Annotated in this window: 52 protein-coding genes and 1 pseudogene (1 of these 53 running past the window's edge); 25 read left to right on the top strand and 28 right to left on the bottom strand. The window is 66.3% G+C overall.

Going from position 1 to position 56819, the window contains the following annotated elements; all coding sequences use genetic code 11:
- The 8 genes and pseudogenes from QTI24_RS26135 to QTI24_RS26170 all read left to right on the top strand — a co-directional run.
- Positions 1–295: pseudogene (locus tag QTI24_RS26135) on the top strand (methyl-accepting chemotaxis protein); the annotation flags it as partial.
- Positions 296–411: 116 nt separating this feature from the next.
- On the top strand, positions 412–2376 hold the full coding sequence (flgK, locus tag QTI24_RS26140) for a flagellar hook-associated protein FlgK (protein ID WP_286604335.1): 1965 nt from the start codon (positions 412–414) through the stop codon (positions 2374–2376).
- A 38-nt stretch (positions 2377–2414) separates the two neighbouring features.
- The gene (flgL, locus tag QTI24_RS26145; protein WP_286604337.1) at positions 2415–3629 is read left to right on the top strand and encodes a flagellar hook-associated protein FlgL; all 1215 of its coding nucleotides are present in this window, start codon (positions 2415–2417) and stop codon (positions 3627–3629) included.
- 85 nt (positions 3630–3714) lie between these two features.
- A complete protein-coding gene (locus tag QTI24_RS26150; protein ID WP_286604338.1) occupies positions 3715–4140 on the top strand; it encodes a DUF4189 domain-containing protein in 426 nt (141 codons plus the stop codon).
- Positions 4141–4155: 15 nt separating this feature from the next.
- Positions 4156–5376 carry a helix-turn-helix domain-containing protein gene (locus tag QTI24_RS26155; RefSeq protein WP_286604339.1) on the top strand — a complete coding sequence of 407 codons (1221 nt, stop codon included), beginning with the start codon at positions 4156–4158 and terminating at the stop codon, positions 5374–5376.
- A 52-nt stretch (positions 5377–5428) separates the two neighbouring features.
- Complete coding sequence (locus QTI24_RS26160; RefSeq protein ID WP_286604340.1) at positions 5429–6100, top strand: Vgb family protein; 672 nt, start codon at positions 5429–5431, stop codon at positions 6098–6100.
- A 23-nt stretch (positions 6101–6123) separates the two neighbouring features.
- Positions 6124–6915, top strand: a complete 792-nt coding sequence (locus QTI24_RS26165) for a DUF899 domain-containing protein (protein WP_286604341.1) — start codon at positions 6124–6126, stop codon at positions 6913–6915.
- Positions 6916–7026: 111 nt separating this feature from the next.
- A complete protein-coding gene (locus QTI24_RS26170) occupies positions 7027–8067 on the top strand; it encodes an adenylate/guanylate cyclase domain-containing protein (RefSeq protein ID WP_286604342.1) in 1041 nt (346 codons plus the stop codon).
- Between the two features lie 39 nt (positions 8068–8106).
- Here QTI24_RS26170 and QTI24_RS26175 read toward each other — a convergent pair whose 3' ends face one another.
- Positions 8107–8520, bottom strand: a complete 414-nt coding sequence (locus tag QTI24_RS26175; protein WP_286604343.1) for a winged helix-turn-helix transcriptional regulator — start codon at positions 8518–8520, stop codon at positions 8107–8109.
- Positions 8521–8601: 81 nt separating this feature from the next.
- On the opposite strand from QTI24_RS26175, the gene QTI24_RS26180 reads away from it, so the two are divergent.
- Both QTI24_RS26180 and QTI24_RS26185 read left to right on the top strand, forming a co-directional pair.
- Positions 8602–9024, top strand: a complete 423-nt coding sequence (locus QTI24_RS26180) for a GFA family protein (protein WP_286604344.1) — start codon at positions 8602–8604, stop codon at positions 9022–9024.
- A 137-nt stretch (positions 9025–9161) separates the two neighbouring features.
- Positions 9162–9542, top strand: coding sequence for a response regulator (locus tag QTI24_RS26185; protein ID WP_286604345.1), 381 nt, complete (start codon positions 9162–9164; stop codon positions 9540–9542).
- Positions 9543–9628: 86 nt separating this feature from the next.
- Here the strand turns inward: QTI24_RS26185 and QTI24_RS26190 are convergent, their stop codons facing one another.
- The 12 genes from QTI24_RS26190 to QTI24_RS26245 all read right to left on the bottom strand — a co-directional run bounded on the left by QTI24_RS26190 (position 9629) and on the right by QTI24_RS26245 (position 31028).
- On the bottom strand, positions 9629–9979 hold the full coding sequence (locus tag QTI24_RS26190; protein WP_286604346.1) for a PRC-barrel domain-containing protein: 351 nt from the start codon (positions 9977–9979) through the stop codon (positions 9629–9631).
- Positions 9980–10099: 120 nt separating this feature from the next.
- Entirely contained in the window at positions 10100–10876 is a 777-nt protein-coding gene (locus QTI24_RS26195; RefSeq protein WP_286604348.1) for an alpha/beta hydrolase family protein, read from the bottom strand.
- The gene (locus QTI24_RS26200; RefSeq protein ID WP_286604349.1) at positions 10860–12017 is read right to left on the bottom strand and encodes a DUF3182 family protein; all 1158 of its coding nucleotides are present in this window, start codon (positions 12015–12017) and stop codon (positions 10860–10862) included. The genes QTI24_RS26195 and QTI24_RS26200 overlap by 17 nt, the downstream gene beginning before the upstream one ends.
- A 26-nt stretch (positions 12018–12043) precedes the next feature.
- Positions 12044–12481, bottom strand: coding sequence for a hypothetical protein (locus QTI24_RS26205; protein WP_286604350.1), 438 nt, complete (start codon positions 12479–12481; stop codon positions 12044–12046).
- 117 nt (positions 12482–12598) lie between these two features.
- Positions 12599–17674, bottom strand: a complete 5076-nt coding sequence (gene treY / locus QTI24_RS26210) for a malto-oligosyltrehalose synthase (protein ID WP_286604351.1) — start codon at positions 17672–17674, stop codon at positions 12599–12601.
- Positions 17667–19532 (bottom strand): malto-oligosyltrehalose trehalohydrolase, encoded by a 1866-nt coding sequence (gene treZ, locus QTI24_RS26215; protein WP_286604352.1) that lies wholly within the window; start codon positions 19530–19532, stop codon positions 17667–17669. Before treZ ends, treY begins: the two co-directional genes overlap by 8 nt.
- Positions 19529–21664, bottom strand: coding sequence for a glycogen debranching protein GlgX (gene glgX, locus QTI24_RS26220; protein ID WP_286604354.1), 2136 nt, complete (start codon positions 21662–21664; stop codon positions 19529–19531). The genes treZ and glgX overlap by 4 nt, the downstream gene beginning before the upstream one ends.
- Positions 21661–22446: a mechanosensitive ion channel family protein gene (locus QTI24_RS26225; RefSeq protein ID WP_286604356.1), complete on the bottom strand. Its 786-nt coding sequence runs from the start codon at positions 22444–22446 to the stop codon at positions 21661–21663. The genes glgX and QTI24_RS26225 overlap by 4 nt, the downstream gene beginning before the upstream one ends.
- Before the next feature lie 36 nt (positions 22447–22482).
- Complete coding sequence (gene treS, locus QTI24_RS26230) at positions 22483–25809, bottom strand: maltose alpha-D-glucosyltransferase (protein ID WP_286604357.1); 3327 nt, start codon at positions 25807–25809, stop codon at positions 22483–22485.
- Between the two features lie 10 nt (positions 25810–25819).
- The gene (locus tag QTI24_RS26235; protein WP_286604358.1) at positions 25820–27865 is read right to left on the bottom strand and encodes an alpha-1,4-glucan--maltose-1-phosphate maltosyltransferase; all 2046 of its coding nucleotides are present in this window, start codon (positions 27863–27865) and stop codon (positions 25820–25822) included.
- The gene (glgB, locus tag QTI24_RS26240; RefSeq protein WP_286604359.1) at positions 27858–29744 is read right to left on the bottom strand and encodes a 1,4-alpha-glucan branching protein GlgB; all 1887 of its coding nucleotides are present in this window, start codon (positions 29742–29744) and stop codon (positions 27858–27860) included. The genes QTI24_RS26235 and glgB overlap by 8 nt, the downstream gene beginning before the upstream one ends.
- A gap of 111 nt (positions 29745–29855) precedes the next feature.
- Positions 29856–31028, bottom strand: coding sequence for a glycoside hydrolase 100 family protein (locus QTI24_RS26245; RefSeq protein ID WP_286604360.1), 1173 nt, complete (start codon positions 31026–31028; stop codon positions 29856–29858).
- A 105-nt stretch (positions 31029–31133) separates the two neighbouring features.
- On the opposite strand from QTI24_RS26245, the gene QTI24_RS26250 reads away from it, so the two are divergent.
- On the top strand, positions 31134–31775 hold the full coding sequence (locus QTI24_RS26250; protein ID WP_286604362.1) for a LysE family translocator: 642 nt from the start codon (positions 31134–31136) through the stop codon (positions 31773–31775).
- 16 nt (positions 31776–31791) lie between these two features.
- Here the strand turns inward: QTI24_RS26250 and QTI24_RS26255 are convergent, their stop codons facing one another.
- Positions 31792–32223: a GFA family protein gene (locus tag QTI24_RS26255; protein ID WP_286604363.1), complete on the bottom strand. Its 432-nt coding sequence runs from the start codon at positions 32221–32223 to the stop codon at positions 31792–31794.
- A 126-nt stretch (positions 32224–32349) separates the two neighbouring features.
- Here QTI24_RS26255 and QTI24_RS26260 point away from each other — a divergent pair, with 126 nt between their 5' ends.
- A complete protein-coding gene (locus QTI24_RS26260) occupies positions 32350–33003 on the top strand; it encodes a hypothetical protein (RefSeq protein ID WP_286604364.1) in 654 nt (217 codons plus the stop codon).
- A 4-nt stretch (positions 33004–33007) separates the two neighbouring features.
- Here QTI24_RS26260 and QTI24_RS26265 read toward each other — a convergent pair whose 3' ends face one another.
- From QTI24_RS26265 to fliF, 14 genes are all read right to left on the bottom strand, one after another.
- Complete coding sequence (locus QTI24_RS26265) at positions 33008–33598, bottom strand: NADPH-dependent FMN reductase (RefSeq protein ID WP_286604365.1); 591 nt, start codon at positions 33596–33598, stop codon at positions 33008–33010.
- Positions 33599–33660: 62 nt separating this feature from the next.
- A complete protein-coding gene (fliR, locus tag QTI24_RS26270) occupies positions 33661–34455 on the bottom strand; it encodes a flagellar biosynthetic protein FliR (RefSeq protein WP_286604366.1) in 795 nt (264 codons plus the stop codon).
- Positions 34455–34724 (bottom strand): flagellar biosynthesis protein FliQ, encoded by a 270-nt coding sequence (gene fliQ, locus QTI24_RS26275; protein ID WP_286604367.1) that lies wholly within the window; start codon positions 34722–34724, stop codon positions 34455–34457. Before fliQ ends, fliR begins: the two co-directional genes overlap by 1 nt.
- 16 nt (positions 34725–34740) lie before the next feature.
- Positions 34741–35460, bottom strand: a complete 720-nt coding sequence (fliP, locus tag QTI24_RS26280; RefSeq protein WP_286604488.1) for a flagellar type III secretion system pore protein FliP — start codon at positions 35458–35460, stop codon at positions 34741–34743.
- A gap of 35 nt (positions 35461–35495) precedes the next feature.
- Complete coding sequence (gene fliO, locus QTI24_RS26285) at positions 35496–35936, bottom strand: flagellar biosynthetic protein FliO (RefSeq protein ID WP_286604368.1); 441 nt, start codon at positions 35934–35936, stop codon at positions 35496–35498.
- A 125-nt stretch (positions 35937–36061) separates the two neighbouring features.
- A complete protein-coding gene (fliN, locus tag QTI24_RS26290) occupies positions 36062–36502 on the bottom strand; it encodes a flagellar motor switch protein FliN (protein WP_286604369.1) in 441 nt (146 codons plus the stop codon).
- A complete protein-coding gene (fliM, locus tag QTI24_RS26295; RefSeq protein WP_286604370.1) occupies positions 36495–37496 on the bottom strand; it encodes a flagellar motor switch protein FliM in 1002 nt (333 codons plus the stop codon). Before fliM ends, fliN begins: the two co-directional genes overlap by 8 nt.
- A gap of 21 nt (positions 37497–37517) precedes the next feature.
- Entirely contained in the window at positions 37518–38021 is a 504-nt protein-coding gene (locus QTI24_RS26300; RefSeq protein WP_286604371.1) for a flagellar basal body-associated FliL family protein, read from the bottom strand.
- Between the two features lie 139 nt (positions 38022–38160).
- Positions 38161–39477, bottom strand: coding sequence for a flagellar hook-length control protein FliK (locus tag QTI24_RS26305; protein ID WP_286604372.1), 1317 nt, complete (start codon positions 39475–39477; stop codon positions 38161–38163).
- A gap of 16 nt (positions 39478–39493) precedes the next feature.
- The gene (gene fliJ / locus QTI24_RS26310) at positions 39494–39949 is read right to left on the bottom strand and encodes a flagellar export protein FliJ (protein ID WP_286604373.1); all 456 of its coding nucleotides are present in this window, start codon (positions 39947–39949) and stop codon (positions 39494–39496) included.
- Positions 39950–39954: 5 nt separating this feature from the next.
- Positions 39955–41403 carry a flagellar protein export ATPase FliI gene (fliI, locus tag QTI24_RS26315; protein ID WP_503011318.1) on the bottom strand — a complete coding sequence of 483 codons (1449 nt, stop codon included), beginning with the start codon at positions 41401–41403 and terminating at the stop codon, positions 39955–39957.
- A complete protein-coding gene (gene fliH, locus QTI24_RS26320) occupies positions 41381–42169 on the bottom strand; it encodes a flagellar assembly protein FliH (RefSeq protein ID WP_286604376.1) in 789 nt (262 codons plus the stop codon). The genes fliI and fliH overlap by 23 nt, the downstream gene beginning before the upstream one ends.
- Positions 42156–43154 (bottom strand): flagellar motor switch protein FliG, encoded by a 999-nt coding sequence (gene fliG / locus QTI24_RS26325; protein ID WP_286604378.1) that lies wholly within the window; start codon positions 43152–43154, stop codon positions 42156–42158. Before fliG ends, fliH begins: the two co-directional genes overlap by 14 nt.
- Positions 43144–44904 carry a flagellar basal-body MS-ring/collar protein FliF gene (fliF, locus tag QTI24_RS26330; RefSeq protein ID WP_286604379.1) on the bottom strand — a complete coding sequence of 587 codons (1761 nt, stop codon included), beginning with the start codon at positions 44902–44904 and terminating at the stop codon, positions 43144–43146. The genes fliG and fliF overlap by 11 nt, the downstream gene beginning before the upstream one ends.
- A 287-nt stretch (positions 44905–45191) precedes the next feature.
- On the opposite strand from fliF, the gene fliE reads away from it, so the two are divergent.
- The 13 genes from fliE to QTI24_RS26395 form a co-directional block, all read left to right on the top strand.
- Positions 45192–45509 (top strand): flagellar hook-basal body complex protein FliE, encoded by a 318-nt coding sequence (gene fliE / locus QTI24_RS26335; protein WP_286604380.1) that lies wholly within the window; start codon positions 45192–45194, stop codon positions 45507–45509.
- 244 nt (positions 45510–45753) lie between these two features.
- Positions 45754–46986, top strand: a complete 1233-nt coding sequence (locus tag QTI24_RS26340; RefSeq protein ID WP_286604381.1) for a FliC/FljB family flagellin — start codon at positions 45754–45756, stop codon at positions 46984–46986.
- 194 nt (positions 46987–47180) lie between these two features.
- Positions 47181–48629, top strand: coding sequence for a flagellar filament capping protein FliD (fliD, locus tag QTI24_RS26345; protein WP_286604382.1), 1449 nt, complete (start codon positions 47181–47183; stop codon positions 48627–48629).
- A gap of 23 nt (positions 48630–48652) precedes the next feature.
- Complete coding sequence (fliS, locus tag QTI24_RS26350) at positions 48653–49075, top strand: flagellar export chaperone FliS (protein WP_286604383.1); 423 nt, start codon at positions 48653–48655, stop codon at positions 49073–49075.
- Positions 49076–49112: 37 nt separating this feature from the next.
- Positions 49113–49445, top strand: a complete 333-nt coding sequence (locus QTI24_RS26355; protein WP_286604386.1) for a flagellar protein FliT — start codon at positions 49113–49115, stop codon at positions 49443–49445.
- A 16-nt stretch (positions 49446–49461) separates the two neighbouring features.
- On the top strand, positions 49462–50667 hold the full coding sequence (gene fliK / locus QTI24_RS26360) for a flagellar hook-length control protein FliK (RefSeq protein WP_286604387.1): 1206 nt from the start codon (positions 49462–49464) through the stop codon (positions 50665–50667).
- Between the two features lie 8 nt (positions 50668–50675).
- Positions 50676–50951: an EscU/YscU/HrcU family type III secretion system export apparatus switch protein gene (locus tag QTI24_RS26365; RefSeq protein ID WP_503011320.1), complete on the top strand. Its 276-nt coding sequence runs from the start codon at positions 50676–50678 to the stop codon at positions 50949–50951.
- A 537-nt stretch (positions 50952–51488) separates the two neighbouring features.
- The gene (gene flhD / locus QTI24_RS26370) at positions 51489–51839 is read left to right on the top strand and encodes a flagellar transcriptional regulator FlhD (protein ID WP_286604391.1); all 351 of its coding nucleotides are present in this window, start codon (positions 51489–51491) and stop codon (positions 51837–51839) included.
- Entirely contained in the window at positions 51836–52444 is a 609-nt protein-coding gene (gene flhC / locus QTI24_RS26375) for a flagellar transcriptional regulator FlhC (protein ID WP_286604392.1), read from the top strand. The genes flhD and flhC overlap by 4 nt, the downstream gene beginning before the upstream one ends.
- A 65-nt stretch (positions 52445–52509) precedes the next feature.
- Complete coding sequence (motA, locus tag QTI24_RS26380; RefSeq protein WP_286604393.1) at positions 52510–53370, top strand: flagellar motor stator protein MotA; 861 nt, start codon at positions 52510–52512, stop codon at positions 53368–53370.
- A 16-nt stretch (positions 53371–53386) separates the two neighbouring features.
- The gene (gene motB / locus QTI24_RS26385) at positions 53387–54319 is read left to right on the top strand and encodes a flagellar motor protein MotB (protein ID WP_286604394.1); all 933 of its coding nucleotides are present in this window, start codon (positions 53387–53389) and stop codon (positions 54317–54319) included.
- A gap of 18 nt (positions 54320–54337) precedes the next feature.
- A complete protein-coding gene (cheA, locus tag QTI24_RS26390) occupies positions 54338–56383 on the top strand; it encodes a chemotaxis protein CheA (RefSeq protein ID WP_286604395.1) in 2046 nt (681 codons plus the stop codon).
- 78 nt (positions 56384–56461) lie between these two features.
- Positions 56462–56819: the 5' end (the start) of an EAL and HDOD domain-containing protein gene (locus QTI24_RS26395; protein WP_286604396.1), read on the top strand. It continues 989 nt past the right edge of the window; the window shows 358 of its 1347 coding nt (coding positions 1–358); its start codon is at positions 56462–56464; its stop codon lies off the right edge, out of view.

Below are 56819 nucleotides of genomic sequence, written 5' to 3' on the forward strand. Positions count from 1 at the left end.
GGCGAGCCAGGAACAGACCTCGGGCATCGAGCAGATCAACCAGGCGATCACGCAGATGGACCAGGTCACGCAGCAGAACGCGGCACTGGTGGAAGAAGCCGCCGCTGCCGCCGCATCGCTGCAGGAACAGGCGGGCAGTCTCGTCGACGCCGTCAGCATCTTCAGGCTCGGCGGCGACGACGAATCGTTGACGCGGATCACGCCGATGCCGGCCGTGCGCCGGCAGGTGCCGAGGTCGCGCGCCGGGGGACCGACCGTGCAGCGGGGGAAGAAGGCGCGCACCGTCTCCGCCTGACAGTGCCAGGACGCCCTCGGCCTTCAACTTTCAGCACCTGCGGCCGATAAAGAACAAAGAACACATGCAGGCATCGACACGATGCCGCACCCAACACCCCATACAGGCAAAGCCACATGTCAGGAAACTTGTTCTTCACCGGCCTGAGCGGTCTCGGCGTCGCGCGCACCGCGCTCGTGACCACGGCCCACAACACGGCCAATGTGTACACCGCGGGCTACAGTCGCCAGGTGGCCCAGGTCTCGACCAACTCGGCCATCAGCTCGGGCTCCGGCTACATCGGCAGCGGCGCGCGCGTGACCACGGTCACGCGCAGCTACGACCGCTATCTCACCGCGCAACTCGCCTCGGCCCAGTCGACCTCGGCGGCGCTGGCCTCGTACGGCACCCAAATCAACCGCATCGATTCGCTCCTGGCCGACAAGACCGCCGGCCTGAGCCCGTTGATGCAGAACTTCTTCACGGCGGTGCAGGGCGTTGCCAACACGCCGGCCGACTCGGCAGCGCGCCAGCAGCTCATCAGCTCGGCGCAATCACTGTCGAGCAAGTTCCGCTCGACCGACCAGTACCTCTCCGACCTCAACGAGTCGGTCAATGACCAGATCTCGGGCAGCGTCGAGCAGATCAACACCTACGCCGGCAAGATCGCCAGCCTCAACCAGCAGATCGGCATGATGAGCGCCGTGGCCGGCGGCCAGCCGCCGAACGACCTGCTGGACCAGCGCGACCAGCTCGTGAGCGAGCTGAGCCAGATCGTGGACGTCAAGGTGCTGGAGCAGGACAACGGCAAGTACAACGTCTTCATCGGTAGCGGCCAGTCCCTCGTCGTGGGCGACCGGGCCGCGACGATGAAGGCCGTGCCATCCTCGGCCGATCCGACGCGCACGGCGGTGGCCCTCGTCGGGCTGGCAGGCAATGTGTCGGAACTCAAGGACGACGTCCTCAACGGCGGTTCGCTCGGCGGCCTGATGTCCTTTCGCGCCCAGACGCTCATTCCGACGCAGAACGCGATCGGCCGGCTGTCGATCGCGCTCGCCAGTGCGTTCAATGACCAGCACCAGCTGGGTGTCGACCTGAATGGTGCGCTCGGAAAGGACTTCTTCACGACGGCCGCGCCGGGCATCTTCTCGAACGCCAGGAACGCCGGCAACATGGTGCTGACCAGCGCCATCTCCGATGCCAACCAGCTCACGACCAGCGACTACTCGGTGGAAGTGCAGACCGGCACGCCGAAGTACGTCGTCACGCGGCTCTCGGACAAGCAGGTGATCGGCTCCTATGACGACACCGATTTTCCGGTCAGTTTCGACGGCGTGACCGTCTCCGCCGCCAGCGGCACGGCCCAGTCGGGCGACACTTTCCTGATCCAGCCGACGCGCACCGGCGCGCGCGACATGGAGGTGACGGTGCTCGATCCCGCCAAGGTCGCCGCCGCATCGCCGGTCATCACCGGCAACAAGAACGGCAACCAGGGCAGCGGCGCGCTCGGCAAGGCAACCATCGATTCGGCCTACCCGGCTTCGCCGCTGGCGGCGAACGTGACGCTGAGCTTCGACGGCGCGACCAACACGCTGTCGGGATTCCCCGCGAGTTCCGCCATCACCGTGACGCTGGCCGACGGCACCGTCAGCAACTACGCGGCCGGCACGCCCGTGCCCTACACGGCAGGCGCCAGGATCAGCTTCGACGGCATCAACGTCAGTCTGAGCGGTGCCCCGGCGACCGGTGACACCTTCACCATCGGCAAGAACACCGGCGGCGTGTCCGATGGCAGCAATGCGCTGCTGCTCGGCGCGCTGCAGCGCAAGGCCACGGTGGGCGGCGGCACCACGACCTTCAACGGTGCGTATTCGCAGCTGGTGAGCCAGGTCGGCAACCGCGCGATGGAGATCAAGGTCGCGGCCACCACGCAGGACAGCGTGACCGGTCAGATCAAGGCGAGCCAGCAGTCGATCTCCGGCGTCAATCAGGACGAGGAAACCGCCAACCTGCTCATGTACCAGCAGATGTACCAAGCGAATGCCAAGGTGATCCAGACCGCTTCGACCATCTTCGACGCGATCCTCGGCATCCGCAGCTGACCTCCACCCAAACCCACACCCGAACTCAAGGAGCCGCGATGCGCATCAGCACCAGTTCTTTCTACGAGCAGAGCATCAGCGCGATGGGCCTGCAGCAGCAAAACCTCTTCCAGGTGCAACAGAAGCTGTCGGCCGGGACCAAGTTCCTCACCGCCGGCGACGATCCGGTCGGCGCCGCGCGGGCGCTCGGCGTCAGCGAGACGCTGGCCGAATCGGCCCAGTACGCCACCAGCCGCGACCGCGCCATGCTGTCCCTCACGCGGGAAGAATCCGCGCTCGACGGCGTGACCTCCATCCTGCAGAACATCAAGACGCTGACCGTGCAGGCCGGCAACGGCACGCTGTCGGATGCCGACCGTGCCGCGCTGGCGACCACCATCCAGAGCAATCTGGACCAGCTCGTGGGCCTTGCCAACTCCGACGATGGCAACGGCCAGTTCCTGTTCGCCGGCTACAAGAGCGCCAACGCGCCCTTTGCCGTGCAAGCCGGGGGCGGCATCCAGTACCTGGGCGACCAGGGTCAGCGCCTCATGCAGGTCGACGTCGCACGGCAGATCTCGACCTCCGACGATGGCCGCTCGGTGTTCCAGTCGGTGCAGGGCTCGGCGGGCTACGTGACTGCGGGCGGCGCCGTCAACACGGGCTCGGGCGTGTTCAGCTCGGTCGGCGTGGCCGATGCGACCGATCCGAACTTCGGCAAGGACTTCCAGATCAGCTTCGATGCGGTCGGCAACTACTCGGTCGCCACCAACGACACGCCGCCCGTCGTGACAGCCACCGGCGCCTTCGTCGCGGGCGAGCCGATCTCCTTCGGCGGCTTGCAGATCAGCGTCACCGGCACGCCGGCGGCTGGCGACACCTTCAACGTCACCACCGCCAGGAATGCCGGCGCCGACATCTTTGCTTCCATCGGCGAGCTGGTCACCGCGTTGCGTACTCCCCTGACCGGTGCCGGTGAGGAAGGCAAGGCCAAACTGCTGAACGCCTTGAGCACGGCCAACGTCAAGGTAACCAATGCGCATGACAACGTGCTCACGATCAAGTCATCGGTGGGTTCGCGCATGAACGAACTCGACGCGCTCGACGACAGCGGCGAGACGCGCGACCTGATGGACAAGAGCTATCTGTCGGCCATCCAGGACCTGGACCCCGTGGCCGCGATCTCGGAGTTCTATCAGAGGCAGTCGTCGCTGCAGGCGACGCAGCTCACCTTCACGAAGCTGAACTCGATCGCGTTGTTCAACTACCTGTAATCAATTGCATGCAAGCCTGGAAGTCTTCGGGTGCATGCGCCCGGCCTCTCGCGGATGAGGACGCAGAGGATCGAGAATGTGCGACATGCCATTCTTCGATTCGTTGACAGGTGCGGGCTCAACCCGCGTGGTGGCCGGTCTCGCTATTTGGTGCGCATTGACTCCGATGGGCGCAGGGGCCGCACCGACGGATGAGCGCAACCCTAGCTGGGGTGCGATCGCGTCCCGGGCGGGCTGGTATGGCTACTCGTACAACCACGCGTCGCGCAGCGCGGCGGAGCGGGCGGCGCGCGCCCAATGCGATCGCGCGGCGCGTCGCGATGGCACATGCGAGGTGCGGGCCTACTTCGATCGCTCTTGCGGCGCGCTGGCCGCAGGCAACTACGGCGAATGGGCGACGGCTACCGCTGCGACGGCCAAGGCTGCGGGCCAAGCGGCCGTCGGGCAGTGCGATCTCCATCTGCCCACGGAGCCTTGCAAGGTCGTCGTCAGCGTCTGCTCGCCGCCCTGAGGGTAGCCTGTCGTCATGGACTCATTGATCGCCGCTTCCGCGCGCGCGCTCGCTGCCGGCGACGCCCTCGGTGCCCTCAAGCGCGTCGCCCTGCGCGAAGACCCGCCCGCGCTGGCCCTGCGCGGCATCGCCATGGCCCAGCTCGGCGAGCATCCGCGCGCACGCGAGTTGCTGCGGCGGGCCGCCAGCGGCTTCGGCGCGCACGAGGAACTGTCGCGTGCCCGCTGCGTGGTCGCCGAGGCGGAGGTGGCGCTGGCCATGCGCGAGCTGGGCGGCTCGCCGCGCTCGCTGGCCGCGGCCGTCGCCACGATGGAGGCACACGCCGACCACGCCAATGCGCTGCAGGCGCGGCTGATCGCTGCACGCCGACTCCTGCTGCTCGGTCGCCTCGATGAGGCAGGGGCCGCGCTGGCCGGCCTCGATACGGAGGGGCTGCCGCCGGCGCTGGCGGCAGTGGCAGAACTCAGCGCTGCCGAGCTGGCGTTGCGCTCGCTGCGCACCGGCCCGGCACAGGCGGCGCTCGCCCGTGCGCACGAGGCCGCTCATCGTGCCCGCGTGCCGGCGCTGCTGGCCGAGGTCGCGGAGGCGCGATCCGCATTCGACCGTCCCGCCGCCCGATGTCTTTCCGCCGACGGGGAGCAGGCGCTGCGCCTCGACGAGGTCGCGGCGCTCCTGGCCTCGGACACTCTGGTGATCGACGCCTGCCGCCGTGGATTGCGTGTCGGCGACATGTGGCAGTCGCTGGCGCGCCGTCCGGTGCTGTTCGCACTGGTGCGCGCGCTCGCCGAAGCGTGGCCCGGCGACGTCGATCGCGAAGCACTGATTGCATGCGCGTTCCGGACCCGCGATCCCGATGAGACCCACCGGGCACGCCTGCGGGTCGAGATCGGCCGGCTGCGCGCGCTCGTCAAGCCGCTTGCGCAGATCGAGGCCACTGCGCGCGGCTTCGTCCTCAGGCCGGGCCGCGAGCGTCGCGTCGCCGTGCTGGTGCCACCCATCGACGGCGACCAGGCCTCGCTGGTGGCGCTGCTTTCCGACGGCGCGGCATGGTCGACCTCAGCCCTGGCGCTGGCATTGGAAGCGAGCCAGCGTACCGTGCAGCGCGCGCTCGCCGAGTTGGAGGCCGACGGGCGCGTGCGCTCCGTCGGGCGAGCGCGGGCGCAACGCTGGCTGTCGCCGCCGCTGGGGGGATTCACGACGATCTTGTTACTCCCCGCATCGCTGCCGATTGAATAGAGTTGTCTCGCGGGCCCATTCCGAGGCTCGAGTCGCGCTTCAGGAGCCAACGATGACCAGCAAGACACTCGACAGACCCCAGACGAAGCCGCGTGCGGCCGAAATCGTTCGCGAATACGGCCCGTTCGACGGCGCCGATCGGATCCATGGCGTGACCCACGACGGGCAAAGAGTCTGGGTCGCCACCGGAGCCCGGTTGGTCGCTTTCGACCCCGGGAGCGGCGAGCCCACGCGCTCGCTAGACCTTGCCTGCGACGCCGGTACCGCCTTCGACGGCACGTACCTCTACCAGATCGCCGAGGCGCGCATCGACAAGATCGATCCCGCCACCGGCAAGGTCGTGTCGTCGATCCCGGCGCCGGGCCATGGCTCCGACTCGGGGCTGACCTGGGCCGAGGGCAGCCTGTGGGTAGGGGAGTACCGCGATCGCAAGATCCACCAGATCGATCCCGACACCGGCGCGGTCAGGCGCACCATCGAATCCAACCGTTTCGTCACCGGCGTGACCTGGGTCGACGGCGAACTGTGGCACGCGACCTGGGAAGGGGATGAGAGCGAAATCCGCCGCGTCAACCCCGAGAGCGGCGCCGTGCTCGAAAGGCTGGAGATGCCGACCGGCATCGGCATCAGCGGGCTCGAATCCGATGGGGCGGACCTCTTCTATTGCGGCGGCGGAGGCAGCGGCAAGGTCCGCGCCGTGCGTCGTCCCAAGGCCGGATCGTGAACGCGCACCACAAGGAGCACACCATGAACACCGCCATGGCCGAAGCCGGCACAGTGGACCATCCCGTCGTGTCGATGGACCGATGGGTCGCCGAGCGCAAGGCGCTGCTGGCGCGCGAGAAGGAACTGACGCGCATGCACGACCAGGTCGCCCACGAGCGCCGGGCGTTGCCGTGGGTGCGCATCGAGAAGGAGTACGTCTTCGACACACCCGAGGGCTGGAGCACGCTCGCCAACCTGTTCGAAGGCCGCCGCCAGTTGCTGGTGCAGCACTTCATGCTCGGCCCGGGGTGGGAGGAGGGCTGCAAGAGCTGCTCGTACATGGCGGATCACGTCGACGGCATGAAAGTGCACCTCGAGCACCGCGACGTCACGCTGATGGCCGTCTCGCGCGCGCCGCTGCCCGAGATCGAAGCCTTTCGGCGGCGCATGGGCTGGCAGTTCAAGTGGGTGTCCTCGTACGGCACCGACTTCAACCACGACTTCGGCGTGAGCTTCACGCAGGACGAGTTGGCCAGGGACGAGGTCTACTACAACTTCGACATGCAGCCCTTCCCGAGCGAGGAAGCACCGGGGATCAGCGTGTTCTACAGGAGCGAAGCGGGCGAAGTCTTTCGCACCTACTCGACCTACGGGCGCGGCGTGGAAGTGATGATGGGGACCTACAGCCTGCTCGATCTCACGCCCCGCGGCCGCATCGAGGACAACCCGCTCTACGCCATGGATTGGGTGCGCCACCACGATCGCTACGAGCAGGCGCCCATTGCGAAGACGAAGCCTGCGGTGCTCGGCGCGTGCTGCAGTACGCACGTCTGACGGGCAGGTCGACGGGAGCGGGCGGCGGTCCAAGGGCAGTGGCGCCCTTAGACTCGAGGGCAGATGATTGCCACACTTTCCGCCGTCACGCGCGACCGACTGCGGCGCTTCATGCGCATCATGCGCATGGCCGCGGTCATCGGTGCGGGCGTCGGTGCACTCTACGCCGTCGCGATTGCCGGACCGGGCGCTCGCGCGCTGCTCGGCTCCCTGCTGATCTCCATACCGATTGGTGTCATGGACGCCCTGCTCACGGCTTCATGGATCGCCGGCATCGAGATCTTCCTGCTGACTCGCGCTTCGATGCGATGGCTCGACGCGCTGCCATTCGCTGCGGTGTTCATCCTGAAGACGCTTGTCTACGGCGCGATCGCAGGGGCGGTCCTCGCCGGCCAGCCGGGAGAGCGCTTGTTGGGCGTCGTTACCGTCTATGACGCGCGCACCTGGCTGATTGCGGTTTGCCTCTCGCTCGTGCCCGTTGCCGTCGTGGTGATGATGTTTCAGGCCGCGGGCCTCGTCGGCTACCGCACGTTCGTGGCTCTTCTGCTTGGAAAGTATCGCCGGCCCTACGCCGAGCGACGCTTCTTCCTCTTCGTCGACGTGGTGGGCTCGACCGCGATCGCCGAGCGGCTCGGGGCGCTGGAGGCACATCGCTTCCTCGCCGCGGTGTTTTCGGCAGTCGCCGAACCGATCGAGCTGTGCCGCGGCGAAATCTACCAATACGTCGGTGACGAGATCGTCATCACCTGGGTCGAGGCCGACGGCGTTGCCGATGCGCGGGCGTTGCGCTGCTTCTTCGCGATTCGCGCGGCGCTCGCCGCGGACGCGAACCGGTTTGTCCAACGCTTTGGCGTGCAACCGGAGCTGCGTGCGGCCCTGCATCTGGGCGAGGTCATCGCCGGCGAGGTCGGCCAGGTGCGCCGTGCGATCGTCTTCCACGGCGACGTCATGAACACGACCGGGCGCCTCGAGCAGGCGACCCGCGAAGTCGGATGCTTCTTCATCGCATCGGCGGAAGCGCTCGCCTCCCTGGGTCCGCCGCCCGAAATCCGTACCCACGACCTTGGCGCGCTGGCGCTGCGCGGACGAATCGAGCCCATCCATGCGTTCTGCGTCGAACATTCGGACAGGAGCGCTTTGAAGAGCGCATGAAAGCCGTGCGACGAGGCTGCGGATGTGCGACATCGCAAATCACGAGATGCCGTGTTCCAGCCGAAGTCTCCTTTCGAGTTGCTTCAGAAACTTGATTCCCCCCTGCACGAGTTGCACGGCTTCGGGCCGGCGCGTCTTGGGAAAATGCTTCTGGGTCCACGCGCTCATTGCCACCAGCACCGGCAGTAGTTCCAGCCCCTTCTCGGTCAGGCTGTAGACGGCCTTCTGAGCGTGTGTGGGATCCCCGTTCTTCGTCACGATGCCACTCTCGACCAGCGAGTTGAGTCGGTCCGCCAGCACGTTGCTCGAAATCGCCTCTTCGGACTGCAGGAACTCGCGGAAATGGCGCTTGCCCGCGAACATCAGGTCGCGGATGACGAGCAGTGTCCAGCGATCACCCAAGAGCTCCAGCCCAGTGCTGATGGGGCATGTCGATCGGTCGTCGTGTTTCATCGAATTGATTTTATACCGGTTGCAATTTGCAAGCGGTTTGCCCAGAATACCGGTCTTGATTTGCAACCAGTCGAGGAAACCATGACCTACCGGCGATATCACGGCAGCTGCCACTGCCAGGCGGTGCAGTACGAAGCGGAGTTCGACATGGCCGCGGGGAGCAATCGTTGCAATTGCTCACTTTGCAGCAAGGCACGTGCGTGGTTCCTTTTCGTGCGAGGCGACAAGTTCAAGCTGCTCGCGGGCGACGACGTGCTCAGCACCTATCGGTGGGTGCCGCCCGGCCGGGCCGAGTCCGGTCTCACATACCGGTTCTGTTCGCGATGCGGGATACGGCTTTACGCCACCGGCGAACTGGCGCAACTGGGCGGGCGCTTCTATGCGATTCATGTGCCCACCGTGGACGATGTGGACAGGGAACAGCTGGTGCGCGCGCCATTGAACTTCATCGACAACGCGCATGACCAGCTCGATCGGCCACCAGCCGATACCCGGCTGATGTGAGAGCTCGTTTCGGGCAGACGAGCGGCTGAATGAATCTCATCTGCGTCGATACCCTCCTACTTTGAAGTGGCATGAGCACTCACTGACTTTTTGACTCCGCGCCCTAGGCTGAGATCTAACAAGAAGCGGGATTTGACATGCCGATCTCAGTTTTTCTCGTCGAAGACAACCAGAAGATTCGCGACAACTTGATTCCGGCCCTCGCGGATCTCGGATCCGCGAGCGTGACAGCCACGGCGGAGTCCGAGGACGAAGCGATCGGCTGGCTGGCGAGTCACAAGGGCCAGTGGGACCTCGCCGTCGTCGACTTTTTCCTGAAGCAAGGGACCGGCGCCGGCGTCGTCCGGTGGTGCAACGGGCGCAAGCCCAGCCAGCGCGTGGTCGTGCTCACGAACTATCCGACGCAGGCAACGCGCATCGCGTGCATGGAGGCAGGCGCCGATCGCGTGTTCGACAAGTCCACGGAACTTGAGGAGTTTTTCGAGTACTGCCTGAGTCGGCATCGCAGCCCATCGTGAGAACTCGTCCTCATGCGAACGGCAGCTCGATGATCTGAAGCCGAAAAGGCCAGAGCGATGGGCGCCTGGCCATCCGTACCTGCCTGTTACCAGGTGACTCCGTAGTAGTCATTCACGCGGCGGCTGTAGTCGGTCGTGTAGTCCGGCACCTGCTCCTGCGCATAGCGCGGCGCGCCTTCGAGCACGTTCTTGTCCAGCGGGACCACATAGCCGTCCATGGACGTGTCGTACTTGAGCATGTTCCAGGGCAGCGGATAGCGGTCCGTGCCGATACCGAGGAAGCCGCCGAATTCGAGAACGGCGTAGCGCACCTGGCCGGACATCTTGTCGATCATGAGATCGTCGATCGACCCCAGCTTGTCGCCGGCCTGGTTGTAGACGGTCGTGCCTTCGACGCGCTCGGACGAGATGACGTTGCTGGTGGTTGCGGTAGTCATTGAATGCTCCTGTGTGAGTTGATAAGACAACCCCTGTATCGCGCCCCGCACATCGCGCCGTGATCAGGATGGACGCCCTCGAGATGTAGGCCTGCGCTGGCCCATGGCGATCTGGCCCTTCTACGCGGGACTGCTCGGCGCTGGCCGCAGCAAGCCGCTCGCGGCCCGGGCGCCAAGGGTCATCTCGGTCATCCACGACACCAGCAGCATGCCGTAGGCCTGCCGGCTTCGTTCGTCGGACAGCGCGTGGTCCGCGCCCGCAATGCAGCGGTAGGTCACCGACCTGACGTGCTTGAGGGCTGCGAGGTAGCTCTCGATCACGGGATGCGGCACGGTCTTGTCGTGCTCCGATTCGACGATCAGGGCATCCCCGCGGAACTGTGCGCAGGCGGCCAACGCCCGGTTCTCCGGCGGTTCCACAAGCGACCTCCGGTACTCCGCGAGATCGCTGCGGCTCAGGCTGCCCTTGGGCACCTCCCATTCGGAGTCCCGGTAGAGGGCCGGAACGCGCAGCGCCAGCCATCGGACCGGCCGGAGCGTGGTGGCGATGGCCGCCAGGTAGCCGCCATAGCTGCTTCCGACGATCGCGATCGATTCCGGGTCCACTGTCGGATGGTGAACCAGCACGTCGTACGCCGCGAGCACATCGCGCAGGTTTTCCTCGCGGCTCACCGATTGCCGCTGCGCGGCGTGGCGGGCATGCCCGCGCAGGTCGAAGGTGAGGCAGACACAGCCCAGCGCAGCGATCTCGTGAGCGCGTGCCTTGTATTGCTCCTGGCTGCCGTCCCAGCCGTGCACGAGCAGCACGCCAGGCACGGAGTTGGATGCCGCCACCAGCGTGCCGTCGATGTGTTGCCCGTCGACGGCGATGTCGACCTGTTTATGTCGCGTCGGCATGCGCTTCGACAAAGCTGTATTTCGTGAGCCGGCCCACGTCCGGGTCGTGGCCGCTGTAGTTGACGCAGGCGCCCGGCGGAAGATTCGTCTCACCGAAGACCTCGAAGCAGGACGCGCGCACCAGCGAGCGCTCCGGCTGGCTCTTGAAGACTTCCAGCGCCGCCACTTCCGCACCGGTCGCACCGCCCACGCGCCAGGACTGTTCCAGCACGCCCGAGCACCACTGCCCCGCATCGTCGGGGCCCTGGGCCACGTCGTAGTTAATGCGCGATGCCATGAAGCCCGGGTAGCTCTCGACCACTGCGGCGTGATAGACCGCGGCCTGTTCGATGGCTAGGCGCAGCGATGGCTTCAGATCCATGGCGTCGAGCGCATCGAAGCCGCCGCGCACGGCCGTCAGGTCGGAGCCGCCGTAAACCAACTGACCGCGATGGTTGCGGGTCAGCCGCTGCAGGCCGTAGTAGCTCACCGTCAGCGCGCCCACCTTCACCTGCCCGACGCTGAGCGTGCGAGGCTCCCGGAGATTGCGTTCGAGCACCACGCCGTCGACGTCGATGTGGGGCACGCCGGCGAGGGTGCGGTCGAGCGATACCGCATCGTGCACGACGGTCTGGCCGTTGCCACCGGTGGCACGCACCGGCTTCACGCGCACGTCGCCGTCGCGCAGGAGCGCCCGGCCCGCACGGCGCGCATCGCCCTCGCTGAACGCTGAATAGCCAGGCAGCACGCACTTGCCGATTCGCGGGGCGAAGGATTCCACCCAATTCCGTGGACCCGCCGCGTCTTTATCGTGGAGCGGGTGGGTGATGGCCTTGGTCGCGACGTAGGCGAAGGGCACTGCCCCGCCGAAGAAATCGCTCTCCCTGCGGATGCCGATCGCCTGCGCGCGGTGCCCCTCCACCGTGTCGCTCGGTATGAAGTACAGCGGCCCCGCCGGCGGCGGACGACGGCTCACCGGGCCGAAATACTGCATGCCCATCAGGCCGGCGAGGCGCTCGGCCAAGGCACGGCGCGTGATCAGTTCGTGCTCGCTACAGTAGTTGGTCGGGTCGATGACCCATTCCATGACGTAGCCGGCCTCCCCGGTGCCGGGCGAGCCCAGTGAGTCGAAGAGAGGGGTCTCGTTCTGCAAGCTTGTCATGTCGGGCCCTCGTGAAGAAAACGTTGTCAACTCGGACTTTGCGAAGCGAGGTGAATGCGCGCACGGGCGTACCGCACCTTCTCTTGCGGCGTCATGGCGTTCTCGATTTCGGCGAGTTCCATGCGCTCCTCATCGTGCGACACCCATTCGAAGAGATGGGACGCCGGCATCTCGTCCAGCGTTTCCTTGTCGCTCCAGGAAGCCAGGCGCTGCGGTGCGCTCGCCAGGAGGAGCCGCAGGAACAGGGCGCGTTCGAGCCGCACCGCCGACCTTTCATCGGAGGTCAGGGTGTACTCGAGGAACCCCAACTCCCGTGTGCAGACCTCGATGCGACGCTGGTAATTGAAGCGCTCGGGGCTCGCAGCCTTCGACAGGCGAATGCACTCGCACTGGATGCGCGCGAATGCCGTGGCTTGCAGAAGCCGAAGGATTTGTCGTGGTGCGGCGCCCATGATGGCGCGCATCACAACGCCATCCTCGGCCGGCTGGCGTAGGACGATCGATCAAGAGAAGGCGAGAGCGCTTCCCGGATGGCCCGGCGCCTGCGCCGCAAGATTCCGGCGTCGGATTTGATGCCGTGATCAGCGGGCGTCGCGCGCAACGAGCGCGGCACCCGGAAACGCGCGAAGCAGGGGCGCCACGGCAAGCCGATGGCCGATGACGGTGTGGGACGTGCCGGTGATGCAGTCCTCGAAGTGCCATGCGCTTTCCCCCGCAGGCATCAGGACTTCGGTGTCGGCCCAATCGGTGGAAAGCGGAGACAGCCGGGTGCCGTCCCTGTCGAGCGTGGCGAACAGGCGCATGACGATGACCACGAGCACGCGGCCGTGATGGCGCCGCATGAACGCCAGCAGGTGTCGCTCGCGCGCGCCCCGTACTTCGAGCGCCTCGTAGCTGCCGTCGCGGAACAGTTCAGGGTCCTGCCGGCGCAGCGCCAGCAAGCGGCCAATGATCCAGAGCTTGGCGCGACCGTCCGGCGCCGCGGCGGCGAGCCCGGCCACCGTCGCCTCCAGATCCGGTGCGGCGGCGAGCGCATGCAATTCCTGAAGCCGCCGCAGGCGCAGGTCGTAGTCGACCGCACGGCGGTTGTCGGGGTCCACGAGGCTGCGGTCGATGAGTTCGCAACCCTGGTAGATATCCGGCACGCCAGGCGAGCAGTACTTGAGCAGCGTCAGGCTGATGCCATTGAGCGACCCGTAGTGATCCACGCGAGCCGCCGCGCGGCGCAGGTCCGGCAGGGCCGGCCCGTCTGGCGCGAGCACGCCGCGCACGAAATGCTCCAGCGCTTCCTCGTACGCGGCGTCGGGGCGAATCCAGCTCGTCCCCACCTTGCCTTCGCGCGCGGCCTTCAGCATGTAGTTCACGATTCGCGTCACGTAGGATTCGTGCGCCGCCGGGCCTTCGTCGAAGGCCGCCATCGTGCCCAGCACGGTCTGGTAGAGCAGGTACTCGTGTGCCGCCGTCACCGCCCCCCGCAGCGGGGCATTGAGCGCGCGCCAGCGCCGCAGCGCCAGGCGCCAGAGCCCGGGACATTCCGACAGCACGTCGATGCGCAGCCGCACATCCTCCGAGCGCTTGTTGTCGTGCGTGGAGGTCGCCAGCATTGTGTTCGGCCATCGGCGCTGACGGTCCCCCGAGGCTTCATGGAATTCTGCGCGGGTCATGCCGATGCAGTCCGGCTCGCCGCCCACCTCGTTGAGCGAACTCAAGGGGAAGTAGCGGTAGAAGGCCGTGTCCTCCACCCCCTTGGCAGCGACGGGCGCGCTGAACTGCTGGAAGCGCCGCGCGAAGGCCACGGTGTCCCGCGCCGTCTCCGGGGTGGCGTGACCCGGAGGGCGGCCGAGAAGCGCCGCGCGAACGAAGTCGAAGACCGTGGCATCGGGCAGGTTCAGCCGCTCGCGCGCCGCGTCGATCGCCTGATCGACGTAGTGGATGTCCTGCGGGCTCGCTTCCTCGGCGTTGTAGGTGCGGTACACGGTGAAGCAGGCAGCGACGGTCGCGATCAATTCCCGCAGCGTGTTGAGGGTGTAGTCGCGCGTGCGGCGGTTGCTCTTTGCGATGCCCAGCAAGGCGATGGCGAGCACTTCGAGATCCGACGCCAGCGTTCCACTTGCGACTTCGCGTTTCGCGGCGTAGACCACCTCGTGGAAGCTCTGCGTCATGCCGGTGAAGCCGCGCCAGATCCGTGCGAGGCGGCGCGCCGAGCGATGCTCGACGAGCACGGCATTGGCCACGTTGGCAAAGCGATAACCGGTGGTGCCGTGCACGGCCCACGAGACCGGCACGTCCTCGTGTGGCGCAGCGATCTTTTCGGCCACCACGTAGAGGGGCCGCTCGGGGCGCCCCTGCGCATCGACCGATCGCGGGAGCGTGCCCCGCCGCTCGCAGAAGCCATCCTGCAGGCGCTCGAAGTACTGCGCCGGATCCTGCAGACCGTCGGGATGATCGATGCGAAGGCCATCGACCGAGCCGCGCGCGGCCAGCTCCAGCGCCAGGGCGTGCGTGGCTTCGAACACGTCCTTGCGCTCGGTGCGCAGCGCGGCGAGTTCATTGACGTCGAAGAAGCGGCGGTAGTTGATCTCGTCGGCGGCCGTGCGCCAGTAGGCGAGGCGATAGGCCTGCGCCTCCAGCAGATCGTGGAGCGCGTTGCGTTGCGCGGACGCGTTCAGCGCTTCGACGGCTTCTCCCAGGGCGTGCGCGACCGCGGGCCATCCGGCGGCCAGCGTGGCGAGTTGCGACTTGAGCCGCTCCCTTTCCCCGGTGCTTGCCGCCCATGCTTCGTCATCGCTGCGCTGCACGGAAGGCAGTTCGCGGAGTGCGGCGGCCATGTCGGCCAGCCCCCGCTTCGCTTCATCGTCGCACAGGGAGGCTGCTGCGCGGTCCAGAACGGCGGAACAGGTCTTGATCGACAACGGAAAACGATGGTCGAAATAGCAGACAGCGAATTCCCCCGCATCGGCCATCCACCGCACTTGCAGTTCGCCCCGTTCCAGAACGTTGCCATAGTGGTCGCCGAGCACCGGCAGGAGTACCTTGCCCGAAAGTCCCGGCGTTGGCGACTGCCACTGGATGTCAAAGTGCATCGCGTGCCGGGAAGCCATGCCGTTTTCGAGCACGTCCATCCACCAGAGATTGTCCGTGCCGAGCACCCCCATGTGGTTGGGCACCAGGTCGATGAGCTGGCTCATGCCGTGCTGCTTCAGTGCGCGAGTGAAGCGCTCGAATGCTGGCATTCCGCCCAGCTCGGGATTGACTTCGTCATGCGAGACCACGTCGTAGCCATGCATGCTGCCCGGTCGCGCGCGGTGGATCGGGGAGCAGTACACGTGGCTGATGCCCAGCGTCGCGAGATAGGGAACGATGCGTGCCGCGTCGTCGAAGCCGAAAGCGCTGTGGAACTGAAGCCGGTAGGTGGCGCGAGGGATGCGCGAAGGTCGGCCCCGACCCGTGCGGGCCTCCGCCTGCGCTTCGACATGCGGCCGAACGCGGGCGAGTGCGGCGCACACCTGCTGCATCGTCTCGTTGCGCCACAGCGCTTCCACGGGCTGCGTGTACTTGCGCCGCCAGTTGGGATGCTGGTAAGTGGTGCCCGGCAGGTTGGGTTGTTCGACCTCGCCGAGAGCATCTTCGAGCTGCACCATCATGACTTTCGACGGCGCGGCCGCCAGATAGCCGTGCACGGCCGCGATGGCCGGAGCGTCGAGGAACGACTGCGTCGGATCGAGCTTCAGGTGCGGGTCCTGCCGAGCCATCGCTTCGGCCAGCAGGCGGCGCTCGTGATGGCGCTCGTGAAGCTGCTGTTCGAAAGCCCCGGCGTCAGCCATCAGACCGAGGTCCCGGCGCGTGTACAGGTCACGTCCGCTCCACCACCCGGCCAACGTCGCCAGGTCGTGCGTGCTGACCGCCGCGACGGCCTCGCGCGGATAGTCGGCGGGAGCGCGAAACCCGCCGTCCGCGTTGCGCTCGAAATACAGCAGCCGGTACGACAGCACGCCGAAGCGGCGCAGCGTCTCGCGCATCGTCTCGGGGACGGTGCCGAGGTCTTCGCCGATCACCAGACAGCGGTGACGCTGGCTCTCCAGCGCGAGGATCGCGAACAGTTCGTCGAGCGGGTAGTGCACGTAGGCGCCGTCGCGCGGCGTGCCTTTGGCGGAAATCCAGAAGAGGCGCATCAGCATCATCACGTGGTCGATGCGAATCGCGCCCGCGCCGCGCATGTTGGTCCGCAGCGACTCGATAAAGACCGCGTACTGCGACTCGCGCAGCCGGTCGGGGCGAAGCGGCGGCAGGCCCCAATCCTGGCCTTCGAGGTTGAAGGCGTCCGGTGGCGCGCCGACGCGGGCATTCAGGGCAAAGCTCATCCTGTGGCGCCACGCATCGGAACCCGCGCGATCGACCGACACCGCCAGGTCCAGGTAGAGGCCCAGGCCCATGCCCAGGGCGGCGCAGCGCGCGCCTGCCGTTTCGAGCTGACGCGCCGCCTGCCACTGGAGGTATTCGAAGTAGCCGATGCGCTCGATGTGCTCGTGCGCGAAATGCCGCACGGCCGCAGACGACGGATCGCGGAATTCCTCCGGCCAGGTGGGCCAACCCCAGACGTTCGGATCGGCCTCGTGGAAGTGCGCCTGCAGCGCTTCGAACAAGGCATGCTGGTGCAGCGCCTGATCGCCGTGCTCGCGAAACCGGGCGAACGCGCGGACCTCGGGGTCGGCTTCGTCCCGCTCGCGGAAGCGACGATACAGCAGGTCGAGCACCTCGTGCTTGGCGGCCGCCACGCCCGCATGGTCCAGCAGCGGTTCGGACCGGAGCTTCGCAAGCCTCGTCTGGAAGGCGGTGGAGCGTACGCGCTCCTGCGCCTGCGCGCAGTCGTTGAAGTCCTTCACCGTCTCGACGTCGATGTAAAGGATGTTCAGTTGCGCACGCGACGAAGGGCTGTACGGACTCGCGTGCGCGGGGTTGTGTGGGAAGAGCGCGTGCAGCGGATTGAGGCCCACCACATCGGCGCCCTGACGGGCTGCATGCTCGACGAAGTCCGCCAGGTCGGTGAAATCGCCGATGCCCCAGTTGCGGGCCGAGCGAAGCCCGTGCAGCTGCAGCGTGAACCCCCAGGCCCGCGCATCGCCTTGGAGCGCGGCGGGTTGATGGCACTGGGCCGGCGCGCAGATGACGAGGGTTTCGCCGGGCAGGGTGACGATGCTGAGCCGGTGATAGCCCTCGGGCAGCGGCAGTGCGAGAGGAAGGTGGTAGAGCGCGTAGTCGTCCCCGTCGATTCGCGTGCGCTGTGCGGCGTGGAGCCGTCCCGTCTCGACGGCGCCTTCATGGAAGGCGCCGCTCTCGTCGACCAGGCGCCACTTGAAATGCTCGACCCGTGCAGGCAGGCGGACGTCGACGGAGAACGATTCCGAGTCCGTGGCCACCACCTGGACCGGCGGAAGGGGCCGTCGCCACGCGTTGCGTTCGGCAGCCGCTTCGGCCGCCGCGAAGTCCATGTCGCGTGGCACGAAGTCCGCATCGCAGAGCAGCGCAGCGAGCGCTCCGGGGGTGAGGGCGTGCCGGCGGCCGAACGCGTCGACATACTCGGTCGAGATACCGTAGCGCGCGCACAGCCGGCCAAGCGCGTCCGCCTCGCTGTCGGATGGCGTTGCGCTCTCATGCATCCTGCGCCTCTTCAAGGCAAGCGCACAGGCCGCCCGACGGCAGCGAGAGCGTGGTGCCCTCAGCTGCGCTCTCTCTTGCGCCCATCATGTGGATGACTCTCCCCGGAGGCCACGCCACCTCGGCCTCGGCCTTGCCGAGATTGGCCACCACATGCAGGAACGCGGGCGAAGCCGCATCGCCATCATGTGCTTCGCCGAGCTGCCAGACCATGCGAAGCGCATCGCCCTCGCACGACCACTGGTGGATGCGGGTGTCGGCTCCGAAGCGGGGCACCAGTTCGGCTTGCCGCAACTGGAGCAACGTGCGCACCTGCCGGAGCACCTCGGCATGGGCGGGCAGGACCCGCTCGGATTCGTCGAGCTTCGATGCGGCGAAAGTCGCCTCGCTGTTCGGGTCCGGGATCTCCGGCTCCGCCGCGCCACCCGCGAAGGCATCGAAGCCGCCGAACTCCTCGCGCCGGCCGGCCGTCACGGCGGCGGCCAGTTCAGGTCCGAAATCGCAGAAGTACTGAAAGGGCGTCGAAGCGGCGTACTCCTCGCCCATGAACAGCATCGGCGTGTGCGGCGAGAGCAGCACGCACGCGCGCGCCGCCATCAGGAGCGCGGGGTCGGCCAGCGCGTCGATGCGATCCCCCGTAGCGCGATTGCCTATCTGGTCATGGGTCTGCAGGAAGGACACGAAGGCAGCCAACGGAAGGTGATCGCAAGGCTCCCCGCGCGGCGCCCCGCCGCGAAACCTGGACGGTTGGCCCGTATAGATGAAGCCCTGCGCCAGCGCGAGTCCGAACTGCTCCAGCGGCCGCTGCGCGTAGTCCGCGTAGTAGCCGTCGGCTTCCCCCGTCAGCAGCACGTGCGCGGCATGGTGCAGGTCGTCGTTCCATTGCGCGGTGCCGGCGAGCGGCGATTCTTCATCGTCGCGCTCCAGCCGGTGGGCTTCGTTGAGGTCGTTCTCCAGAACGACGTGCACCTGGCGGTGCCGGCCCGGTCCGTGACGCAGCGCGGCGCAGACTTCCTCGACGATCGACGGCGTGGAGGTGTCTCGAATGGCATGGATGGCGTCCATGCGCAGGCCGTCGAAGCGGTATTCCTCGACCCAGTACAGGGCGTTGTGCACGAAGAAGTCCCGCACGGTCCGCGAATGCGCGCCGTCGAAGTTGATCGCCGCGCCCCAGGGCGTCTGGTGCGCGGGGTTGAAGAATTGGGGGCAGTAGGCATGCAGGTAGTTGCCTTCGGGGCCGAAGTGGTTGTAGACGACGTCGATCAGCACCATCAGCCGCAGCCCGTGCGCAGCGTCGACGAAGGCCTTGAGGTCGGCCGGCGTGCCGTAGCTGGCATCGGGCGCGAAGGGGAGCACACCGTCGTAGCCCCAGTTGCGGCTGCCAGGGAAGTCGGCCAGCGGCATCAATTCGATCACCGTGATGCCCAGCGACGCGAGTCGGGGCAGCCGCTGGGCGGCCGCGGCCAGGGTGCCCTCGGGCGTGAAGGTGCCGAGATGCATTTCGTAGATCACGGCCTCCTTCCATGGGCGCCCGGTCCAAGGGTCGTCTGTCCATTCGTGGGCACGCGGGTCGATCACTTCGCTCGGGCCGTGGACGTCGTCCGGATTGAAGCGCGATGCCGGGTCCGGCACCCGGAGGCCGTCAGGCATCCGGTAGCGGTAGCGGTCGCCGGCGGTGGCTTCGCCGATCACGTGCTCATGCCAGCCCTCAGCGTCGCACCGCATGGTGAACGGTTTCCACCTCTCGCCGTGCAGCCATTCGAGGGTGACCGTCGGCACATCCGGCGCCCAGATGCGGAAGCGAACGCCGCCGCCTTCGAGCAACTCCGCGCCGAAGGGCATCGAATGGATGTGCTTCATGGTGTGACGAGACTGCGCCGCAGCAGCGCCAGCGAGCGGCCTTGCAGCAGATACGTCGCTTCGGTGAGCAGCAGCGACAGCGAGTTCTCCCGCGCCGTGTCGATCTGCCGGGTCCAGCGATCGTCGGGGCGTGAGGGCAGGGTGAAGGGCAGCGGCTCGTGATAGGCATTGAGCAGCAGCAGGAAATCGTCGTCCTGCAGCGATTCGCCATGCGGCCCCACATCGATGATGCCGGTGCCCGAGAACATCATGCCCAGGCAGCGCACGTGCTCGCCCCAGTCCGGCGGCGTCATTTCGTTGCCATCGGGGCGCACCCACTCCACGTCCTTGGTCTCGCCGTCGCCCGCGGGTTGACCTCGAAAAAAACTGCGGCGCCTGAACGAGGGATGAAGCCGCCGCGTGCGGATCAGCAGGGTCACGAAATCCCGCAGCGAATCGGCTTCGGGCGAGGGCGTCCAGTCCAGCCACGTCAACTCGTTGTCCTGGCAGTAGACGTTGTTGTTGCCGCGTTGCGTGTGTCCCCGCTCGTCGCCCGCCAGCAGCATCGGCACGCCTTGCGACAGCAGCAGCGTCGCGAGGAAGTTGCGCTTCTGACGCTCGCGCAACGCGTTGACCTCGGCGTCGTCCGTCGGTCCTTCGGCGCCGCAGTTCCACGAGAGGTTGTTGTCGTTGCCGTCGCGGTTGTCCTCGCCGTTCGCCTCGTTGTGCTTCTCGTTGAAGGAGACCAGGTCGTGCAAGGTGAACCCGTCGTGCGCGGTCACGAAGTTGATGCTGGCATGCGGCCCCTTGCCGGACCAGCCGTAGAGATCCTGCGACCCCGAGAGCCGGTGCGCGACATCGCCGGCGACGCCTGCGTCACCCTTCCACCAGCCGCGGATGCCGTCGCGGTAGCGGTCGTTCCACTCGGCCCAGCCGGGCGGAAAGTTGCCGACCTGGTAGCCGCCGTGGCCCAGATCCCAGGGCTCCGCGATGAGCTTGACGCGGTTGAGCGTCGGGTCCTGGCGGATCGCGTCGAAGAAGCCGCCGAGGTTCTCCACCTTGCCCGCTTCGCGCGCGAGCGCCGAGGCCAGGTCGAAGCGGAAGCCGTCGACGTGCATCTCTTCGGCCCAGTAGCGCAGCGAATCCATCACGAGCTGGAGCGCGCGAGGCTGTTCGAGGTTGACGGTGTTGCCGCAGCCGGTGAAGTCGTCGTAGTAGCGCGGCTGCGCGGCGTTGGCGATGTAGTAGGAGGCGTTGTCCACGCCGCGCATGGAGAGCGTCGGGCCGAGGTGGTTGCCTTCGCAGGTGTGGTTGTAGACCACGTCGAGGATGACTTCGATGCCGGCGGAGTGCAGGGTCTTGACCATGGTCTTGAACTCCTTCACCTTGCCCGAGGCGCTGTAGCGCACCTCCGGCGCGAAGTAGCCCAGCGTGTTGTAGCCCCAGTAGTTCTGCAGGCCCTTGTCGGCCAGGTGCCGGTCGTTCAGAAAGGCATGCACCGGCAACAACTCCAGCGTGGTCACGCCCAGGCGCTGCAGGTAGTCGATGACTGGCGCGCAGCCGAGCGCCGCGTAAGTGCCGCGCAGGTGCTCGGGGATACCGGGGTGCCGCATCGTGAAGCCGCGCACGTGCATCTCGTAGATCACCATGTCCTGCCAGGGCACCTCGGGCCGCCGGTCCTCGCCCCAGGTGAAGGCGGTTTCGAGCACGCGGCCCTTGGGCATGAACGCGGCGCTGTCGCGGCGGTCGAAGGAGAGATCCTGGCGCTTGCTGCCGACCGAATAGCCGTAGAGCGCATCGCTCCAGCGCAACTCGCCGATCAGGTCCTTGGCATAAGGGTCGAGCAGCAGCTTGTGTGGATTGAACCGGTGGCCTTCCTCGGGCTTGTAGCGCCCATGCATGCGGTAGCCGTAGGCCATGCCCGGCCGGGCTTCGGGCAGGTAGCAGTGCCATACGTCGTTGGTGCGCTCGCGCAGTGGGATGCGCTGGCGTTCGTGCCGGCCCTTGTCGTCGAACAGGCACAGTTCAGCCTTCTCGGCATGCTTCGAGAAGATCGCGAAGTTCACGCCCTGGCCGTCCCACGTCGCGCCGAGCGGGTACGGCCGCCCGGGCCAGACGGCCTCCAGGCGAGCGTGGTTGTTGTGCTTCGTCACGGATGCGGGCGGTCACGGTCGGTGCCGCGCGCCGGCCAGGCGCTCACGTGCGGGCGCGCAGCGGGTGGCTGCTCGCGCGCGGCCGGGTCGCGCGGACCGGTGCGTGGCGGCCGCTCCCGATCCCGCGGCCACCACTCCTCGATGCGCCGGGCGGCCCAGTCCTTGCCCGCAAGCCCGAAGGCCAGCGCCAGCGCGAAGACGATGCCCGCGAGGATGATGAGGAAGCTCTGCCGCACGATGTCGCCGCCGACCTTGATCTGGTCGAGCGCGATGAGCACCACGAAGAGCAGGATCGCGTACTGCGCCACCTTGCCGAGCAGCAAAGCGTCTTGCACGCCGGCGTTGCGCCCGTAGGTGATCACCGCATCGCCGACGAACTTGGCGAAGTAGGCGCCGAAGACCAGCACCATCAGCGCCACGAAGACATTCGGCACGAACCACATCACCCGCCCGAGCAGGTCCGTCACGTAGCTCAGGCCGAGGCCGTTGAACGCGATGACGAGCGAGATCAGGATCACCAGCCAGTAGGCCAGTGCGCCGAAGACGACGGTTGAATCCGACACCATGCCGCCCTGGCGCAGGAAATTGTCGATGCCCGAGCGCTCGGTGAGCACGTGGAAGTTGATGGCGCGCAGCCCGCGAATCACCGTGAAGCGCACCGCCTTGGCCAGCAGCCAGCCGACGAGCACGACCAGTGCGGCGAACAGCAGCCGCGGCAACAGCGCGCCGACCTGGATCAGGAATGCGCGCAAAGGCTCGAGATGGAACGAGAAGCTTTCCATGGACATTCTCCCGGGATGGCGTGTGCGTTGTTGCCGTCAGCGGACCGCCGTGCGCTCGATCAGGGCGAGGATGCCCGTCAACGGAACGGGGGCCCAGTCGATGCGGTTGTTCAGTTCGTAGCGCAGTTCGTAGAACGCTTTCTCCAGTTCGAAGAGTTCCAGCAATTGCGTATCGGCCGCTCCTGCCGTCGGTGCGAGGGCCTGGCTGTAGCCGGCGAGGAAGGCGGCGCGCGTCTCGTGTTCCCAGGTCTGCGCGGCGGTGTCCAGGCGCACCAGTTCATCGGCGTTCTGCGCGGCGCGCCGCAAGGCGCTCCATCGCGCGTAGTTGAACGAGCGCAGCATGCCGGCGACATCGCGCAGGGGTGACTGCTTGGTGCGGCGCTCCTCGATCGGGCGGGCCGGTTCGCCTTCGAAATCGATGATCACGAAGTCGTTGCGCGTCAGCAGCACCTGGCCGAGGTGGTAGTCGCCGTGGAAGCGCGTGCGCCACGCGGTCTTGCCTTCGAGCGGCACGTCGTCGATGAACCGGTCGATCGCCGCGCTCATGCCGCGGAGCCGGTCGGCATCCTCGCGCGCGCTGGCGGGCAGGGCAGACAGGTCGGCCTCGCCGAGTTGGCGCAGCGTGGCGGCAGCCTCGGCGCGAACGGTCTCGCGGGCATGGCGCAGGTCGGCCCCGGTCATCGGCTCGGGGTCGAAGGCCGGGTTGCCGGTGCGCAGGCCGAGCGCGTTGTGCAGCTCGGCCGTGCGCGTGCCGAGGATGCGGATCACCGCCAGGAAGGCGCCGTGCGGGTCGGGGGGCAGATTGCCGTCGGTGTCGCGCAGCTCGCCCAGCACGCGCTCCAGGTAGGCCAGCGTGTATTCCCATCCGTCGCCCTGGTTCGGCACATAGGCCTGGAGCAGGGCGAGTGTCATGACGGTGCCGTCCGCGGCCGTGTATTCGAGCGCGCCTGCGATCGGCACGCCATGCACGAAGCCGGCGTCCTCGGTGAGGAAGCGGCCCATCTCCAGTTCCGGATTGACGCCCACGCGCAGTTGCCGATAGCCCTTGAGGAACAGCGTCTCGCCGAGCGTGACGACCGTGTTGCTGCTGACCGGACTCGGCGCGCTCACGGGCAGCTCGTCGACGACCTCGATCGGAAATTCCCTCCCGAGCGCCGTCGGCCGGAAGTGCAGTTGCCCGCCGGCCGTGGGCAGCCGCGTCTCGCGAACGATTGCGCGCACGAACGCGTGGCAGAAGGGCGCGTCGAAGAAGGCATCGGCCATCACGCCCACATGCGCCTGCTGCCGCACCTTGGCGATGGCGGCCGGCTGCAGCGCCTTCATGCGCTCCTCGTCGGTGTCTTCCCACGCGAGCGCCAGCGGCATGAAGTAGGTGGCTGGCTCGGGCGGCCCTTTCAGCGATAGCAGCGGCAGCATCCAGCTGTGGCCGTCGATTTCCCAGACCGCGTGGTCGCCCAGTTGCGCACGGCTGATCTGCGATCCCTTGGTCGCGTACCAGCGCTGGGCCTCGATGTGCGGCGGCAGCGTGTCGGTCTCGAACTGCTTGCTCAGCCGGTCGGCAAAACCCATGCGCCACGGCACGACGCGGTCCCGGAACATGCTGGTCCACCCGTCGAAGAGGACGAGCACCGGGCGATCCAGCAGGGCCACGCCTTCCTGGTGCCAACTCGGCATCGGCGCCTCGTCGGTGAGCTTGAACCAGTAGAAGCCGTGCGAGGTCAGCGTCAGCAGGTAAGGCAACTCGCCGATGGGCGGGAAGGAGGTGCGGCCCAGCATCTCGACCGGCACCCGGCCCTTGAAGGCCGACAGGTCCAGCTCGACCGGCTGCGCAGCCCGCGACAGGTTGAACACCGACAGGATCACGTCGCCGTCATGCTCGCTCAGGTAGGCGAGGATCTTGCGGTTGCCGGGCTTGAGGAAGGTGCGTCGCCCGCGGCCGAAGGCCCGGCTGGTCTTGCGCACCGCGAGCATGCGGCGCGTCCAGTGCAGCAGCGAGCTCTTGTCGCGCAACTGGGCTTCGACGTTGACGGCCTCGTAGCCGTACATGGCGTCCATGATGGGCTGCAGGTAAAGGCGCTGCGGATCGGCGCGCGAGAATCCCGCGTTGCGATCGGGACTCCATTGCATCGGCGTGCGCACGCCGTTGCGATCGCCGACGAACACGTTGTCGCCCATGCCGATCTCGTCGCCGTAGTAGATGATCGGCGAGCCCGGCATCGACAGCAGCATGCTGTTCATCAGCTTGATGCGGTCCTTGTCGTTGTCCATCAGCGGCGCAAGGCGGCGGCGAATGCCGAGATTGATGCGCGCCTGCATGTCCGCCGCGTAGGTGGTGTACATGTAGTCGCGCTCGCGGTTGGTCACCATCTCCAGCGTCAGCTCGTCGTGGTTGCGCAGGAAGATGGCCCACTGGCAGTTCTCGGGAATGTCGGGCGTCTGCTGCATGATCTCGACGATCGGGTCGCGGTCCTCCTGCGCGATCGCCATGTACATGCGCGGCATCAGCGGGAAGTGATAGGCCATGTGGCATTCGTCGCCTTCGCCGAAATAGCCGCGCACGTCCTCGGGCCACATGTTGGCCTCGGCAAGCAGGAAGCGGTTCTTGTAGTTGGCGTCGATGGCGGCGCGCAACTTCTTGATGACCTCGTGCGTCTCCGGCAGGTTCTCGTTGGTCGTGCCGTCGCGCTCGATCAGGTAGGGAATCGCATCGAGCCGGAAGCCGTCGACGCCCATGTCGAGCCAGAAGCGCATGGTGCGGAACACGGCTTCGAGCACCTGCGGGTTGTCGAAGTTGAGGTCCGGCTGGTGACTGAAGAACCGGTGCCAGTAATAGGCCTTGGCGACCGGGTCCCAGGTCCAGTTGGATTTTTCGGTGTCGGTGAAGATGATGCGCGTGCCCGTGTAGAGCGTGTCGGTGTCGCTCCACACGTAGAAGTTGCGCTCCGCCGAGCCGGGCGGCGCCGCGCGCGCGGCCTGGAACCACGGATGCTCGCTGGAGGTGTGGTTGATGACCAGTTCCGTGATCACGCGCAGATCGCGACGATGGGCCTGTTCGAGCATCTCGCGGAAGTCGTCGAGCGAGCCGTACTGCTTGTGCACGTCCTCGTATTCGGCAATGTCGTAGCCATCGTCGCGCAGCGGCGACGGATAGAAGGGCATCAGCCAGATGGTGTTGACACCCAGGTCCTTGACGTAATCGAGCTTGGTCGCCAGGCCCTTGAAGTCACCCACGCCATCGTCGTTCGAATCGACAAAGGCCTTGACGTTGACCTGGTAGATCACCGCATCGCGGTACCACGTGGGGTCGTGCGAGGTGTCGATCTCTGTGGTTTCGAGCGCGAGTGCGGGCAGGGGAGCGTTCATCGGCACGGCCCTATGCGTAGTAGTCGAAGTCCCGCTCGTCGCGCACGCGCCGGCGCACGGCCATGACGTGCGCCGGCAGGCGATGCGGATCGAGTTCGATGTAGTGATGGCTGCCGCGCCACATGAAGCGCTGGTCGCTCAGCAGGTCATGCATCTGGAACGGTCGGTCCGATGGCACGCCGATCTCGGACGGGTCGAGATGCAGCCATCCGATCTGGGTGTGGTGCGGATCGAGATTGACCACCGTGACCACTGCCCGGTCGCCGTCAGGCGATACCTTCATGTAGGCAATGAGCTGGTCGTTGTCGATGTGCAGGAATTTCAGTGTGTGGTCGGATTGCAGCGCATCGTTGGCGCGGCGGATGTGGTTGATGCGTGCGATGAAGGGGCGCAGGCCCTGTTCGGCGCTCCAGTCCCAGTGGCGAAGCTGGTACTTCTCCGAGTCGAGGTATTCCTCGCTCGATGGCCCGCGCGGCTTGTACTCCATCAGATCGAAGGCGGGCCCGTACATGCCGTAGCTCGCCGAGAGCGTGGCGGCGAGCACCAGGCGCGCCTTGTAGACGGGTTCCTCGCCGGTCTGCAGCGCGGCGTGCAGGATGTCGGGCGTGTTGGGCCACACGTTCGGCCGGAAGTACTCCTTGCCAGGGCCTTGCGTGAGTTCGGTGAAGTACTCGGTCAGTTCTTCCTTGGTGTTGCGCCAGGTGAAGTAGGTGTAAGACTGCGAGTAGCCGAGCTTGGCCAGCCGGTGCATCACCTTGGGCCGCGTGAAGGCTTCCGCCAGGAAGATGATCTCCGGATGCGCCCGCTTCACTTCGGTGATGGCCCATTCCCAGAAGGCGAAGGACTTGGTATGCGGGTTGTCGACGCGGAAGACGGTGACGCCTTCGCCGATCCAGTGGTCCAGCACCGACTTGAGTTCGGCCCAGAGCCCTTGCCAGTCGGTGCTCTCGAAGTTGAAGGGATAGATGTCCTGGTACTTCTTGGGCGGGTTCTCCGCGTATTGCACGGTGTTGTCGGGGCGCCACCTGAACCACTGAGGATGCGCCTTCACATAGGGATGGTCCGGCGCGCACTGGAAGGCGATGTCCATGGCGATGTCGATGCCCAGTTGCCCGGCCGTGCGCACGAGGTGACGGAAGTCCTCTGGCGTGCCCAGCTCCGGCAGGATGTCCTTGTGCCCGCCCTCGGCCGCGCCGATGGCCCACGGGCTGCCCACATCGCCGGGCTCGGTGACGAGGGCGTTGTTGCGGCCCTTGCGTTGCAGGCGGCCGATCGGGTGGATCGGCGGGAAGTACAGCACGTCGAAGCCCATCGCGGCGATCAGCGGCAGCCGCTTCTCGACGTCGCGGAAGGTGCCGTGCTCGCCCGGCGTGTCGCCGGCCGAACGCGGGAACAGCTCGTACCAGGTGCTGAATCGCGCGCGCTCCCTGTCGGCCACCAGAGGCAGTTCCGCGGCAAAGTACGATTCGAGCCGCCGGTCGGGATGCCGCGCCGCCGTCTCGGCAAAGGCTTCGTCGAGCGCCAGTGCCTTCAGGGTGGTCGCATCCATTTCCGCATCGGCCGCGCCTTCTTCGAGCGCGCTTGCCCATCCTGACAGCGCATCCCGCTCTTCACCGCTGGCCCGCTCTGCGGCCGCCCTGATCTCCTGCGCGCCGGTGCGGGCGGCCAGGCGGATGTCGTCCGCATCGACGCGGCGAATCAGTTCGTGGCGCCACGACTCGAAGGTGTCGACCCAGGCGGACACGGTGTAGACGTATCGGCCCGGCACGGGCGGCGTGAACTCGGCGTGCCACTCGTCGTTGTAGCGCAGCTTCATGGGCAACTCGTGGCGGCGCTCGCTGCCGTCCTTCCACCAATGGAGCATCACTCGCGGAACATCGTGCCCGTCGGTGAAGACGTGGGCCGTGACGCGCACGGCTTCGCCCGCCACGCGCTTGACGGCGAAACGCCCGCCGTCCACCACCGGTAGCACGGCATCCACAACAGCGCGGCTGCGGCCATCCGGCGCCGGTGCGGCGGCTTCGGGCGTGGCGGATTTGAAGAGCCGGCTAAGCATCGCCGGCCTTCAGGAAGAGCGTGGACAGCGGCGGCAGCGTGAGGCAGACCGAGTGGCGCTGTCCGTGCGAGCGCATCGGCGCGGCCTCGACGGCGCCCAGGTTGCCCCAGCCCGATCCGCCGAAGGTGGAGGCATCGCTGTTGAGCAGTTCGTGCCAGGTGCCACCGTGCGGCACGCCGACGCAGTAGTTCTGCCGCGGCACCGGCGTCATGTTGCTGACGACCAGCAGGGCGTCCCCGGAGCGCGATTTCCGCAGGAAGGCCACCACGCTCTGCTCGTGGTCGTTGGGTTCGAGCCACTGAAAGCCATCCGATGAGAAGTCGAGCTCGTGCAAGGCTGCTTCGGCGCGGTAGAGGCGATTGAGTTCGCCGACGAGGTGCTGCACCCCCCGGTTCTCGTGCGATTCGAGGGCGGCCCAATCGAGCTGGCCTTCGTGCGTCCACTCGCTGCGCTGTGCGAATTCGCCGCCCATGAACAGCAGCTTCTTACCGGGATGTGCCCACATGTAGGTCAGCAGCGAGCGCAGGTTGGCGAACTGCTGCCACGCATCGCCCGGCATCTTGTTGATCAGCGACCCTTTGCCGTAGACCACTTCGTCATGCGAAAGCGGCAGCACGAAGTTCTCGGTGAAGGCGTACACCATCGAGAAGGTCAGCCGGTGGTGGTGGTAGCGCCGGTTCACCGGGTCTTCGTGCATGTAGGCGAGGGTGTCGTGCATCCAGCCCATATTCCATTTCATGCCGAAGCCGAGCCCGCCCATGTTCGTCGGGCGCGAGACCTGGGGCCAGGCGGTCGATTCTTCGGCCACCGTGAAGGCGTCGGGATGCTCGCGGTAGACGGCGCGATTGAGTTCCTGCAGGAAGGCCACGGCCTCGAGGTTCTCCCGGCCGCCGTGGCGGTTGGGTATCCATTCGCCGCCCTGGCGCGCGTAGTCGAGATAGAGCATGGACGCCACCGCATCCACGCGCAGGCCGTCGATGTGGTAGCGGTCGAGCCAGAATAGGCCCGAGGAGATCAGGAAGCTGCGAACCTCGTCACGGCCGTAGTTGAAGATGGCTGAATTCCATTCGGGGTGATAGCCCTGGCGCGGATCGGAATGCTCGTAGAGCTCCGTGCCGTCGAAGGAGGCGAGCCCGTGCGCATCGGTCGGGAAATGCGAGGGCACCCAGTCGAGCAGGACGCCGATGCCCCGTTGGTGCAGTTGGTCGACGAAGTACATGAAGTCCTGCGGCGTGCCGTAGCGCGCGGTCGGCGCGAAGTAGCCGGTCGTCTGGTAGCCCCATGAGCCATAGAACGGGTGCTCGGTGATCGGCATGAGCTCCACATGCGTGAAGCCCACGGAGACTGCGTAGTCCGCCAGCGCATGGGCCAGCGCGCGATAGTCCAGTGGCTGGCCGTTCTCGCGGCGCCATGAGCCGGGGTGCACTTCGTAGATGGAGATCGGCGCGTCGAGGCTGTTTCGCGCTGCCCGGGTCTGCATCCACGCGTCGTCGCCCCAGGTGTAGTCGAGCGCCCAGAGGCGCGAGGCGTTGGCCGGCGGGGTCTCGGAATAGAACGCGAGCGGATCGGCCTTTTCGAGCACCTGCCCGCCCTGCGTGACGATCCTGAACTTGTACGCCTGGCCATGGCGTGCGCCCCGGCAGCGGCCTTCCCACACTCCCGTCGAATCGAATCGCGGCGAGAGCGAATCCGTGTAGCCGTCCCAGCCGTTCCACTCGCCGATCACCGACACCGAGCGCGCATTGGGCGCCCAAACGGCAAATGAAGCGCCTTCGCCGCCGGGGTCCAACCGGCCGCCGAGGGTGTCGTAGAGGCGTGAATGCGTTCCCTCGCGAAAGAGATAGGCATCGGTGTCGTCGAACGGGGTGACTGAACTCACGGTGGCTGTCCTTGCGAGGCAAGCCGCCTTTTTAGGCCCGTGCCCCGCTCTTGCGCAAGGGCCAAGCGCCCGTACAGGTGTCGGACAGTTACTGACGCTGAGCCGGGTTCGTCAGGTTTCCGCGAGGGCGCGGCGGGCGAGCAGGAAGGTCGCGGCGTTCCAGCTTTGGCCGGCCATGCCCATCGGCGCCAGGGTGCGGCCGTGAAACCACTCCGTGAAACGCCAGTTGCCCAGTTCGTTGGCCTGCGCCAGCCTGGCGAGTTCGGTCCAGGCCCGCGCGTGCATCCCCACCTGCGCGAGCGCCATCACCCAGTAGCCGCCGACGAAGGGCCAGATGCCGCCGTTGTGGTACTGGTGGACGATGTTCTGCTGATGGCGCGCCATGTAGGGCCGCCACAGCAGGTGCTGTCGCGTCAGCGGATGCAGGATCACCCGCACGGGATAAGGCTCCGAGGCATTCGCGGCGGCGATGGTCCTGACGATGCGGCGCGCGGTGACGGAATCGGCCAGCCCGCTCTGGATCGCCAGCACGTTGCCGAACACATCACCCTCGTCGCCGACCACGGAGAGATTGACGAAGCTCAGGTACAGGCCGGGATCGCGCCGGCCGCGCCGCGCATAGTGCCGCAGCAGCCGGGCGCGGTGGTACTCGGGCAGGTCGCGCTGGAAGGGATTGAACAGGTGGTTGAAGTGGTGCTGCGTCGCCTCGGCGTGGTCCAGCGCGTAGCGGCGCTTCACGTCATACCAGAGCGCGTTGGTGTAGAGCACGTAGCCCGAGCGCGGCATGATGTCCGCCCAGTCGCTGGCCTCGTTCTGTTGCAGCAGGCGGAAGTGCTGGTGCTCCTGCGCCAGCAGCCAGCCGATCGCGCGGCCGACCTCGTCGCTCCAGTGCGAGGTGCCGACGCTGCCGTGGCGGCGCACGTGGTCCACCGCGATCAGCCACCAGAGGGTGGCGTCGATGCAGCCGAGGTACCAGAAATCGGCATCGTGGCCTTCCGGATCGACGTACTTGGGGATCTGCCCGTTGGCGGCCTGCTGTGCCGCGAGCGCGTCGAGGCTGGCCACAGCGCCTTGTTCGAGAGTGGGCACGCCGCTGCCGCACATCGCCATCACGCAGATCGCGGCATCGCGCCCGAAGATGCGCGTGTAGCGCCGCGCCACGGCTGCCTCGGTGCGGCTCGCGGCCAGGATGCCGTGCGGCGTGAGATTGTGTTCCAGGAGCTCGATCGAAGCCTGGGCGCAGGTGTCGATCAACGCGAGTTGGGCGGCGTCGAGGTTCGTCATGGACTCCAGTGTCGCGGCTAAAGCGCCGGGCAGCTTCCCGCCTTCGGCATGTGCAGCAGGGGGCGGCCTGCGAGATACTCGCAGTCTCCGCAGACTGGAGTTCCTATGCTTCCCGACACGCCTCTGCTTCTTGCCTTCATCGGCGCCAGCCTGGTGCTGGCGCTCACGCCCGGCCCCGCCGTCGTCTACATCGTGGCCCGTACGCTGTCTCAGGGACGCGCCTGCGGCCTGGCTTCCGTGCTGGGCGTGGCGCTCGGCAACCTCGCCAATGCCGTGGGCGCGGCGCTCGGACTGGCGGCCTTGTTCGCCGTGTCGTCCACCGCGTTCACGGTGGTCAAGTGGGCGGGTGCTGCCTACCTCGTGTATCTCGGGATCCGGATGTGGCGTGCCACGCCGGCCGTCGCGGCAGTGACGCCGAAGGCCCCGCCGGTGCAGCCGCTGCGCCGCGTCTTCCGTGACGGCTTCGTGGTGGCGATGCTCAATCCGAAGACAAGCCTCTTCTTCGCATCCTTCCTGCCGCAGTTCATGGACGCGCATGCCAGCCCGCTGGTGCAGACCCTGGCCCTCGGCGGCGTCTTCATCGCCATCGCCGCCTGCACGGACCTGATCTACGTGCTGACCGCGAGCCTCATCGGCCCGCGCCTCGGTGGAGCGCAGCGGCACGCCGTGTGGGGCAACCGGCTCGCAGGCACGTCCTTCATCGGCCTGGGCGTGCTCACGGCAATGGGCTCGCGGCCGCCACGTTGAGTGACTGCAAGGTTTGTCAGCGGCCTGTCGCGACAAACTCCACGTCCGCAATCCAGTTGCGCTTTCTTCGAGCCAGTCGCAGCTCGATGCTCTCGCCGTCGAACGAGACCGGAACAGGACGGAGCAGCGATGGCGCCACGTTGTTGAATGCATTCACGTTCACCACGGCGTAGACGTGCTCATCGACCGTGCTGGTCACGAGCGGGACGACGCCGCATCGGGCACAGACGTGAAATTGCGCGGTGCGCGTGCCGAAGAAATAGCGGGACAGGAGGGACTCGTCCTCGACCTTGACGCTCAACGTGCCGGCCGGGGTGGACGTCCAGACGCCGTGATGCTTGGTGCAGAACGAGCAGTCGCACGCGCGTGCCGGGATCTCGGAGGGGTCCGGCTCCCAGGTGAGTTCGAAGGAAATGTTGCCGCAGTGGCAACCGCCTTGGACCAGCATGGACATCTCCTGTTGTTTTCACCACAGCCCGCCATCGTCAGGCGCCTTGCGTCCCGGGAAATCCTACACGGGTAACAAAACGTGTGCTCAAATCGCGGCCCAGTTGCGATCAACGAGGAGCCATCGATGCGTAGAGTCGTGAGTGCTGCTTGCGCTGCCGCGATCGTTTGCGGCTGTGCCACACCGCCTTCGACCGAACCCGGCAAAGGCGAGGGCGCGGCCTACCTTCCGATGGTCGACATGGAAGGCGTGGCACCGACCACCTATGCGCTGGATCTCGATGCCTGCCGCGTTGCAGCCCAGAAAATCCGGATCGTGCGCACCGGGCCCGGCAACACCGATGTCCTGGACGCCGTCGCAGTGGGCGTGGCGATCGTCCTTCCGATGGGGGTCGTGGCGGCTGCGGCGATCGGCGGCCTCGCCGCAGCGATGTCCGACGGTTCGATTGGCGAGCCCGCCGACCCCAGGATGCAGCAGACCGCACTGGTCAACTGCATGGCTCGAAGGGGCTACAAGAATCTCGATCCGAACGTGACGGTGACCTATCTGGCTCCGCCCAAGGCCGACCCGCTGTCGCTGCCCCGCAAGACAGGCCAGGACACCTACGTCGCCGAGAACTTCGCGAAGGCGAGCAACTGCAGCGCCACGCCCAGGGCCGTGCTTGAGGACAAGGGGCCGGGATTCGAGCACTACAGCGTGGCGTGCGCCGATGGGCGTTCCATGGCCCTGCGCTGCGAGTTCGGCAACTGCGCCCGGCAGGTCGTCGCTTCGGGCAACTGAGCCGTCAGTAAGGCGGCGCCTTGCGCGCCCGTTGCTCCCGCGCCGCCTCGGTCCACCATGCCAGGTCGTCAGCGAAGCGCCCGAAGGACCGGTCCAGCGCTTCGCCGGCGCTGCCGGTGGGCTTGCCGGTCGTGTCCAGCGCTTGGGAGATTGGGCCGACCGCGAGCGTGCTCGACACAACCACCATCCCCATCTCGGAGAGGATCGAATGCCAGATCGTGCCCGAGCGAACGCCGGAGAAGCGACCCGCCGAATAGCTGGCCACGGCAGCAGGACGCCAGAACCACTCTTCGAGGAAGTGATCCGTCAGGTTCTTGAGGCCGGGTTGCGGACCCCAGTTGTACTCGCCCGTCACGAACACGAAAGCATCCGCGCCGCGGATCTTTTGCGCCAGGGTTTCCATGGCGGCCGGCGCCGTGCCCTGCGGGTACTCCTTGTACATGCGGTCGAGCATGGGCAGGTCCACATCCTTGGCATCGATCAGCTCCGCTTCGGCGCCGCGGGCCCGGAGGCCGGCGACCAAGTAGTCGGCGAGGCGTACGCCCATGCGGTCGGAGCGGTAGGAGCCATAGAAAACCAGGATCTTGTCGGCCATCGTTGTCGTGCCCTTTCGGACGCCGATGATCGCCGCATTCAGCCGTCTGCGCGAGCTCTCTCTCAGCGCCTCAGCGCCTGGGTGAACTGGATCATCGATTCGAAGCCCGCCGCAAAGCGCGGTTCGAGGAAGGCGCCAAGGTGCGGCATCAGCAGCTGCAGCATCCAGATCCCCGCCAGCAGCGTCAGCGGAAAGCCCACCGCGAAGATGCTGAACTGCGGCGAGGCCCGGTTCAGGATGCCCATCGCGAGGTTGAGCGTGAGCAGCGCCGTGACCAGCGGCAGCGACAGCATCAGTCCGCTGGCAAATATTTGCGACGCGCCGGCCACGAGGAACATCCATCCTTGCCCGGACAGCGGCGCGTCGGCGATGGGAAGCGTCTGGAAGCTCTCGGCCAGCGTGGCGATCAGCAGCAGATGGCCGTCGACGGCCACGAAAATCAGCATCGCCAGCATGTTCAGCAGGCGCGCGACCACCATCGTGGCGCCGCCGTTCATGGGGTCGAAGAAGGACGCGAACGACAGGCCCATCTGCAGGCCGATGTATTCGCCGGCGGCGAGCACCGCGGTGAACACCATGCGCATGGTGAAGCCCATGGCCGCGCCGATGAGCACCTGCTGCACGATGATCCAGACGCCACCGGCCGAGACCACCGGCACGTCCGGCATCGGCCCCAGCGTGGGCCCCAGCACCAGCGCGAGCATGGCCGCAATCGCTACCTTGATGCGCCGCGGAACCCACGATTCGCTGAAGATCGGCGCGGTGCTCACCAGGGCCAGCATGCGAACGAAGGGCCACAGGAACATCACCATCCACGCGGTGAGCTGCCCCGAGGTGACGGAGAAAACCGGAGGCATCAGCCCACGAGCTGGGGGATGCTCATGAACAGCGCACGCATGTAGTCCAGCATCTGCCCGAGCATCCAGGGGCCGGCGACGACGAGCGTGACGAACACGGCCAGCAGCTTGGGGATGAACGACAGCGTGGCTTCGTTGATCTGCGTCGCGGCCTGGAAGATGCTGATGATCAGGCCGACGACGAGCGCCACCAGCAGCAGCGGCGCGGCGAGCACCAGCGACACCTGGATCGCCTGGTTGCCCATCGACATGATGGTTTCGGGTGTCATGGGGCTTCCCCTAGGCCTAGGTATAGAAGCTCTGAGCCAGAGCACCGATGAGAAGTTGCCACCCGTCGGCCAGCACGAAGAGCATCAGCTTGAAGGGCAGCGCGATGCCGGCGGGCGGCACCATCATCATCCCCATCGACATCAGCACGCTCGCGACCACCAGGTCGATGATCAGGAACGGAATGAAGACGGTGAAGCCGATCTGGAAGGCCGTCTTCAGTTCGCTGATCACGAAGGAGGGCAGCAGGATGCGCAGCGGCACGTCTTCCGGGCCTTGCATGTCGGGCACCTTCGCGAGTTTGGCGAACAAGGCCAGGTCGTTCTCGCGGGTCTGCCGCAGCATGAAGGTCTTGAAGGGCTCGATGCCGCGTTCCAGTGCGCGGTCGGTGCTGATCTTGTTCTCGGAGAAGGGCTTGTAGGCTTCGTTGTAGACCTTGTCGAACACCGGCGACATGACGAAGAAGGTCAGGAAGAGCGACAGGCCCACCAGGATCTGATTGGGTGGCGAGGACTGCGTGCCGATGGCGGTGCGCAGCAGGCCCAGCACGATCAGGATGCGGGTGAAGCTCGTCATGCACAGCAGGAGCGCCGGCAGAAAGGACATCGAGGTCAGCAGCACCAGCGTCTGCACGCTGAGCGACCAGGTCTGGCTGCCGCCAGGGCCGGGGGTGCTGATCAGGCCGGGCAGGCTCTGGGTCCATGCCGCCATCGGCAGCGTGGCCGCGAGCAGCACCATGCCGCCCTGAAGGCTTCGACGAAAAGCGCTGCGCATCATCGGGCCGGGCTTGACTTGCCGGTGAGCGATTCGCGCAGCTTCTGCGCGAACAGGTCGATGGGCTTGAACGCCTGAACATCCGCGGTGACGGACGCGCCGCCGGGCACGGCCTGCGCCGGCAGCGTGTGCAAGGTGTTGATCTGGGTGGGGGTGACGCCCAGCACGAGCCACGTGGCGCCGACTTCGACCACCACGACGCGCTCGCGCTGGCCGACGTTGGAACTCGACACCACCTTGACGACGTGACCGCCACCGAAGCGCTGCAGCCCGAAGCGGCGTGCCAGCCAGGCACAAAGGAAGATCAGGCCGAGGACCACCACCATGCCGAGCCCGGCCTGCAACAGTCCCGACGCGCCGACCACCGGCGCGGCTGCCTCGGCAGCAGGCGAAGGCACCGTCGGCAACACAGCATGCACCGGCAGCACCGCAAACGCCATCGCCGCCGCCAGCAGCCGGGCGCCAAAGCCCAGAAATCCCTCGGAACCGGCTCCGCCGGGCCGTCGGGATTGCCCCCTGGAAGGGGGTGTCAGAGCCACACGAAGTGGGCGAGGCTGGGGGTGCTTCATCTACTTTTGAGCTTCTGCATCCGCTCGGAGGGCGTGACGATGTCGGTCAGGCGAATGCCGTACTTGTCGTTGACCACCACCACTTCGCCCTGCGCGATCAGGTAGCCGTTGATCAGCACATCCAGCGGCTGGCCGGCCAGTCCGTCGAGCTCCACCACCGAGCCTTGCGAGAGCTGCAGCAGGTTCTTGATGGTGATGCGCGTGCGGCCGATCTCGGCCGTGAGCTGCACCGGCACGTCCATCACCCGCGCGATGTCGACGGGCGATACGTTGGCGGCGCTGGATGCCGTCTCCTGGATCTGCTGGAAGACCTGGGCCGTCGCCGGTGCCGGCTCGGGCGCCGGCGCGGGCGCGGGCGAGGGCGAGGCGGCGGTCTGTTCGGCCAGGGCGCTGGCCCAGTCGTCCGCGTCGCTGGCGGAAGAAGTGTTGTCAGTCATGGTCGTTCTTCGAATCGCTGTCTTGGTGAGTGATCATGTTTTGCACGCGCAGGGCGTAGCGGTCGTTCGACGTGCCGAAACCGCACTCCATCACCGGCACGCCGTCGACCTTGGCAACGACCGTGGACGGCAGTTCGATGGGCAGCACGTCGCCGACCTGGAGTTGGAGGACCTCGCCGATGGTCGAGGACATCGTGACGAAGTCCGCGGTGAGCTCGACGTCCGCGGCCTGCATCTGCCGCGACATTTGCTTGACCCAGCGCTTGTCGACCTCGACTTCGTCCTGGATCGGGTTGGACAGCAGGTCGCGGATCGGCTCGATCATCGAGTACGGAATGCACACGTGCAGGAAGCCGCCGATGGGGCCGAACTCGATCTGCAGGGTGGTGTTGATCACCACCTCGTTGGGCGCGACGATGTTGGCCAGCTTGCCATGCATCTCGGCGCGCACGTAGTCGAAATCCAACGGGTACACCGGCTGCCACGCATCGCCGTAGCACTGGAGCGAAATGTCCAGCAGGCGCTTGATGATGCGCTGCTCGGTGCGTGTGAAATCGCGGCCTTCGACCCGCACGTGATAGCGGCCGTCGCTGCCGAAGAGGTTGTCCACCACGAGGAACACCAGCTTCGGATCGAACACGAAAAGGGCGGTGCCGCGCAGCGGCTTCATGTGCATCATGTTGATGTTCGCCGGCACGGGAAGGTGCCGCACGAACTCGCCGTACTGCTGGATCTGCACCGGTCCCACCGAGATATCGGGGCTGCGGCGCATGAAGTTCAGCAGCGCGCCGCGCAGGCCGCGCGCAAAGCGGTCGTTGATGACCTCCAGCGTGTGCATGCGGCTGCGCACCACGCGGTCGGGCGCACCGAGGTCGTAGGCGGGAAGGCCGTCGGAGGGCGCCGCAGGCGTCGAGGTTTGATCGACACTGCCGCCGGTAACGCCCTGCAGCAGCGCATCCACCTCGTCCTGCGAGAGGACCTGTTCATAGGCCATGGGTTGCTTGCCTCGACGCGGTCACTGCACCACGAAGGTGTTGAAGGAGACACTGGCGATGCCCTGCGAAGGCAGGTTGTCGGCCAGGGGGCGGTTCAGTTCGGTGCGGATCTCCTCGGCCAGCTTGCTCTTGTCCTCGGTGGACATCAGTGACTCGGGCAGGCGGTTCGACAGCAACAGCAACGCCCGACTGCGCAGCTCGGGCATGAATTCGACGATCTGCGCCTTGGCGGGCTCGTCGCGCACTTTCAGCGACATGCCGATGTGCAGGAACTTGCCGCGGCCCTCGCTCTGGAGGTTGACGGTCAGCGGCTCCAGCGTGACGAAGATCGGCTTCTCCGGCGCCGCCGGCTTGGCGATCTCCGTGGCGGCCGTGGCCTTGGGACCGATGACGAAGAAGTAGCCCACCGCGACTGAAGCGATGAGACTGATGCCGACCATCAGCCCGATGAGCAGCTTCGATGAGCGGGGGGCGGGAGCGTTGGCGCCGTTGGCGACGTTGGCGACGGGAGGTGAGGAAGCCATGGTGTAGCTGGTTTTCTTGTTCGGTCTATTCTTTGCGACCTGCCCGGCCAACGAACGGCTGATCAAGCGGGGAAAAGCGCTTCAGATCGGCCATTGCCGCATGGCCGAATGAGTAGCGGGCGGGCGTGGCCGGCTCGGCTCAGGCGAAGGTGTCGAGGCCCGTTCCTGCCCGGCGCAGGGGTGCCGACGGGACGGAGAGGCCCGTTGCCGCCCCAGCGCTTGCGGCGCGGCCGGCACCCGGGTATTCAGGCTGATTCGGCGACCGCGAGGGGTTCTGCTGCGCGAAGGCGGCGTCCTGACCGAAGGGCTGCCGCGTCTCGGCGCCGACCGAGGTCTGGCCGAGGTTGATGCCCTGTTCGGCGAGGGTGGTGCGCAGCTGCGGCAACGCCGCCTCGACTGCCTTGCGCACGCCTTCGTGGGCCGACACGAACATCGCCTGCGCCTGGCTGTCGCCCATGGTCAGCGTTACCTTGAGCGGGCCGAGGCCAGCCGGGTTGAGATTCAACTCGGCCACCTGGTGGCCGCTGGCGTTCATGCGGATCATGTGCTGGCCGATCGCAGGGCCCCATTCGTCGCTGCCCACGGGCGGGGCGACGGAAAGCACGGGCGTGCTGCCCGACGTCGGGCCGGAGCGTTCGACCGTCTGCCCCGCGAGGGATTGAAGCTGCGGCAACGGCTGCGGGCTGGATTCGGAGGCAGTGTCGAGCGAGTTGCCTGCCGCCTCCGAGGGTGCGGCCACCTTGATGTCGGCCGCTTCGAATGGCGGCGTTGGCTGTGCCTTGTCCGCCGCTGCCGAAACCTTGGCCTTGTCGGCGGAGCCCGTTGCCACGATCGCCGGGTCGGCAGGCGCTGCCGGCAGTGTGGACTTGCCGGCCGCGGGGCGTTCGGTTGCCGCGCTCGCTGTCGCCGCGGTGTCGCTGGCGGCCTCTGCCGACGCAGATTGCGCGAGTGCATCCTTGAAGGGCAGGTCCGCGGTCGCTTCCTCCTTCGCCGCCGGCTTCGAGTCCTTGGCATCTTCAGTCGCGGCGACCGCTCCGGTCGCGGGCTCCGCGCCGGTTGCAAGGGCTGCGGCGTCCTCGGACAACGCGGCGAGCATGCCTTCCGGCTTGACGCCGTCTCCGGCTGCGCCGACCCCGTTCGCGCTGCCGGCCTTGGCATCCACGCCAACCGGTGCGATGTGCGCCGGCAGCAACGGCGCCAGCAGCGCCATCACGTCGGCGGCCGTCAGCTCGCTCTTCTTCTCGCCGGTGCGCGGCTGCTTGCGGCCGGCGGCGGAGGCGGGCGGATCGTTGTCTGCGGCGGCCTCCTGGGTGCCGGCATCGCTGGCGGCACGCGATCGGTCGAGCACCGCGCCGAAGCTGCGGCCCTCGGCCTGCTCGGCGCCGCGGCCGCGCGAGGCTGCGGACGACACCGAGGTGCCGGGAACGTTGACGGAAGTCGGGATCAGGGTGGGCATGGGCAAATCCGGTGCTTCAAAGGAGCGGGTTCGCGGCGCGGTCGAAGAACTTCCGAGCCGATCGTTCGTCGCTGTCGCGCTGCTCGCGCTTGGCCTGCGCCAGCATTTCCTGGCGGCGCACCCGTTCGGCGAGCGTGTCGAAGGAGTTGAGGCGGCGCTTGTGGTGCTGCCAGTCGGCGCGCCCGTGGTCCAGCCGCGAGGCGGCCTGGGCGACGATGGCGCGCTGCTGCTCGATGGCGCCGTCGAGCGTGCCGAGGAAGGCCTGGTAGTTGCGCCACTTGGCCGTCGGGAGGCCGGTGTTCATCAGTGCGTGCAACTGGTCGTGGTAGTCCTGGCGGTACTGCAGCAGCATGTCCAGCTTCTGGCTCGAACTGAGTTGCGCGCTCTGCAGCGCGCCCAGCCGCCGCGCGGCATCGTCGGTCTGTGTGCGCGCGAGATCGGTCAGCGTGTCGAGGGGGAGTTTCCGGGTCATGGTGGTCAGTGAGGTTCGAAGAGCTTGCTCATGCGGGAGATCGATGCGGCGTAGTCGGTGCGCTCTTCCATCGACTGCTGCAGGAAGGCCTCGATCCGCGGATACATCGCGATCGCCTGGTCCAGCTGCAGGTCGTGGCCGGGCGCGTAGGCGCCGACACTGATCAGGTCGCGGTTGCGCTGGTAGCGCGACAGCATCTGCTTGAACTTGCGCACGGTGTCGAACTGCGCGGGCGTGATCAGCGCGGTCATCGCGCGGCTGATGGATGCCTCGATGTCGATCGCCGGGTAGTGCCCCGCTTCCGCCAGGGTTCGCGAGAGCACGACGTGGCCGTCCAGGATGGCGCGCGCCGAATCGGCGATCGGGTCCTGCTGGTCGTCGCCTTCGGAGAGCACCGTGTAGAAGGCCGTGATGGAGCCGCCCCGGCCCTGTGCATCGCGCGCGCCGTTGCCGGCCCGCTCCACGAGCGCGGGTAGCTTCGCGAATACCGACGGCGGATAGCCCTTGGTGGCCGGCGGCTCGCCCACGGCCAGCGCGATCTCGCGCTGGGCCATGGCATAGCGCGTCAGCGAATCCATGATGAGCAGGACGTTCTTGCCCTGGTCGCGGAAGTATTCGGCCAGGCAGGTCGCATAGGCCGCACCCTGCAAGCGCAGCAGCGGCGAGTTGTCCGCCGGCGCGGCGACGACGACCGAGCGGGCCAGGCCTTCCTCGCCCAGCGTGTTCTCGATGAAGTCCTTCACTTCGCGACCGCGCTCGCCGATCAGGCCGACCACGATCACCTCGGCGCTGGTGTAGCGCGCCATCATTCCCAGCAGCACGCTCTTGCCCACGCCGGAGCCTGCGAAAAGACCCATGCGCTGGCCGCGCCCCACCGTGAGCATCGCGTTGATGGCGCGAACGCCCACGTCGAGCACCGAATCGATCGGCGCACGCGACAGCGGATTCATCGGCGGCGCCGACAGCGGCACCTTGCGGCTGATGTCGAGCGGGCCGAGCCCGTCGAGCGGCCGTCCGGCGGCGTCGACCACGCGGCCGAGCATCCCTTCGCCCACCGGCAGCCGCTTGGTATGGCCATCGCCGGTCAGGCTCGAACCCGTGGTGCCCGGCCGCGGAATGACGCGCGCGCCGGGCAGCAGGCCAGCGACTTCGCTTTGCGGCATCAGGAACAGACGATCACCGGCGAAGCCGACCACCTCGGCCTCGGCATGGCGTTGCGGGTGGCCCGCAGGCAGCTCGATCAGGCAGTCGCTGCCGACCGGCATCTGCAGCCCCACCGCTTCGAGCACGAGGCCGACGGCACGCGTGAGGCGGCCTGATTGCGTGGTCATGACGCTGCGGCTCACGTCACTGCGCGCCTGCTCCAGGGTGCGCAGCCACGACTGCAGGTGGGGGTTGGCCGCGGCGGGCTCGGTATCGACTGGCATCGGTTCAGATCCCTTGGGCGTCGGCATCGCGGTGCAGTGCTGCGCCCACGCTCTTCCAGCGTGTCTCCAGACTGGCATCCATCTCGCCATTTGCGGACTGCACGCGGCATCCGCCACGGGTGATCGTGTCGTCGGCGCGCACCTGCCATCCGGCGATCTGCAACTCGTTGCCGAGGCTGTTCTTGACCAGCGCCACGTCGTCCGGATGCAGCAGCAGGCGAGGTTCGCCTTGCAGCGCGGGCTCGGTATGTAGCAGCCCCTGCACCAACGGAAGGATCCACTCGGGCTCGGCGCGCAAGGTGCGGTGAACGACCTGGCGCGCAACGTCGAGCGACAGCGTCAGGATGGCGTCGGCCAACTCGCTTTCCGCGCGGCGCAGGGCGTCGGGCAGGCTGGCGGACAGCGCCTTGAGCTGTTCGGCATGCGCGCTGGCGGCTGCAAGGCCTGCGGCCAGCCCTTCGGCGCGGCCTTCCGCAAATCCTTCGGCGTGACCCTTGGCATGGCCTTCGCAGCGCCCCTCGACGTCGCCGGCGGTGCGCGCTTCGCGACGCAGGCGTGCGAGCTCCGCGGCATGGACGAGGGCGGTAGACGGCGGCACCTCGACCGGCGTCGCCTGGCGGTGGTGTGCCGGCGCTTCGGGCTCGTTCAGCGTGTCCATTTCCCAGCGCTGCCACGCGGACAGCACCGGCTTTGCCGGCCGCGCGGACACGGCCGGCGTCGCGGCGGCCGCATAGGCCGAAGCCAGGCGCGAGAGCGTGCCGCCGGGGGAGGGGGGATGCTTAGACAAAGTCATCGGTGCCCGGCGCTGCAATCACGATTTCGCCGGCCTCGGCCAGTCGGCGTGCGACCTGCAGGATGGCCTTCTGTTCGGCCTCGACCTGCGACACGCGCACCGGACCGCTGAGCTCCATGTCCTCGCGCAGCGTTTCGGCGGCGCGTTGCGACATGTTGTTGAGGAACTTGTCGCGCAGCTCCTGCGGCGAGCCCTTGAGCGCGATGATGAGCGAGTCCGACTCGATGTCCTTGAGCAGGCGCTGGATGCTGCGGTCCTCCAGGCTCAGGAGGTTCTCGAACACGAACATCTCGTCGACGATGCGCTGCGCCAGGGCCTCGTCGACCGACCGGACATGGGCGATCGCTTCCTCTTCCTGCGAGCTGCTCATCAGGTTGACGATCTCCGCCGCCGTCCGCACACCGCCCAGGCGGCTGCGCTTCAGGCCCTGGCCCGAGAGCATCTCGGTGAGCACGTCGGTCAGCTCGTTCAGGGCCGATGGCTGCACGCCGCCGAAGGTGGCCACGCGCATGATCACGTCGTGACGCAGGCGCGCCGGCAGCTTCTCGAGCACTTCCGATGCCTTCATGCGGTCCAGGTGGATGAGCACCGTGGCGAGGATCTGCGGATGCTCGTCGCGGATGAGTTCCGCCACTTCGCCGGCTTCGAGCTGGTTGAGGCGCTCGATGCCGCTGTGCGGCTCGTCGGCCTGCAGGATGTCCTCGAGCAGATTGCTGGCGCGGTCGTCGCCGAGCGCCTTCCTCAGCACCGCACGGATGTAGCTGCTGGAGCCCAGGTGCAGCGCGGAGAGCTGTTCGGTCTCCTCGCGGAACTCGGCCAGCACCGTGGCGAGTTCATCCTTGGAGACCGAGCTCAGCTTCGCCATCGCGAGGCCGAGCGTCTGCACTTCGGCGGTCGGCAGGAGGTGCAGCGCGGCCGCTGCACGGTCCTCGCCCAGTGCCATCAACAAGATGGCGCTCTTGCGGGTTCCGAGTTCACTGATCATTGGCGTTCATCCAGTGTTGAATCAGCATGGCGACCAGCTTGGGATCCTGGGCTGCGAGCTGATGGGCGTATTCCATGTCGGCCTTGTGGCGGAGTGCTTCGCGCTGGCGCAGGGCTTCTTCCGGCGAAAGCCGGGGCTCCTCGTCCAGCGCGGGTTCGCTGGCGGCGGCTTCCTGCGGCGGGGTCTCCGCGACGGGCGCGGGTGGCGGTGCGAGGTGCTTGCGAAGCAGGGGCCGCAGCACCGCGAACCAGGCGAAGAGCGCGAGGAAGGCGAGCAGCAGGTACTGGCCGATCGTCTTGCCGAGCTCGATGTTCTCGCGGTCGCGCCAGAACGGAACTTCGGCTGCCGGCGCTTCGCGGTCTTCGGCGAAGGCGCTGTTGACGACGTTGAGCGAATCGCCCCGGTCCTGGCTGAAGCCCATGGCTTCCTTGGACAGATTCCGGATCTGGTCGATCTCGACCGGCGTCAGGGCGCGCGTGGTGGTCTTGCCGGAGCCGTCGGCGGCATCCTTGTAGTTCACGACCACGGCAACCGACAGGCGCTTGATCGCACCCGCGCCTTGCTGCACGTGACGGATCGACCGGTCGAGTTCGTAGTTGGTTGTCACGTCCTTGCGCGAGCTGCCGGGGCCGGTCGGGGCCGAGGTGCTGGAGGAGGTGCCGGTTGTATTGGCGTTCGTGGCGGCATTGGCGGGGGCATTGGCGGCCGCGCCCGGGGTGCCCGACGCCGGCGGGGCGGGGGGCTTGGGCGCGGTGATCGGCGCGGTCGGATTGACCGGCGGCTGGTTCGTCAGCGCACCCGGAACGCCGCCCGGCGGCATGCCGCCGTGCTGGTTCGATTCGCTCGACTGCAGGCTGCGGACTGCGGCCTGGCCGGGCCCCTGGTTGGGGCTGTACTTTTCGTCGGTGCGCTCGATCACCGAGAAGTCGATGTCCGCCGCCACCTGGGCCCGCACATTGTTCGCGCCCACGATGGGCTGCAGGATGGTCTCGATGCGGCGGATGTAGCCCTGCTCGATCTCCTGGACATATTTGAGCTGGCTCACGTCCAGCCCGCGCGCGCCGCTGTTGGCTGCCGAGAGCAGGTTGCCGCGCTGGTCGACCACCGTCACGCTTTTGGGGTCGAGCTCCGGCACGCTGCTGGAGATCATGTGGACGATCGCGCTGACCGCGCCTTCGTCGATGCTGCGGCCCCGCGCCAGCGTCAGCACCACCGAGGCGGAAGGCTTCTTCTGTTCACGCACGAACAGCGACGGCTTCGGCAGGGCCAGGTGGACCCGTGCCGATTCGACCGTGCCGATGGATTCGATCGAGCGCGCGAGCTCGCCTTCAAGAGCGCGCTGGTAGTTGACCTGTTCGGCGAACTGGCTGGTGCCGAACTTCTGGTTGTCCATCAGCTCGAAGCCCACCCCGCCCGCCTTGGGCAGGCCCTGAGCTGCGAGCTTGAGGCGCACTTCGGGCACCTTGTCGCCGGCGACAAGGATCGCGCCGCCGCCATCGGCGAACTTGTAGGGCACGTTCATCTGCTGGAGCGACGCGATGATCGCGCCGCCGTCGCGGTCCGACACGTTGGTGTAGAGCACCTTGTAGTCCGGGCCGCGGTTCCAAAGCGTGAAGGCCGCCGCGGCCGCCACGAGCGTGGCGGCTCCGATGATCAGCGGCAGCTTCGGCTGCGCACGCAGGCGTTCGAGGAGCGGGGAGAGCGAAGGCGCCGTCGGCGCGGCGCTCGCGGGCGCAGCGGCAGAACTCATGCGCAAGCCCTCGCCATGGCCGGTGCGCGGGAGCGGCCCGTTGTCATGTGGAAGGAGGGAATTCGTTGATCAGGGGTCATGCCAGAGGCCGTTGAAGTCGTCAGCGGACTTGTCGTTTCGCGGTTGATTGTCAGCAGCCACCCCGGATTCGATGGGCCGAACAGCGGGGGGTTTTGCCGTCTGTTGACGGCTTGAATCGGGGTCTTCCCTTGGTACGCTGAAAGGACGACGGAGCGCCTGCGCGCTTCCTTAGCAACCCCTAAGTTCACAAGAGAAGAGAGTCCCTCATGTCGATTGCCGCCATCGAGTCCGTCCTGCAGCAGATGCGGGTTACCGCGCTCCAGACCGGATTCGCTCCCACGCAGGCCGCTGCCGCCGAGACGGGCGGCTTCGCGGCCGAGCTCAAGCGTTCGCTGGACAACGTCAGCACCGCGCAGACCAGGTCCTATGCGCAGGCCGAAGACTTCGAACTCGGCAAGCCGGGGATCGCGCTCAACGACGTGATGGTGGATTTGCAGAAGGCCAATGTGGCTTTCCAGACCGGGTTGCAAGTCCGCAATCGCCTGGTGTCTGCATATCAAGAGGTCATGAACCTGCCGGCCTGACATGGGACTCGCCCCCAGGCTTCGCGCACTTCGTGTCGCTTCGCCTATCCCCGACCGGGGGCAACACCTTCGGCCCGGCAAAGCCGGTTCCGTGGTGTTCCGGGTTTTTTGTTCCCCGCCCTAAAGGTTTGAAAAGCGTTGCCGATAACTAGTCCAACGATGGCTTGAGTCTCACGGAGAGTCCGGGTCCAGCGTTACGGCCAGAGGCCGGAAGTCCACAACCTTTGTCAACCAGGAGTCGAGCATGGCGCAAGTCATCAACACCAACAGTCTCTCGCTGCTCACGCAGAACAACCTCAACAAGTCGCAATCGTCGCTGAACACCGCGATTCAACGGCTGTCTTCCGGCCTGCGCATCAACAGCGCCAAGGACGACGCCGCTGGTCAGGCCATTGCCAACCGCTTCACGGCCAACATCAAGGGCCTGACGCAAGCCCAGCGCAATGCCAACGACGGCATCTCGCTCGCCCAGACGACGGAAGGCGCGTTGAGCGAAGTCAACAACAACCTGCAACGCATTCGCGAACTGTCGGTGCAAGCCGCGAACGGCTCCAACTCGGCCTCCGACCTGACGTCGATCCAGGACGAAATCAAGCAGCGTCTCTCCGAAATCGACCGTACGTCGGCCCAAACCGACTTCAACGGCGTGAAGGTTCTGTCCTCGGCCGCCAAGACCCTGACCGTGCAAGTCGGCGCGAACGACGGCGAGACCATCGACATTGCCCTGAAGGAAATCAGCTCGAAGACCCTCGGCATGGACGGCTTCAATGTCGCCGGTCCGACTGCAACCGCTGCCTTCACGTTCGACGGCTCGACCGACTCTTCCGCTGCAATCGCAACGACCGCTGACTACCAGAAGGCCTACGGCGCCACGACCGGCATCGCCGGCGACTCCGTGACTGAGGCTGTCACCGACGACCTGTCCACCAAGCTGGGCCTGGCTGCTGGCGAGGTGGTTCTTTCGGGCAACGTGGTCGTGGACGGCAAGGGTGGCATGTACGCCCAGGTCGAGATCAGCGTGGCTGATGCAGCTGCCGAATCCGCGCTGCAAAACCAGGGCTTCAAGGACGCCGTCAGCGGCGGCACGATTTACCGCTACGTCGCCCTCGACCCGCAATCGGCCGACACCAGCTCGGGCACGTCCGCTGACTTCACGGTCGACACGTCGAAGATCACCGCCGCCAGCCTGCAGACCGGCACGACCTCCAGCCCCCTGGCTGCCATCGACGCCGCCCTGAAGAAGGTCGACGACCTGCGCAGCTCGCTCGGTGCGGTGCAAAACCGTTTCGACTCGGTGATCACCAACCTCGGCACGTCCATCACCAACCTGTCGTCGTCGCGTTCGCGCATCGAAGACGCCGACTACGCAACGGAAGTGTCGAACATGACCCGCGCGCAGATCCTGCAACAGGCTGGTACCTCGGTGCTGGCCCAAGCCAACCAGACCACGCAAGGCGTGCTCTCCCTCCTGCGTTAAACCAGGAACGGGTCCGAGGCCACTCCCGCGGCGGAGGGTCTCGAGCCCGCGCAGGCCATCGGGTGAAAGCCCGTGGGCGCCTGCGCTGTCCTCTGCGGCCAGGCATCCAGGCCGCAGAGGACAGCGAACACAACCAGGAGTCGGAACCTGTCGATCCACCGCACCTCCATGACCCGTTTTCCAGGAAAGAACAAATGGCATCGATCAGCAGCCTAGGCGTTGGCTCCAATCTTGACCTCAGCACCCTGCTGACCCAACTGCAGACGGCTGAAAGCCAGCCACTCGTGAACCTGCAGAGCCAGCAGGTGAGCTTCACGACCAAGCTCTCCGCCTACGGCACGCTCAAGAACTCGCTCACGTCGCTGCAGGCGGCGGCGACCAAGTTGTCCAACCCGGCGCTCTTCCAGGGAGTGAAGGGAAACGTCAGCGCGACGGACGTCCTGTCGGTGGTCGCGACCGGCACGGCGGTCGCAGGCGACTACGCCATCGACGTGACCCGGCTTGCGCAGTCGCAGTCGCTGGTCTCCGCGGGCCAGGCCAGCGCCAAGACGGCGATCGGAACGGGCACCGTGAAGATCGAATTCGGCACCATCACTGGCGGGACGCTGGATCCCGCAACGGGCACCTACAACCCCGGCGCCGGCTTCACGGCGGACGCCACGCGCACGGCCTTGCCGATCACGATCGATGCGTCCAACAACACGCTCGAAGGCATCCGCGACGCGATCAACTCGTCCAAGGCCGGCGTGAGCGCGAGCATCGTCAACGACGGCAGCGCGACGCCCAACCGCCTCGTGCTGACCTCCACGCAGACCGGCGAGACGTCGAGCATGAGCATCTCCGTGACGGGCGACGCGGCCCTCCAGAGCCTGCTTGGAAACGATCCCACCGCCACGCAGAACCTGCGGCAGAGCGTCGCGGCGCAGAACGCCAAGCTGACGGTCAACGGCATCGACATCAGCAGCACGTCCAACGTCGTCAAGGAAGCCATTCAAGGCACCACCTTGAACCTTCTCAAGATCGGGACGAGCAAGCTGTCCATGCAGAAGGACACGGCCTCCGTGCTGTCGGCCATCGGCGATTTCGTGAAGGCCTACAACAGCCTGCAGAACACGGCGAAGTCGCTCACCGCCTACGACGCGGACAAGAAGCAGGGTGCCGCGCTGCTCGGCGATGCGACCTTGCGCAATTTGCAGACTCGCATTCGCCAAGCCCTCAACACGCCGCAATCCGGTGGCCCGGACGATATGAAGGTTCTGTCGGAAATCGGCGTCTCGCTCCAGAAGGACGGAACCTTGTCGATGGACTCGGACAAGCTTTCCGCCGCACTGAACAACAAGCTGGACGGTGTTTCGAAGCTGTTCGCGAGCGGTGAAGGCAGCACAGCGGGCTATGGCAAGCAACTGAGCGCACTGGTAGATGACCTCACCTCCACGCATGGCGCGCTGCAGGCCGCGACCGACGGCGTGAACGCCACGCTGAAGCAGCTCGATGAGCAGTACACCAAGATGCAGGACCACGTGACGGCCACGGTCGATCGCTATCGCGCCCAGTTCACGCAGCTCGACCTGCTGGTGAGCAGCATGAACAACACCATGAAGTACCTGACGCAGCAGTTCGATGCGATGAGCAGCAGCGACTGATTCATCACCACCCGGAGCCATCGATGTACACACCTCACACCTTCAGAACCGGCGCCGGCGCCTATGCGCGCGTGGGCGTGGAAACGAGCGCGATGAGCGCTTCGCCGCACCAACTCATCTGCATGTTGTTCGATGGTGCCAGGACCTCGATCGGCATGGCGCGCCATCACATGGCGGCCGGGGAGATCGTGGCCAAGGGCAATGCGATCTCCAAGACCATCGGCATCGTCGACAGCGGCCTGAAGGCCGCCCTCGATGCGAAGGCGGCCGGGCCTGCCGGCGAAGAGCTGGTGAGCAACCTGACCGCCCTCTACGACTACATCATCCAAAGGCTTCTGTTCGCCAACCTGCGCAACGACGCGCAGGCGCTGGACGAAGCCGATGGCCTTCTCGACAACATCGCTTCAGCCTGGCGCGAGATCGACGCCAGCGCACCGCGCGCCTGAGACACGCGTGATGAACACGACAACCAGAAGAGACAACATGGCAACCACGAGCGAAGTCGTTCACTGCTACGACCAGTTGGCCGCGCGCGTCGCGCTCATGGCCGAACTGGCGCGCGCAAAGGACTGGGCGCGGCTTCCTGAACTGGAAGCCCAATGCTCGGCATTGGTCGAGCGTCTGAAAGTGATTCAGCCGCTCGAAGCGCTGGACCCGGCGCAGTTCGAGGAGACACGTCGCCTGATCGAGCGCATCCGCGCCGACCAGGACGAGGTGTGCGGACTGGTCAAGCCGCAGATCGAGCAATTGATTGCGCGCATGTCGCTTCTGAGCCAGCAGCGCAGCCTCGACCGCGCCTACGGGCCCCCGCACTAAAGCGCACGAGTTCGCCGTGATCGGACTGTCCGGATTGATCGACAACCTGCTGGCCGCGAAGGTTTCGCCGCGGCTGGACGTGCTCGCCATCAAGGGCGAGACCGAAGTCGATGCGCCCGGACCGGTGTTGCAGGTGCAGAAGGTCGAGAACGATGTTCGCCTGCTCTCCCATGCCGCACTCGACCGGCTGATTCCCGTCGGACCTTCGGACGCTCCGCTTGCCTCGGGCGCGCGTCCATCCGCCGAGGCCGAGTTGTCGGTGGCGGCACGCGTCATCAGCGCGGTGCTGTCGGATCTTCATGGCGATGCGGGCCCGGTGCGGGGCGTTGCGCCTGCGTGGCCGTCGCCCCAGCCCGCGTCGGCTGCGGTGCTGGCGGGCGCGCTGGCGCAGACGGTGTCCGACAGCGGACTCTTCTATGAGTCGCACCTGGCCGAGTTCGCGAGTGGCACGCGCACGCTGGCGCAACTGGCGCAGGAGCCTCAGGCGCGCTGGGCGACGCCGCCTGCACGGCAGGCGATGGCCCTGGCTGCCGCATCGGCTGAAGCCGCGCAGCCGACCGCAACGAAGACCGTGTTGCCGGTGACGGCCGCGCAGGCTGGCCCGAACCGGAATGACCCGTTGTCGTCGCGAGCCGCCGCACCCCCTGCCACTGATCCGGATCTGCCGCCCGATGCCGCTCGTGTGCAGGCCGCCTACCGGTGGGGCGAGGCGCCGACGCCGGCTGCCCTGCACCCGTCAACGCAGAAAGTAGATGAAGCGATCGCAGTCCGGCACGGCGCCGCCGCGGTCGCTTCGAGTTCAGCGACACCCGCGCAACCTGCCGAAGTGATACATCCGCATGCGGTGGCGATCGTGCACCAGCAACTCGACCTGCTGGCGACGGCGGTCTTTCGCTGGAGCGGCGAGGCCTGGCCCGGCGTTGCGATGAACTGGACGGTCGAGAAGGAAGCCGCCGGCCCGTCGGACGAAGCGTCCGGCGACGACAACCCGAGGCGCTGGTCAACCACCGTCTCGATGAGCCTGCCCCGGCTGGGCGACGTGGATCTGCGCCTCAGCCTCGCGGGCCCCGGCCTGCACGCCAGGCTGGCCGCCAGCGAGCCTGGAACGGTGACGGCATTGCGCGCCGATGGCGACGCACTGATCAATCGGCTGGAGGCCGCCGGCTTCCGGATGCAGGACTTGCAGGTGGCGCCGAAGGCCTTGGCGGAGCGGGGATCGTGAGCACGCCCATGGACGAGCGGCAAAGCGCTGTGGCGCTTTCGCATGCGGACAAGGACCGGGCGCCGGTGGTCGTGGCCAAGGGCTACGGCGTCGTGGCCGAGTCGATCATGCGCGAGGCGAGGGAGAACGGGCTCTACGTCCATGCGTCCGCCGACCTCGTCAAGTTGCTCATGCAGGTCAACCTCGACCAGCAGATCCCGCCGCAGCTTTACCGCGCCGTGGCCGAGGTCATGGCCTGGATCCACGGGCTCGAAAGCCGCGCCCACTTGGAAGCGCGTCCATGAAAAATTTCACGCCGCGGCAATGGAATGAACTATTTCGTTTCATTGTCAATGAATATTCATTTAGTTTTTCCACGCGATGAATGCTTTCTGATTCAGTCGCTGGATTAGTACTTTTTAAATCATCACAATTAAACGGTGTCGCCTTTTTCCCCTGTAACTAATTTGGTTGCTTTTTAGACTGTTTTCCAGGAGATGTCAGATAAGTCTCACTTTTCGGAACGTCGCCGTGTGAGTCTGAACAAGTTGTTAAAAATTGTGTATAGACTTCAACCCTGATTGAATGGAGTACCGGGCCCGATTGCCGCGCACCATCATGTGGACCTCACGATGTCCGGATGAATTGGAGTTCAAGCAATAAATTGCCCTGTGATCGGTGGAATTGTTATTGAATCTGTATTTCCGGATGGAACGATTTCTAATTAAACACCGAATTAATTTCTCCGCTGATCGATAAATCCGGGTTTGTGAAAAATGTGAATCGCATTTTTCAGTGTTTCATTTGTGCGTGAACTGCACATTTTTAGATTGGGGTTCAGAGTGGAAATCGAAAACAATGGCGATGCGGGCGGTGGTGGTGACGTCTCGAAGGAGATCGGTGACATCAACCTGGCCTACATGCTGCTCGCGCAGAAGCTGGCGAAGCAGGACCGCGCCGCCGCGATGTATCGCCTCGGCGTGGGCCGCGAGCTCGCCGATCTGCTCGCCAACATGTCCCTGACGCAGATCGTCAAGCTGGCGACGTCCAACTTCTTGCTGTGCAGCTTTCGCCTCGAAGACCACCCGATGTTCGCGGTGTTCGGCGAAGGCAAGGACACCGCGCTGCAGCAGGCGCACATGTCGATCCTGATGGCGGCACGCCAGACCCGTGATGCGGAAGCCGTGGCATGACTGTCAAAAGTGTGCTCGGGGAGGTCCGGCAGGTTCAACTCGCGGTCGAATTGATCGAGCTCGGCGCCCGGTTGCAATTCCTGGAAGCCGAAGTCGGATTGAGCCGGGAGCGGCTGATCCGCCTTTACAAGGAATTGAAAGGCGTTTCACCACCCAAGGGACTGTTGCCGTTTTCGACCGACTGGTACATGACGTGGCTGGCCAACATCCATTCGTCGATGTTCTACAACATGTACCGGTTCATGCTGCGCGAGGCCAATGAGCCCGAATTGCAGGCGCTGATCAAGGCCTACCGCCTCTATTCCGAACAGATCTCGGCCCACGGCGGCGAAATCGTGCTCGATTTCACACGCGCCTACACGATGGTCCGGTTTTTCGACAGCGACATGCTGCAACTGAGTACCTGCAGCCGTTGCGGAGGCCATTTTGTCGCTCACGCGCACGACCATCAGCACGGTTATGTGTGCGTGCTGTGCCGGCCGCCCTCCCGCGCGGGCAAGGCGCGCGCCCCGAAGGCGAGCGACGAAGCGGTCAAGGCCCCGCGGGTCGCCCGGGATCCGGGCTTGTCCGCGCATTCAGCGTTGGGCGCGAGCGGAATTCATTGACCACGGCAGATTGTCTCGATTCGCTAATTTCTTGATGTGACGCCTGAGGGCAAAGGGGGACGCGCGTGCTAGTGCTGGTTGGATATCTTGTGGTGGTGGGTGCCGTGTTCGGGGGCTATGGCCTCATGGGTGGTCATTTCGGCGTCCTGTTCCAGCCGGTGGAGTTGCTGATGATCGGAGGCTCCGCGCTGGGCGCCTTCATCGCGGGGAACAACGGCAAGACGATCAAGGCGACGATCAAGGAACTGCCGCTCCTGCTGCGCTCGTCCAAGCACAACCGGCAGCTCTACATGGACCTGCTGGCGCTTCTGTACGAACTCCTGGCCAAGGCGCGCAAGGAGGGAATGATGAGGCTGGAGTCCGACGTCGAGAACCCGGCCGAAAGCGAAATATTCAGCCGCTATCCAACCATCATGGCCGACGCCGGCGTGATGGAGTTTCTCTGCGACTACCTGCGCCTGGTCGTCAGCGGCAACACCGACGCCTTCGAGATCGAGGCGCTGATGGACCACGAGATCGAGACCATCCGCCACGAGGCCGAGATCCCGTCGCACAGCCTCGCACGCGTGGCCGATGCACTGCCCGCGCTGGGCATCGTGGCGGCGGTGATGGGCGTGGTCCACGCGCTGGGCTCGGCCAATCTGCCACCCTCGGAAATGGGCGCACTGATCGCGCACGCGATGGTGGGCACTTTCCTGGGCGTGCTGCTGGCCTATGGTTTCGTGACGCCGTTGTCGACCGTCATCGAGCAGAAGGTGGAAGAGGGCATGAAGGTCTATCAGTGCGCCAAGGTCACGTTGCTCGCAAGCCTCAACGGCTATGCGCCCCAACTGGCCGTGGAGTTCGGCCGAAAGGTGCTCTTCTCGACCGAGCGTCCCAGCTTCACCGAACTGGATGACCACGTTCGGGAAGTCAAGGCGCGCTGAGCGCGGGGGACGAAGCATGAGCGCTGAGAAGCATCGCGTCATCGTCAAGCGCGTCGCCGGGGATGGCAGCGGGCACCACGGTGGCGGCTGGAAGATCGCCTATGCCGACTTCATGACGGCCATGATGGCGTTCTTCCTCGTGATGTGGCTCCTGTCCATCTCGACGCCCAAGCAGCGTGAAGGCATCGCCGAGCATTTCCGGATGCCGTTGAAGGTTGCGCTGCACGGCGGCGAAAAGAGCAGCCTGAGTTCGAGCGTGATCCCCGGTGGCGGGCCCGACCCCATGCAGGTCGAAGGCGAAGAGAAGCTGTCCGAGGCGGAGCGCGAAGAAATGGCGGATGCCGCGCGCCTCGCCGACATGAAGAAGCGCCTGGACGAACTCATCGAGAACAGCCCGGTCTTCAAGCAGTTCCGCTCGCAGATCCTGATCGACATCACCACCGAAGGCCTGCGCCTCCAGATCGTCGACAGCGACAAGCGTCCGATGTTCGACCTCGCCAGCGCGAAGGTCGTTCCGCACATGCGCGCCATCCTGCGCGAACTCGCGCCCACGCTCAACGATCTGCCGAACCGGATCACCCTGTCGGGCCACACCGACGCACACGTCTACACCAATGGCGACAAGGCGTACGGCAACTGGGAACTCTCCGCCGACCGTGCGAACGCTTCGCGCCGCGAACTGGTGATGGGCGGCATGACCGAGGCCAAGGTGCTGCGCGTCGTCGGCCTGGCCGACAGCATGCACCTGGACAACGCCGATCCACGCAACCCGATCAATCGCCGCATCAGCATCATCCTGCTCAACCGCCAGACTCAGGAGCGCATCGAGAGAGAGAACAGCGGCGCGGCTGCCGCGCCCAGCACCCGGGTCGGCGCGTCGCTCCCCGCATCCGCAAGCGGCAGCAACGTGAAGTTGATCTCATTCAAATCATCGGCGCCGACGCAGTAACAGCGAGACCACAAGAAGATGGACCTCAGTCAGTTTTCCCAAGCATTCTTCGTCGAAGCCATCGAGCTTCTGGCGCAGATGGAGCAACTGCTCCTCGAACTCGATGTCGAGTCGCCGGACAGCGAGCAGCTCAACGCCATCTTTCGCGCGGCCCATTCGATCAAGGGCGGGGCGGCCACTTTCGGCTTCACCGCATTGACGGAAACGACCCACCTGCTGGAGACCCTTTTGGATCGGGCGCGTCATGGCCAGTTGAGCCTGAGCGGTCCGATGATCGATGCCTTTCTGGAAACGAAGGACGCCTTGCAAGAACAACTCACTGCCTATCAGGCTGGCAAAGAACCCGAGCCTGAACGAGTCGCGCACATCTGTGCGGTGCTTCAACAACTCGCGCTCGAGAACGGCGACGGTGCGTCCGTACCCGCATCGGCGCCAGCGCCAGCCCCCGTGATGGTGGCGGCGCCTGCGCCAGTGGCTGCAGCAGCAAGCGGGCAGGGTGCGTTGCGGATTCGCTTCTCGCGCCTGTCGGACAGCGAGTGCAACCTGCTCGCCGACGAACTCGGCAACCTCGGCAAGATCCTCTCGCGCACGCGCAGCAACGATCTGTTGACCGTGGTGCTCGAAACGACCTGCGAACCGGACGCCATCATCGCGGTGTGCTGCTTCGTCATCGACGAGTCGCAGATCGACATCACGCGCGAATCCGCAGAAGCGGCGCCCGCCGAAGCTGCCGCCGCGCCGGCCGCGCCGGTACCGGCACCTGCGGTGGGCGCTCCCGTCGAGGCGGCCGGCAAGCCGCAAGTCTCGGCCGCATCCCCCGCCGCCGCAGCGCCGGGTGCGAAGGAATCGAGCTCGATCCGCGTGGACGTCGAGAAGGTCGACCAGCTCATCAACCTGGTAGGCGAACTGGTCATCACCCAATCCATGCTCACTCAGGCGGCGACCATGCTCGACCCGGTGGCCTACGAGCGTTTCCTCAGCGGCCTGGGCCATCTGGAGCGCAACGCACGCGACCTGCAGGAATCGGTCATGTCGATCCGCATGATGCCGATGGACTATGTGTTCAGCCGCTTCCCGCGCGTGATCCGCGACGTCAGCGCCAAGTTGGGAAAGCAGGTGCGTCTCGACACCTTCGGCAAGGAAACCGAACTAGACAAGGGATTGATAGAGCGCATCGTCGACCCGCTGACCCACCTGGTGCGCAACAGCCTCGACCATGGCATCGAGACGCCGGAGATCCGCCTCGCGAAGGGCAAGGAAGCGACCGGCCAGCTGCTGTTGTCCGCGCAGCACCACGGCGGCAACATCGTGATCGAGGTGAGCGACGACGGCGCGGGCCTGAACCGCGAGAAGATCCTCGCCAAGGCCATGCAGCAGGGCCTCAACGTGAGCGAGTCGATGCCGGACGACGAGGTGTGGCAGCTCATCTTCGCGCCGGGCTTCTCGACCGCGGAGCAGGTCACCGACATCTCCGGGCGCGGCGTCGGCATGGACGTGGTCAAGCGCAACATCCAGGAGATGGGCGGCCACGTGGAGATCCAGTCGCGCGGCGGCCATGGCACCACGACCCGCATCGTGCTGCCGTTGACGCTGGCGATCCTCAACGGCATGTCCGTCAAGGTCGGCAGCGAGGCCTACATCCTGCCGCTGAGCTACGTGATCGAGTCGCTGCAGCCGCTGCCGGAGCATCTGCATTCGATCACCAGCGACGGCCATGTCATCAAGGTGCGCGGCGAATACCTGCCGCTGATCGAGCTGCACCGCGTCTTCGACGTGTCGGGCGCGCAGGTCAATCCCACGCAGGGCATCCTCGTGATCGTCCAGGCCGACGACACGCGCTTCGCGCTGTTGGTCGACGAACTGCTCGGCCAGCACCAGGTCGTCGTGAAGAACCTGGAGACCAACTACCGCAAGGTGCCCGGCATCTCGGCGGCCACGATCCTCGGCGATGGCAGCGTAGCTTTCATCATCGACGTCGGCGCCATGCCCCGCATCCAGCGCGCGCAGGCCGCGAGCAGCGCGGCCCTGGCCGGCGCATCGCGCAGGGACCCGATCGCGGCCTGAAACGCTCTCACCAGGCAATGCCCCGTACATCCTGCAGCGACGGGGTGATGGTTACCAATTCAGACGGAGACATTTGCAATGCGGTTTGACTTTTTCAGGCGCCAGGGAACGACCAGCGAACCCGTGGCGGCAGAGCGCGGCGAACGTACCGAGCCCATGATCGAGACGCGGGTGCCGGCATACCAGCCTCCGGAGCCCCGCGGCGCGAACGGCTTCGTGACCTACGCCTTGCAACTGGACGCGCAGAAGCGTGTCAGGGGCTACAGGTTGGCCTGGCGTGCAGCGGGCGGCGGCCCTGAGGCGCCGGATGCTTCGGCGCAGTCCAGGGCGCTGCTCTCCTGCGTATCCAGGCATCTCAATTCCGGCAAGGGATCCCGGCTCGGGCGGCTCGTGCTGTTCCTCGACGTCACGGTCGACACGCTGTTCCAGAGCGAGC

It is taken from the genome of Variovorax sp. J22P240 (assembly GCF_030316855.1).
Taxonomy (GTDB): domain Bacteria; phylum Pseudomonadota; class Gammaproteobacteria; order Burkholderiales; family Burkholderiaceae_C; genus Variovorax.

What these genes read in the sequence shown, in the direction of transcription:
- QTI24_RS26245 (WP_286604360.1), bottom strand. Translation starts at nt 31,028, where the DNA reads ATGACGAACCTCGACGCCGCCCAACTCGCGTTGATCGACACCTGCGCC.
- QTI24_RS26180 (WP_286604344.1), top strand. Translation starts at nt 8,602, where the DNA reads ATGACCTACCGGCGATATCACGGCAGCTGCCACTGCCAGGCGGTGCAG.
- fliH (WP_286604376.1), bottom strand. Translation starts at nt 42,169, where the DNA reads ATGACTTTGTCTAAGCATCCCCCCTCCCCCGGCGGCACGCTCTCGCGC.
- fliS (WP_286604383.1), top strand. Translation starts at nt 48,653, where the DNA reads ATGTACACACCTCACACCTTCAGAACCGGCGCCGGCGCCTATGCGCGC.
- fliM (WP_286604370.1), bottom strand. Translation starts at nt 37,496, where the DNA reads ATGGCCTATGAACAGGTCCTCTCGCAGGACGAGGTGGATGCGCTGCTG.
- fliE (WP_286604380.1), top strand. Translation starts at nt 45,192, where the DNA reads ATGTCGATTGCCGCCATCGAGTCCGTCCTGCAGCAGATGCGGGTTACC.
- QTI24_RS26265 (WP_286604365.1), bottom strand. Translation starts at nt 33,598, where the DNA reads ATGGCCGACAAGATCCTGGTTTTCTATGGCTCCTACCGCTCCGACCGC.
- fliR (WP_286604366.1), bottom strand. Translation starts at nt 34,455, where the DNA reads ATGCCTCCGGTTTTCTCCGTCACCTCGGGGCAGCTCACCGCGTGGATG.
- QTI24_RS26195 (WP_286604348.1), bottom strand. Translation starts at nt 10,876, where the DNA reads ATGCCGACGCGACATAAACAGGTCGACATCGCCGTCGACGGGCAACAC.
- QTI24_RS26260 (WP_286604364.1), top strand. Translation starts at nt 32,350, where the DNA reads ATGCGTAGAGTCGTGAGTGCTGCTTGCGCTGCCGCGATCGTTTGCGGC.
- QTI24_RS26185 (WP_286604345.1), top strand. Translation starts at nt 9,162, where the DNA reads ATGCCGATCTCAGTTTTTCTCGTCGAAGACAACCAGAAGATTCGCGAC.
- treY (WP_286604351.1), bottom strand. Translation starts at nt 17,674, where the DNA reads ATGCATGAGAGCGCAACGCCATCCGACAGCGAGGCGGACGCGCTTGGC.
- fliJ (WP_286604373.1), bottom strand. Translation starts at nt 39,949, where the DNA reads ATGACCCGGAAACTCCCCCTCGACACGCTGACCGATCTCGCGCGCACA.
- treZ (WP_286604352.1), bottom strand. Translation starts at nt 19,532, where the DNA reads ATGAAGCACATCCATTCGATGCCCTTCGGCGCGGAGTTGCTCGAAGGC.
- QTI24_RS26225 (WP_286604356.1), bottom strand. Translation starts at nt 22,446, where the DNA reads ATGGAAAGCTTCTCGTTCCATCTCGAGCCTTTGCGCGCATTCCTGATC.
- QTI24_RS26200 (WP_286604349.1), bottom strand. Translation starts at nt 12,017, where the DNA reads ATGACAAGCTTGCAGAACGAGACCCCTCTCTTCGACTCACTGGGCTCG.
- flgK (WP_286604335.1), top strand. Translation starts at nt 412, where the DNA reads ATGTCAGGAAACTTGTTCTTCACCGGCCTGAGCGGTCTCGGCGTCGCG.
- QTI24_RS26250 (WP_286604362.1), top strand. Translation starts at nt 31,134, where the DNA reads ATGCTTCCCGACACGCCTCTGCTTCTTGCCTTCATCGGCGCCAGCCTG.
- QTI24_RS26170 (WP_286604342.1), top strand. Translation starts at nt 7,027, where the DNA reads ATGCGCATCATGCGCATGGCCGCGGTCATCGGTGCGGGCGTCGGTGCA.
- fliG (WP_286604378.1), bottom strand. Translation starts at nt 43,154, where the DNA reads ATGATCAGTGAACTCGGAACCCGCAAGAGCGCCATCTTGTTGATGGCA.
- QTI24_RS26205 (WP_286604350.1), bottom strand. Translation starts at nt 12,481, where the DNA reads ATGCGCGCCATCATGGGCGCCGCACCACGACAAATCCTTCGGCTTCTG.
- motB (WP_286604394.1), top strand. Translation starts at nt 53,387, where the DNA reads ATGAGCGCTGAGAAGCATCGCGTCATCGTCAAGCGCGTCGCCGGGGAT.
- fliD (WP_286604382.1), top strand. Translation starts at nt 47,181, where the DNA reads ATGGCATCGATCAGCAGCCTAGGCGTTGGCTCCAATCTTGACCTCAGC.
- QTI24_RS26160 (WP_286604340.1), top strand. Translation starts at nt 5,429, where the DNA reads ATGACCAGCAAGACACTCGACAGACCCCAGACGAAGCCGCGTGCGGCC.
- fliQ (WP_286604367.1), bottom strand. Translation starts at nt 34,724, where the DNA reads ATGACACCCGAAACCATCATGTCGATGGGCAACCAGGCGATCCAGGTG.
- treS (WP_286604357.1), bottom strand. Translation starts at nt 25,809, where the DNA reads ATGAACGCTCCCCTGCCCGCACTCGCGCTCGAAACCACAGAGATCGAC.
- QTI24_RS26365 (WP_503011320.1), top strand. Translation starts at nt 50,676, where the DNA reads ATGGACGAGCGGCAAAGCGCTGTGGCGCTTTCGCATGCGGACAAGGAC.
- flhC (WP_286604392.1), top strand. Translation starts at nt 51,836, where the DNA reads ATGACTGTCAAAAGTGTGCTCGGGGAGGTCCGGCAGGTTCAACTCGCG.
- flgL (WP_286604337.1), top strand. Translation starts at nt 2,415, where the DNA reads ATGCGCATCAGCACCAGTTCTTTCTACGAGCAGAGCATCAGCGCGATG.
- cheA (WP_286604395.1), top strand. Translation starts at nt 54,338, where the DNA reads ATGGACCTCAGTCAGTTTTCCCAAGCATTCTTCGTCGAAGCCATCGAG.
- QTI24_RS26300 (WP_286604371.1), bottom strand. Translation starts at nt 38,021, where the DNA reads ATGGCTTCCTCACCTCCCGTCGCCAACGTCGCCAACGGCGCCAACGCT.
- QTI24_RS26305 (WP_286604372.1), bottom strand. Translation starts at nt 39,477, where the DNA reads ATGCCCACCCTGATCCCGACTTCCGTCAACGTTCCCGGCACCTCGGTG.
- QTI24_RS26150 (WP_286604338.1), top strand. Translation starts at nt 3,715, where the DNA reads ATGCCATTCTTCGATTCGTTGACAGGTGCGGGCTCAACCCGCGTGGTG.
- QTI24_RS26190 (WP_286604346.1), bottom strand. Translation starts at nt 9,979, where the DNA reads ATGACTACCGCAACCACCAGCAACGTCATCTCGTCCGAGCGCGTCGAA.
- fliN (WP_286604369.1), bottom strand. Translation starts at nt 36,502, where the DNA reads ATGACTGACAACACTTCTTCCGCCAGCGACGCGGACGACTGGGCCAGC.
- QTI24_RS26355 (WP_286604386.1), top strand. Translation starts at nt 49,113, where the DNA reads ATGGCAACCACGAGCGAAGTCGTTCACTGCTACGACCAGTTGGCCGCG.
- QTI24_RS26155 (WP_286604339.1), top strand. Translation starts at nt 4,156, where the DNA reads ATGGACTCATTGATCGCCGCTTCCGCGCGCGCGCTCGCTGCCGGCGAC.
- fliI (WP_503011318.1), bottom strand. Translation starts at nt 41,403, where the DNA reads ATGCCGACGCCCAAGGGATCTGAACCGATGCCAGTCGATACCGAGCCC.
- fliP (WP_286604488.1), bottom strand. Translation starts at nt 35,460, where the DNA reads ATGGTGCTGCTCGCGGCCACGCTGCCGATGGCGGCATGGACCCAGAGC.
- fliF (WP_286604379.1), bottom strand. Translation starts at nt 44,904, where the DNA reads ATGAGTTCTGCCGCTGCGCCCGCGAGCGCCGCGCCGACGGCGCCTTCG.
- QTI24_RS26340 (WP_286604381.1), top strand. Translation starts at nt 45,754, where the DNA reads ATGGCGCAAGTCATCAACACCAACAGTCTCTCGCTGCTCACGCAGAAC.
- fliO (WP_286604368.1), bottom strand. Translation starts at nt 35,936, where the DNA reads ATGGCGTTTGCGGTGCTGCCGGTGCATGCTGTGTTGCCGACGGTGCCT.
- QTI24_RS26255 (WP_286604363.1), bottom strand. Translation starts at nt 32,223, where the DNA reads ATGCTGGTCCAAGGCGGTTGCCACTGCGGCAACATTTCCTTCGAACTC.
- QTI24_RS26175 (WP_286604343.1), bottom strand. Translation starts at nt 8,520, where the DNA reads ATGAAACACGACGACCGATCGACATGCCCCATCAGCACTGGGCTGGAG.
- QTI24_RS26235 (WP_286604358.1), bottom strand. Translation starts at nt 27,865, where the DNA reads ATGCTTAGCCGGCTCTTCAAATCCGCCACGCCCGAAGCCGCCGCACCG.
- QTI24_RS26165 (WP_286604341.1), top strand. Translation starts at nt 6,124, where the DNA reads ATGAACACCGCCATGGCCGAAGCCGGCACAGTGGACCATCCCGTCGTG.